At 31.1% G+C, this 56532-nt stretch carries 69 protein-coding genes, 1 other RNA gene and 3 pseudogenes (1 of these 73 only partly in view); 23 read left to right on the plus strand and 50 right to left on the minus strand.

Annotated elements, in window-relative coordinates:
* Nucleotides 1–528 precede the first annotated feature (528 nt).
* The 3 genes from CLCY_RS04120 to ymfI all read right to left on the minus strand — a co-directional run bounded on the left by CLCY_RS04120 (nt 529) and on the right by ymfI (nt 1950).
* On the minus strand, nt 529–816 hold the full coding sequence (locus CLCY_RS04120; RefSeq protein WP_048569879.1) for a pro-sigmaK processing inhibitor BofA family protein: 288 nt from the start codon (nt 814–816) through the stop codon (nt 529–531).
* 55 nt (nt 817–871) lie between these two features.
* The gene (locus CLCY_RS04125; protein WP_048569880.1) at nt 872–1147 is read right to left on the minus strand and encodes a DUF2508 family protein; all 276 of its coding nucleotides are present in this window, start codon (nt 1145–1147) and stop codon (nt 872–874) included.
* Between the two features lie 65 nt (nt 1148–1212).
* Nucleotides 1213–1950 carry an elongation factor P 5-aminopentanone reductase gene (ymfI, locus tag CLCY_RS04130; protein WP_048569881.1) on the minus strand — a complete coding sequence of 246 codons (738 nt, stop codon included), beginning with the start codon at nt 1948–1950 and terminating at the stop codon, nt 1213–1215.
* Nucleotides 1951–2314: 364 nt separating this feature from the next.
* Here ymfI and CLCY_RS13740 point away from each other — a divergent pair, with 364 nt between their 5' ends.
* Nucleotides 2315–2479, plus strand: coding sequence for a hypothetical protein (locus tag CLCY_RS13740; protein WP_161797103.1), 165 nt, complete (start codon nt 2315–2317; stop codon nt 2477–2479).
* Between the two features lie 44 nt (nt 2480–2523).
* Here the strand turns inward: CLCY_RS13740 and CLCY_RS04135 are convergent, their stop codons facing one another.
* Nucleotides 2524–2964 carry a YiiD C-terminal domain-containing protein gene (locus CLCY_RS04135; RefSeq protein ID WP_048569882.1) on the minus strand — a complete coding sequence of 147 codons (441 nt, stop codon included), beginning with the start codon at nt 2962–2964 and terminating at the stop codon, nt 2524–2526.
* A gap of 611 nt (nt 2965–3575) precedes the next feature.
* Here CLCY_RS04135 and CLCY_RS13955 point away from each other — a divergent pair.
* Nucleotides 3576–3911: pseudogene (locus CLCY_RS13955) on the plus strand (YmaF family protein); the annotation flags it as partial.
* Nucleotides 3912–3947: 36 nt separating this feature from the next.
* On the opposite strand, the gene CLCY_RS04145 reads toward CLCY_RS13955, so the two are convergent.
* The 10 genes from CLCY_RS04145 to CLCY_RS04185 all read right to left on the minus strand — a co-directional run bounded on the left by CLCY_RS04145 (nt 3948) and on the right by CLCY_RS04185 (nt 8025).
* A complete protein-coding gene (locus CLCY_RS04145; RefSeq protein ID WP_048569883.1) occupies nt 3948–4493 on the minus strand; it encodes a GNAT family N-acetyltransferase in 546 nt (181 codons plus the stop codon).
* A gap of 60 nt (nt 4494–4553) precedes the next feature.
* A complete protein-coding gene (locus tag CLCY_RS04150) occupies nt 4554–4919 on the minus strand; it encodes a hypothetical protein (protein WP_048569884.1) in 366 nt (121 codons plus the stop codon).
* Between the two features lie 108 nt (nt 4920–5027).
* Nucleotides 5028–5267: a hypothetical protein gene (locus CLCY_RS04155; RefSeq protein ID WP_048569885.1), complete on the minus strand. Its 240-nt coding sequence runs from the start codon at nt 5265–5267 to the stop codon at nt 5028–5030.
* 136 nt (nt 5268–5403) lie between these two features.
* Nucleotides 5404–5541, minus strand: coding sequence for a hypothetical protein (locus CLCY_RS13745; RefSeq protein WP_161797104.1), 138 nt, complete (start codon nt 5539–5541; stop codon nt 5404–5406).
* 154 nt (nt 5542–5695) lie between these two features.
* Entirely contained in the window at nt 5696–5887 is a 192-nt protein-coding gene (locus CLCY_RS04160; protein ID WP_048569886.1) for a hypothetical protein, read from the minus strand.
* An 84-nt stretch (nt 5888–5971) separates the two neighbouring features.
* Entirely contained in the window at nt 5972–6235 is a 264-nt protein-coding gene (locus CLCY_RS04165) for a hypothetical protein (protein WP_048569887.1), read from the minus strand.
* 42 nt (nt 6236–6277) lie between these two features.
* Nucleotides 6278–6598 carry a hypothetical protein gene (locus CLCY_RS04170; RefSeq protein ID WP_048569888.1) on the minus strand — a complete coding sequence of 107 codons (321 nt, stop codon included), beginning with the start codon at nt 6596–6598 and terminating at the stop codon, nt 6278–6280.
* Nucleotides 6599–6710: 112 nt separating this feature from the next.
* Nucleotides 6711–6923, minus strand: a complete 213-nt coding sequence (locus CLCY_RS04175) for a DUF6366 family protein (protein ID WP_048569889.1) — start codon at nt 6921–6923, stop codon at nt 6711–6713.
* Nucleotides 6924–7085: 162 nt separating this feature from the next.
* Entirely contained in the window at nt 7086–7418 is a 333-nt protein-coding gene (locus CLCY_RS04180) for a hypothetical protein (RefSeq protein ID WP_048569890.1), read from the minus strand.
* 178 nt (nt 7419–7596) lie between these two features.
* The gene (locus CLCY_RS04185; RefSeq protein WP_048569891.1) at nt 7597–8025 is read right to left on the minus strand and encodes a hypothetical protein; all 429 of its coding nucleotides are present in this window, start codon (nt 8023–8025) and stop codon (nt 7597–7599) included.
* Nucleotides 8026–8171: 146 nt separating this feature from the next.
* On the opposite strand from CLCY_RS04185, the gene CLCY_RS04190 reads away from it, so the two are divergent.
* Nucleotides 8172–8594: a MarR family winged helix-turn-helix transcriptional regulator gene (locus tag CLCY_RS04190; RefSeq protein WP_048569892.1), complete on the plus strand. Its 423-nt coding sequence runs from the start codon at nt 8172–8174 to the stop codon at nt 8592–8594.
* A 2-nt stretch (nt 8595–8596) separates the two neighbouring features.
* A complete protein-coding gene (locus CLCY_RS04195; RefSeq protein WP_048569893.1) occupies nt 8597–9448 on the plus strand; it encodes an SDR family oxidoreductase in 852 nt (283 codons plus the stop codon).
* Between the two features lie 122 nt (nt 9449–9570).
* Here the strand turns inward: CLCY_RS04195 and recR are convergent, their stop codons facing one another.
* From recR to CLCY_RS04215, 5 genes are all read right to left on the minus strand, one after another.
* Entirely contained in the window at nt 9571–10143 is a 573-nt protein-coding gene (gene recR, locus CLCY_RS04200; protein WP_048569981.1) for a recombination mediator RecR, read from the minus strand.
* A 39-nt stretch (nt 10144–10182) separates the two neighbouring features.
* Nucleotides 10183–10512: a YbaB/EbfC family nucleoid-associated protein gene (locus tag CLCY_RS04205; protein WP_048569894.1), complete on the minus strand. Its 330-nt coding sequence runs from the start codon at nt 10510–10512 to the stop codon at nt 10183–10185.
* Nucleotides 10513–10581: 69 nt separating this feature from the next.
* Nucleotides 10582–12240, minus strand: coding sequence for a DNA polymerase III subunit gamma/tau (gene dnaX / locus CLCY_RS04210; RefSeq protein WP_152668096.1), 1659 nt, complete (start codon nt 12238–12240; stop codon nt 10582–10584).
* 105 nt (nt 12241–12345) lie between these two features.
* Nucleotides 12346–12610, minus strand: an RNA gene (ffs, locus tag CLCY_RS13450) — signal recognition particle sRNA large type.
* Between the two features lie 244 nt (nt 12611–12854).
* Nucleotides 12855–14570, minus strand: coding sequence for a methyl-accepting chemotaxis protein (locus CLCY_RS04215; protein WP_048569895.1), 1716 nt, complete (start codon nt 14568–14570; stop codon nt 12855–12857).
* Nucleotides 14571–15601: 1031 nt separating this feature from the next.
* On the opposite strand from CLCY_RS04215, the gene CLCY_RS04220 reads away from it, so the two are divergent.
* Nucleotides 15602–16021: a C-GCAxxG-C-C family protein gene (locus tag CLCY_RS04220; RefSeq protein ID WP_048569896.1), complete on the plus strand. Its 420-nt coding sequence runs from the start codon at nt 15602–15604 to the stop codon at nt 16019–16021.
* 126 nt (nt 16022–16147) lie between these two features.
* Here CLCY_RS04220 and CLCY_RS04225 read toward each other — a convergent pair whose 3' ends face one another.
* The 5 genes from CLCY_RS04225 to CLCY_RS04245 form a co-directional block, all read right to left on the minus strand.
* Nucleotides 16148–17158, minus strand: coding sequence for an aminoglycoside phosphotransferase family protein (locus tag CLCY_RS04225; protein WP_048569897.1), 1011 nt, complete (start codon nt 17156–17158; stop codon nt 16148–16150).
* Nucleotides 17151–17837, minus strand: coding sequence for a TIGR04282 family arsenosugar biosynthesis glycosyltransferase (locus tag CLCY_RS04230; RefSeq protein ID WP_053083261.1), 687 nt, complete (start codon nt 17835–17837; stop codon nt 17151–17153). The genes CLCY_RS04225 and CLCY_RS04230 overlap by 8 nt, the downstream gene beginning before the upstream one ends.
* 6 nt (nt 17838–17843) lie before the next feature.
* On the minus strand, nt 17844–18518 hold the full coding sequence (locus CLCY_RS04235) for a TIGR04283 family arsenosugar biosynthesis glycosyltransferase (RefSeq protein WP_048569898.1): 675 nt from the start codon (nt 18516–18518) through the stop codon (nt 17844–17846).
* A 79-nt stretch (nt 18519–18597) separates the two neighbouring features.
* Nucleotides 18598–19578: an arsenosugar biosynthesis radical SAM (seleno)protein ArsS gene (arsS, locus tag CLCY_RS04240; RefSeq protein ID WP_048569899.1), complete on the minus strand. Its 981-nt coding sequence runs from the start codon at nt 19576–19578 to the stop codon at nt 18598–18600.
* Nucleotides 19579–19590: 12 nt separating this feature from the next.
* Complete coding sequence (locus tag CLCY_RS04245; protein ID WP_048569900.1) at nt 19591–19923, minus strand: arsenosugar biosynthesis-associated peroxidase-like protein; 333 nt, start codon at nt 19921–19923, stop codon at nt 19591–19593.
* A gap of 278 nt (nt 19924–20201) precedes the next feature.
* Here CLCY_RS04245 and CLCY_RS04250 point away from each other — a divergent pair, with 278 nt between their 5' ends.
* On the plus strand, nt 20202–20918 hold the full coding sequence (locus CLCY_RS04250) for a TVP38/TMEM64 family protein (RefSeq protein ID WP_048569901.1): 717 nt from the start codon (nt 20202–20204) through the stop codon (nt 20916–20918).
* Nucleotides 20919–20924: 6 nt separating this feature from the next.
* Nucleotides 20925–21605: a TVP38/TMEM64 family protein gene (locus tag CLCY_RS04255; RefSeq protein ID WP_048569902.1), complete on the plus strand. Its 681-nt coding sequence runs from the start codon at nt 20925–20927 to the stop codon at nt 21603–21605.
* Between the two features lie 139 nt (nt 21606–21744).
* On the opposite strand, the gene CLCY_RS04260 is transcribed toward CLCY_RS04255, so the two are convergent.
* From CLCY_RS04260 to CLCY_RS04275, 4 genes are all read right to left on the minus strand, one after another.
* A complete protein-coding gene (locus CLCY_RS04260) occupies nt 21745–22230 on the minus strand; it encodes a GNAT family N-acetyltransferase (RefSeq protein ID WP_048569903.1) in 486 nt (161 codons plus the stop codon).
* 46 nt (nt 22231–22276) lie between these two features.
* A complete protein-coding gene (locus tag CLCY_RS04265) occupies nt 22277–22765 on the minus strand; it encodes a GNAT family N-acetyltransferase (protein WP_048569904.1) in 489 nt (162 codons plus the stop codon).
* A gap of 86 nt (nt 22766–22851) precedes the next feature.
* Nucleotides 22852–23442: a signal peptidase I gene (gene lepB / locus CLCY_RS04270; protein ID WP_048569905.1), complete on the minus strand. Its 591-nt coding sequence runs from the start codon at nt 23440–23442 to the stop codon at nt 22852–22854.
* 29 nt (nt 23443–23471) lie between these two features.
* Nucleotides 23472–23807, minus strand: a complete 336-nt coding sequence (locus CLCY_RS04275; RefSeq protein ID WP_048569906.1) for a YnfA family protein — start codon at nt 23805–23807, stop codon at nt 23472–23474.
* A 222-nt stretch (nt 23808–24029) separates the two neighbouring features.
* Between CLCY_RS04275 and CLCY_RS04280 the strand changes: the two genes are divergently transcribed.
* The 4 genes from CLCY_RS04280 (at nt 24030) to CLCY_RS04295 (ending at nt 28427) form a co-directional block, all read left to right on the plus strand.
* The gene (locus tag CLCY_RS04280) at nt 24030–24401 is read left to right on the plus strand and encodes an ArsR/SmtB family transcription factor (protein WP_048569907.1); all 372 of its coding nucleotides are present in this window, start codon (nt 24030–24032) and stop codon (nt 24399–24401) included.
* A 17-nt stretch (nt 24402–24418) separates the two neighbouring features.
* Nucleotides 24419–26773, plus strand: a complete 2355-nt coding sequence (locus CLCY_RS04285; protein ID WP_048569908.1) for a heavy metal translocating P-type ATPase — start codon at nt 24419–24421, stop codon at nt 26771–26773.
* A 167-nt stretch (nt 26774–26940) separates the two neighbouring features.
* Nucleotides 26941–27639, plus strand: a complete 699-nt coding sequence (locus tag CLCY_RS04290; protein ID WP_048569909.1) for a pirin family protein — start codon at nt 26941–26943, stop codon at nt 27637–27639.
* Between the two features lie 101 nt (nt 27640–27740).
* Nucleotides 27741–28427: an FMN-dependent NADH-azoreductase gene (locus CLCY_RS04295; RefSeq protein WP_242844933.1), complete on the plus strand. Its 687-nt coding sequence runs from the start codon at nt 27741–27743 to the stop codon at nt 28425–28427.
* A gap of 150 nt (nt 28428–28577) precedes the next feature.
* On the opposite strand, the gene CLCY_RS14110 is transcribed toward CLCY_RS04295, so the two are convergent.
* Together CLCY_RS14110 and CLCY_RS14115 are read right to left on the minus strand one after the other, a co-directional pair.
* Nucleotides 28578–28988 (minus strand): DUF2935 domain-containing protein, encoded by a 411-nt coding sequence (locus tag CLCY_RS14110; RefSeq protein WP_423230490.1) that lies wholly within the window; start codon nt 28986–28988, stop codon nt 28578–28580.
* Nucleotides 28965–29027, minus strand: a pseudogene (locus tag CLCY_RS14115) (DUF2935 domain-containing protein); the annotation flags it as partial. The gene CLCY_RS14110 and the pseudogene CLCY_RS14115, both read right to left, overlap by 24 nt.
* A gap of 101 nt (nt 29028–29128) precedes the next feature.
* Between CLCY_RS14115 and CLCY_RS13605 the strand changes: the two are divergent.
* Nucleotides 29129–29377, plus strand: a complete 249-nt coding sequence (locus CLCY_RS13605; protein ID WP_152668097.1) for a hypothetical protein — start codon at nt 29129–29131, stop codon at nt 29375–29377.
* Nucleotides 29378–29756: 379 nt separating this feature from the next.
* On the opposite strand, the gene CLCY_RS04305 is transcribed toward CLCY_RS13605, so the two are convergent.
* A complete protein-coding gene (locus CLCY_RS04305) occupies nt 29757–30098 on the minus strand; it encodes a hypothetical protein (RefSeq protein ID WP_048569910.1) in 342 nt (113 codons plus the stop codon).
* Nucleotides 30099–30716: 618 nt separating this feature from the next.
* Here CLCY_RS04305 and CLCY_RS04310 point away from each other — a divergent pair.
* The 4 genes from CLCY_RS04310 to CLCY_RS04325 all read left to right on the plus strand — a co-directional run bounded on the left by CLCY_RS04310 (nt 30717) and on the right by CLCY_RS04325 (nt 33098).
* Entirely contained in the window at nt 30717–31505 is a 789-nt protein-coding gene (locus CLCY_RS04310) for a hypothetical protein (protein ID WP_048569911.1), read from the plus strand.
* A gap of 196 nt (nt 31506–31701) precedes the next feature.
* Complete coding sequence (locus CLCY_RS04315; RefSeq protein ID WP_048569912.1) at nt 31702–32289, plus strand: LysE family transporter; 588 nt, start codon at nt 31702–31704, stop codon at nt 32287–32289.
* Nucleotides 32290–32293: 4 nt separating this feature from the next.
* Entirely contained in the window at nt 32294–32680 is a 387-nt protein-coding gene (locus tag CLCY_RS04320; protein WP_048569913.1) for a winged helix-turn-helix transcriptional regulator, read from the plus strand.
* 4 nt (nt 32681–32684) lie between these two features.
* Nucleotides 32685–33098 carry a GNAT family N-acetyltransferase gene (locus CLCY_RS04325; protein ID WP_048569914.1) on the plus strand — a complete coding sequence of 138 codons (414 nt, stop codon included), beginning with the start codon at nt 32685–32687 and terminating at the stop codon, nt 33096–33098.
* Nucleotides 33099–33228: 130 nt separating this feature from the next.
* Here CLCY_RS04325 and CLCY_RS04330 read toward each other — a convergent pair whose 3' ends face one another.
* Nucleotides 33229–34668, minus strand: a complete 1440-nt coding sequence (locus CLCY_RS04330) for a SulP family inorganic anion transporter (RefSeq protein ID WP_048569915.1) — start codon at nt 34666–34668, stop codon at nt 33229–33231.
* Between the two features lie 170 nt (nt 34669–34838).
* On the opposite strand from CLCY_RS04330, the gene CLCY_RS04335 reads away from it, so the two are divergent.
* Nucleotides 34839–35381, plus strand: coding sequence for a recombinase family protein (locus CLCY_RS04335; protein WP_048569916.1), 543 nt, complete (start codon nt 34839–34841; stop codon nt 35379–35381).
* Nucleotides 35382–36105: 724 nt separating this feature from the next.
* Here CLCY_RS04335 and CLCY_RS04345 read toward each other — a convergent pair.
* From CLCY_RS04345 to CLCY_RS04380, 7 genes and pseudogenes are all read right to left on the minus strand, one after another.
* On the minus strand, nt 36106–36570 hold the full coding sequence (locus CLCY_RS04345; RefSeq protein ID WP_048569918.1) for a hypothetical protein: 465 nt from the start codon (nt 36568–36570) through the stop codon (nt 36106–36108).
* 452 nt (nt 36571–37022) lie between these two features.
* Nucleotides 37023–38021 carry a DUF4179 domain-containing protein gene (locus CLCY_RS04355; protein WP_048569920.1) on the minus strand — a complete coding sequence of 333 codons (999 nt, stop codon included), beginning with the start codon at nt 38019–38021 and terminating at the stop codon, nt 37023–37025.
* Between the two features lie 4 nt (nt 38022–38025).
* Nucleotides 38026–38580: pseudogene (locus tag CLCY_RS04360) on the minus strand (sigma-70 family RNA polymerase sigma factor).
* A gap of 153 nt (nt 38581–38733) precedes the next feature.
* Complete coding sequence (locus CLCY_RS04365; protein ID WP_048569921.1) at nt 38734–39111, minus strand: DUF6483 family protein; 378 nt, start codon at nt 39109–39111, stop codon at nt 38734–38736.
* Between the two features lie 156 nt (nt 39112–39267).
* Entirely contained in the window at nt 39268–41361 is a 2094-nt protein-coding gene (locus CLCY_RS04370; protein ID WP_048569922.1) for an N-acetylmuramoyl-L-alanine amidase, read from the minus strand.
* 123 nt (nt 41362–41484) lie between these two features.
* Nucleotides 41485–42150, minus strand: coding sequence for an ABC transporter ATP-binding protein (locus tag CLCY_RS04375; RefSeq protein ID WP_048569923.1), 666 nt, complete (start codon nt 42148–42150; stop codon nt 41485–41487).
* A gap of 1 nt (nt 42151) precedes the next feature.
* Nucleotides 42152–43351, minus strand: coding sequence for an ABC transporter permease (locus CLCY_RS04380; RefSeq protein WP_048569924.1), 1200 nt, complete (start codon nt 43349–43351; stop codon nt 42152–42154).
* A gap of 230 nt (nt 43352–43581) precedes the next feature.
* Between CLCY_RS04380 and CLCY_RS04385 the strand changes: the two genes are divergently transcribed.
* From CLCY_RS04385 to CLCY_RS04395, 3 genes are read left to right on the plus strand one after another with little or no spacing between them, the layout of a single operon-like run.
* On the plus strand, nt 43582–43983 hold the full coding sequence (locus tag CLCY_RS04385) for a DUF4418 family protein (RefSeq protein ID WP_048569925.1): 402 nt from the start codon (nt 43582–43584) through the stop codon (nt 43981–43983).
* 55 nt (nt 43984–44038) lie between these two features.
* Entirely contained in the window at nt 44039–44695 is a 657-nt protein-coding gene (locus tag CLCY_RS04390) for a YdjY domain-containing protein (RefSeq protein ID WP_048569926.1), read from the plus strand.
* A gap of 35 nt (nt 44696–44730) precedes the next feature.
* A complete protein-coding gene (locus CLCY_RS04395; RefSeq protein ID WP_048569927.1) occupies nt 44731–45141 on the plus strand; it encodes a hypothetical protein in 411 nt (136 codons plus the stop codon).
* A gap of 83 nt (nt 45142–45224) precedes the next feature.
* On the opposite strand, the gene CLCY_RS04400 is transcribed toward CLCY_RS04395, so the two are convergent.
* The 7 genes from CLCY_RS04400 to nudC form a co-directional block, all read right to left on the minus strand.
* Nucleotides 45225–45602, minus strand: coding sequence for a MerR family transcriptional regulator (locus CLCY_RS04400; RefSeq protein WP_048569928.1), 378 nt, complete (start codon nt 45600–45602; stop codon nt 45225–45227).
* A 138-nt stretch (nt 45603–45740) separates the two neighbouring features.
* Nucleotides 45741–45956 carry a helix-turn-helix domain-containing protein gene (locus CLCY_RS04405; protein ID WP_048569929.1) on the minus strand — a complete coding sequence of 72 codons (216 nt, stop codon included), beginning with the start codon at nt 45954–45956 and terminating at the stop codon, nt 45741–45743.
* 10 nt (nt 45957–45966) lie between these two features.
* On the minus strand, nt 45967–46449 hold the full coding sequence (locus CLCY_RS04410) for a DUF2975 domain-containing protein (protein WP_048569930.1): 483 nt from the start codon (nt 46447–46449) through the stop codon (nt 45967–45969).
* 197 nt (nt 46450–46646) lie between these two features.
* Complete coding sequence (locus tag CLCY_RS14050) at nt 46647–47207, minus strand: sugar O-acetyltransferase (protein ID WP_048569931.1); 561 nt, start codon at nt 47205–47207, stop codon at nt 46647–46649.
* Between the two features lie 196 nt (nt 47208–47403).
* A complete protein-coding gene (locus CLCY_RS13885; protein ID WP_048569932.1) occupies nt 47404–48768 on the minus strand; it encodes a TolB-like translocation protein in 1365 nt (454 codons plus the stop codon).
* Between the two features lie 306 nt (nt 48769–49074).
* On the minus strand, nt 49075–49470 hold the full coding sequence (locus CLCY_RS04425) for a hypothetical protein (protein WP_048569933.1): 396 nt from the start codon (nt 49468–49470) through the stop codon (nt 49075–49077).
* A 163-nt stretch (nt 49471–49633) separates the two neighbouring features.
* On the minus strand, nt 49634–50476 hold the full coding sequence (gene nudC / locus CLCY_RS04430; RefSeq protein WP_048569934.1) for an NAD(+) diphosphatase: 843 nt from the start codon (nt 50474–50476) through the stop codon (nt 49634–49636).
* A gap of 170 nt (nt 50477–50646) precedes the next feature.
* Between nudC and CLCY_RS04435 the strand changes: the two genes are divergently transcribed.
* Nucleotides 50647–51030, plus strand: coding sequence for a hypothetical protein (locus tag CLCY_RS04435; protein WP_048569935.1), 384 nt, complete (start codon nt 50647–50649; stop codon nt 51028–51030).
* Between the two features lie 283 nt (nt 51031–51313).
* Here CLCY_RS04435 and CLCY_RS04440 read toward each other — a convergent pair whose 3' ends face one another.
* Both CLCY_RS04440 and CLCY_RS04445 read right to left on the minus strand, forming a co-directional pair.
* On the minus strand, nt 51314–51790 hold the full coding sequence (locus tag CLCY_RS04440; RefSeq protein ID WP_048569936.1) for a pyridoxamine 5'-phosphate oxidase family protein: 477 nt from the start codon (nt 51788–51790) through the stop codon (nt 51314–51316).
* Between the two features lie 159 nt (nt 51791–51949).
* The gene (locus tag CLCY_RS04445; protein ID WP_048569937.1) at nt 51950–52855 is read right to left on the minus strand and encodes a putative manganese transporter; all 906 of its coding nucleotides are present in this window, start codon (nt 52853–52855) and stop codon (nt 51950–51952) included.
* 267 nt (nt 52856–53122) lie between these two features.
* Between CLCY_RS04445 and CLCY_RS04450 the strand changes: the two genes are divergently transcribed.
* The gene (locus CLCY_RS04450) at nt 53123–53851 is read left to right on the plus strand and encodes a gamma-glutamyl-gamma-aminobutyrate hydrolase family protein (RefSeq protein WP_048569938.1); all 729 of its coding nucleotides are present in this window, start codon (nt 53123–53125) and stop codon (nt 53849–53851) included.
* Between the two features lie 344 nt (nt 53852–54195).
* Here CLCY_RS04450 and CLCY_RS04460 read toward each other — a convergent pair whose 3' ends face one another.
* Entirely contained in the window at nt 54196–54537 is a 342-nt protein-coding gene (locus CLCY_RS04460; protein WP_048569940.1) for a (2Fe-2S)-binding protein, read from the minus strand.
* Nucleotides 54538–54751: 214 nt separating this feature from the next.
* Here CLCY_RS04460 and CLCY_RS04465 point away from each other — a divergent pair, with 214 nt between their 5' ends.
* Entirely contained in the window at nt 54752–56434 is a 1683-nt protein-coding gene (locus CLCY_RS04465) for a methyl-accepting chemotaxis protein (protein ID WP_048569941.1), read from the plus strand.
* Nucleotides 56435–56478: 44 nt separating this feature from the next.
* On the opposite strand, the gene CLCY_RS04470 is transcribed toward CLCY_RS04465, so the two are convergent.
* Nucleotides 56479–56532: the end of an AI-2E family transporter gene (locus CLCY_RS04470; RefSeq protein ID WP_048569942.1), read on the minus strand. It continues 1137 nt past the right edge of the window; only the last 54 of its 1191 coding nucleotides appear in the window; the start codon falls outside the window, past its right edge — the gene reads right to left on this strand; it ends in the stop codon at nt 56479–56481.

The following is a 56532-nucleotide window of genomic DNA, read 5'->3' on the forward strand; positions in this document are numbered from 1 at the left end:
ACACACAAAATTATTGTACGCTCGCTATAGTTACTGTTTAGTTTTCAATGACCAAGTGTTTTATTATTGTAAAACATAATTTTCATTCTGTCAACTATGTTTTTCAATTTTATTTTGTGAAGCTAAGTTTTTCTTTCGCTTCATCACCGGTTGTTCCCGGCGACAAGATATATCTTACCACATGGCTATATATCTGTATATATTAATACATGACTATAATGATGTTACAGCATAAATACTATAGATAACTTCTATATACTAACTCTTTCACAGGTCAACACCCTAGGAACAGTTGTAGCGCAAAACCGTCTATTAATACAATATAATCACTTTCAAATAGATTAACTTCTAATCTCTTTAAGTATTATGAACCTATTTTTCAAGTTTTATTCACATAAGATAAAAAGTTTTTGTTTCTTTTTTTATTTTAATCATGCTAAAAATAAAAAAGAGATCTTTACTTAACATATCTACTCATCTTAGTAGTAGATATACTTTAAAGATCTCTCAAACTTATATCACTAATTGTTACATAGGATATATAGCGTATTTTGCTATGTATATAAGAGCCATTCCCGGTGCCTGTAGTAGGGCTATGATAGATGCAGTAACTGGATTTAGTGGGATACTAGCATCTATTCCTATATGTGGAGTTATATAATTTATCCCATATATAATCCCAATAGCAACTACAAATCTAAATGCCAACTTAACCATAATCCCATTTTTTACTCTAACGGATATAGCTATAGTTATAAGTATTGCCATTATTACTATGTACATTAACATATTCATATTGCCTAGCTGATTTAACACATTACACCTCCATAATTAAGTCATCTTAATTATGTTTATGCAACTACACCTTAGTTTATATTATGTCTTTGTTAGCTAATTCTTTTATTTTTTTAAGGAGATAGGATATTCTCTCCTCTTCCGCCTTTTCTCTATATATTGCGTATTCTACAAGTTCCCTGTCGGTTACAAACTCGTAGTATTTTCTTATGTTTTGCAACTGCACAATAGCAGACCTTGCTTCTTCAATAAGGGATTCTAAAACTTCTTCTTTAGAACCTTTTTTTAACTTACTCTTCCTTATTCCTCTACTTAAAAGCTCAGAGGTTTGTAGTACTGCTTTATTTTCCATATATAAAGCCCCCCTTTCTTTAGCTTAGATTCTATCCAACCTAAAGAAGCTTTATACATTTTATACTAGATAACAAAACCTCCATTGGGACTTATAACTTGTCCAGTTATAAAATCAGAATCATCTGATGCTAAAAAATATACACACTTAGCTACATCCTCAGGGGTTCCAAGTCTCATTAAAGGAGTTTCATACTTAAGATCATTTAAATCATCCTCTGTAAATCCTTTAAGCATATCTGTTTGAATAACTCCAGGTGCTACCGCATTTACTTGAATATTGGATGGCCCAACTTCCTTAGCTAAAGCCTTAGTCATTCCTATGACCCCTGCTTTTGCTACTGAGTAGTGAACCTCACAGGATGCTCCAACCATTCCCCACATTGAAGAAATATTAATTATTTTCCCCTTCTTTTCTGAAATCATATATTCTAGGGCCTTTTGACTACAGTAAAACATGCTTTTAAGATTACTGTTCATCATATTATCCCAATCCTCATCTGTTATATCTATAAAAAGTTTTTCCTGACTGATTCCTGCATTATTAATAAGTACGTCAATTGAACCAAAGTTCCTAATACAAAAATCTATCATGGAATTAACTTCTTCTCTACTACACACATTAGCTTTAAACACCTTAGCGCTATATCCTCTATTCTCTAGTGATTCACACAGGCTTAATGCTTCATCTTCTGAATTGTTATAATTAATTACTACATTATATCCCTTTTCACTAAAAAGCTTTGCACATGCTGCCCCTATTCCACGGGACGCTCCTGTTATTAAAACCGTCTTACAATTCATAAAAAAATCTCCCTCATTTTCCATCCATCTATTTTAAAGTCTTAATTTTAATATATAAAATTGGATCTAAATATGCAGAACTTATTAAAACATATACATCTATAGTAATATTAATCAAAATTCTAAGCAAAACATCCTTTAGTATTCTCTTCATGGTAATAATAATCCCTTTCTAAGGTGAATTAAAACTACAAATAATGTACAAACTAATAAGCATATCCTTATTTTCATTAATTATAGGATACACATTACAGCTATTTTATGATATGTACTTTATCACTATAAATAAATTTTAAAATAATATGTTTTTATCACTTTCTGACTTATATAACTATACTATATATGTATAAGGGGGCTTGATAAAATGTCAAGAGAACTTTCTGATTTTGAAAGATCTAAAATGATTAAATACTTATCAGAGGAAGTAGAAGCTTATAATGTAGATAATAACTTTGGGTCTTTACCTACTCCAATTTTAGAGTCTATATATGACTATTTTATTGCCACAGATGTTAATAACAAAAAATAAAAAAGGAGGGACTTCCCTCCTTTTATTAATTATATAAATTATTTTTATTTAAATGCTATGTATTGTCCATGATAATCTGCAAGTAGTGTATCATCTTCATAACAAGAAACTTTTAAATTTAATCTTCCTTTTCCATGCTTATTATACATTTGTATAAATCTTTTCTTACTCTCTTCATCAGCCAAATTGCATTCTGCTGTAAAATCTCCAGTAATGGGAAGTAAGTAATTTATATTGCTTTTTTGAATAACTATATGAGCCTCAGGATCTATCTTCTTAATAGTTATAAATACCATCCCCCAACCACAAATAGTCATAAGCGTATTTATACTTCCACCAAAGGCTGTTGATTTGTGATTTATATTTGGTTCAAACTTAGCTGATACTTTTACTTTTGATGGTGTGAACTCTATTACACTAATACCCATTGCCTTTGTAATTGGTATTTGCTCATGTAACAACTTTTCAAATTCATGCTTATCCATAAAGACCCTCCATTCCACTTAAATATATTATTCAGTTTTCACCTTCTTCTTATATTAGATTATAAGCACTTTTCTCACTTTATATAATTCTAAACTAACCTATTAATAGATTTATTCTTCATCTCTTTTTCGCTTCATTTGGAAAAATCCTCTCTTGCAAACAATTAGTAACAATATCTTATTGTACTTAATATTTCAATCTTGCTTGTAACCTATATTCATAATGCTCATATTATGAAGCACAAAAATGATAAGGAAATGCCTACCTTATATTTTTGTAACAATTATTCACAACACTCATATTATAAAGCACAAAAATGATAAAGAAATGCTTACCTTATGTTTTTGTAACAATTATTCATAACACTCATATTATAAAGCAGAAAAAACCAAAAGGAGCTGATTTTTTTATGTCATGGAATCAAAACGATGTAAAAGGAATAAGAGATGAAAGAGATGACGATTATGTAAGAGGTGACAGAGATAACAGATGTGATAGGGATGTAAGAGGCGATAGAGATGACAGATATGATGGAGATGTAAGAGGCGACAGAGATGACAGATATGATGGAGACGTAAGAGGCGACAGAGATAAAAGATGTGATAGGGATGACAGAAGACAAAGACACGTTCACGAATTCCAAGGTAGTACAAGACTTGCTGAACTAGGTGAAAGAGACGTTCATAATCATCGTTTCACTGGTGTAAGTGGTCCAGCGATTGGACCACTTAGCCGTCATGTTCACCGTATTGAAACAAGAACTGATACTTTCGTTGAGCATCAGCATAAAATTATTGATGTCTTCACTGGTCCACCAATATGGGTATCAAGAACTAGACACGTGCACTTTGTATATGGCGTTACAACATGTAATGATGGACACAGACACACATTCGTTCTTGCTACTCTAATCGAAAACCCTATTGCAAGAGATAAACATTGTTAATTTAATAATATCCCCTAGGGACATAAAGTAACTACTTTATGTCCCTCTTTTTACTGGATTCTTGTTTCCTAATGATTTTAAACTATTCACATACCTCACATTTACTAACTGTTTTTGCATAACTTCAAAATAATACTTATCATCATTACATTTAAATCCATTCTTTTCATAGAATAGTCTTGCTTTATCATTTTCCTCTAATACCCACAAGTAAATGTTTTTATACCCAAGCTCTTTCATATCTATTAAAACATTATCTAATAGTTTTTGTCCGTATCCTTTGTGAAAATAATCAGGAAGCAAGTATATAGATACAATTTCACCCCAATTAAGTAGTTTTTCATCCCTTGACTTTCCATAGATAGCACAGCCTATAGGCTTTTCATTTTCATAGATTATCTTAGCTTTCAAATCATCACTTCTAATCCAATTTTCAAAAGCTTCTACCCAAAAGTCATTTTTAAGATCATCTAGATACCTCTGTGGTACAAGTTCTTTATATGCGGACTTCCAACTAAGGGCATGAATATTACTAATAACCTTCGCATCTTCAACAACTGCTTGTCTTATTTTTAGACTCAATTATTTCACCTTCTCCCTAATTAATACTTATGAATTCTATTTAATAAACTAAACTATAAATTAATCTCTTTTACTAATTTCATCTGTTATTAATGATTTTGAGATATACATCGCTTCTATTATGTTCTTAAAACGGGTGTGATGAGATGTGCCCTCCTCAAATTTTAACTGTGCCTTTTCACATTTGCTGATAACTGAAGATACTGGGCGTAGTGCTTCTATCAATTCTTCTTTTGTATATTTGTCTATAATATTTTCATTTGTTATTAGTGATCTTGAAATATACATTGCTTTTATTCTATTCTTAAGGAGTGTGTGATGAGATGTACCCTCTGCAAATTTTATCTGCATTTTTTTACACTTACTTATAGTTGAAGATACAACTCGTAGCGCTTCTGCTAATTCTTCTCTTGTATATTTGTTCATATAACTTCACCTCAAATTACTATTTATTAATTTGCTTTACATTTTAAGCATATTGAGGATTAAACTATATAAGTTATATCTAAAAAACGTCTGAAAACTAATATTAAATCAATGCCATGTTGTCTTATAAAATAAATTAAACTTAACTGCTGCTTTATACTGCTTACCCTTTACTGTATAACAAACATTATAAATTTCATCTCTCATACTTATCTTCTCTATATAACAAACTTCCCCACCAATACTATCTATATGGTTAGTTATTTTCTTCTTACAAACTATATTTCTCCATACTACTTCATATAATATTCCTGCTATTATAAATACTGCTATACCTATAAATTTCATCTAGGTAATTCACCTCCCTATATACAACTAAAACTTCTCTTATTTATTTTCCAGATTGTACACAAATGGTCAGTTAAAAATTAAATTTACTGGTTTTTTTACGTAATATGAGACTACTGTATATTTAAAATATAATTCAACTTCTTATTTCTTTAAAATTACAAACTATTCCTACAATAATAGCTATTCCAACACCTAAAGCAAAGTCTACTACAAAATCATCTTTAAAAACTTCAAGTGTAAATCCATGCTTTAACATTCTTCTTCCTAACACAACAAATACACCTATACTAAACCAATGTAAAGAGATTTTTAATGCTTTATTTATTTCACTTTTATCACCTTCTACATCCTTTTTGGCTTGAGAAAATCATTCTTATTTCAAGTTCAAAATATAAAACTATTATGATGTAATAAAATTACATGTTCTAATTTCTACTTTTTACATATTTCTTTCTATAAAAATATTCTATAAAATGAAATATATTTATAACCAAAATTGTCCAAATAGAAAGTTTTAAGGCTTTCATAATATCATTTTCAATCCAAAAGTATCCTAAAATAAACATTATTAAAAATTGTATTAATACACGTATAAGGGTCTTCTTAATATTATCCATTTTTTCACCCCATTTATTGGATTATTAACTTAAATAATATTCTTTTTATTTAATAAATGTTACACAATATAAAACGAATATGAATTAATTGATTTCTTTAACCCAATTTATAAATAAAACAGTGGAAAATGTTATAGACATTATAATTAAAGATATTCCTAATATTACTGGTGTATAAGTACACCCTAATATCATTTCATTGGATGTCTCCCATATACTTTCACCAATTGGTCTAGATAGACTAGTCGCAATATCATCTCCTTTAACAAAACCTATAAATGTCATTAAACTACCACTTAAAAATAATAGAAATGTTAAAACAATTGCTTGTTTTAGTTTTCTATTCATATGTATCCCCCCATTTTTTTATTAATACATAATACAAAACCATTATGACTTATTAGTTTTTTTATTTTGTTTAATAGCAAAAACAAATATTGCTAATGATAGATAAATTATTACTGGAGTAACCATACTGGTCATGTTATACCATATAGAAGTAGGTATAATAACTGCCATAGATGATAATAGGCAACCAATTATCATATTTCTAATTGAGCTTGAACATATAATGCCTTGAATGATAAAAATTATTGGGAATAATAAATATATTCCTAATAAAATATATTTACTCTCAGGGAACATAGAATCTATCCATATGAATGTAAATATCAATAGACTTGGTAGTATTGTTGAAAGAATCTTCTTCATAAACATACTCCTTTTAATAAAAATATTTTATAATATAAAATAATTGCTAATTAAAGATGTATAATATATAGTAGCTTTTCATCACAATATTCTACTATGCTTATGACTTAACTTAATTAGAAGTTCTTAAAAGAAAAAACAATATTCCAATAATTATAACTGTAGTGATAATCCTAATAAGGCAGCCGCCTCCTCCTTTTGTTAACTGGCTTAAGTCTCCTATCTTTGAATGGTTTATTGAATCCGCTAAGTTAATCATTGGATGTTTTTTATATTCTTCTATTTTGCGTTTCTCTTCCTTATCCTGTCCATCATTTATATTCATAATTTCACCTTCCTATTATTTAGTAAGTTAAATCGTATTTTCAAACTCTCATGAAATAAACCATAAAATTATAGTTTATAAGTATATAAATAAAAAATACCTCCAACCATTTTGGGTAATGCGGTATTTTAAAAACTATTATTACTTTTATATGAATACTTATTATATAATCTTTACATAGGTATAAACATATACAATACTTACAAATAAATATACTATGGTGTTTATTATGTTTATCCTATTTCTTTTTATTGAGAAAAAGTTAACCAACAGTAAGATAGTTGGTAGTATCCAAACACCAATTATGCTTGGTAATGTATAATTTACACTGCCATCAGCTGCCCACTGCATTGGCATATCCTTTGGAAGAAACTTCAATATAATTGCTGAGAAAATATAAAGGAAAATTATTATAGTGTAATTAAATTTTAATAGTCTTAAATTATTCCTAGAATACTTTTCATCTAGTATGCTTTCTAATGCCTTTCTTATCATATTATCCTCCTATCAAAACAAATCCCCATTACAATATATGGTAAATACTTAAATAGATTATATACATATACTTTAGAATATACAAATAAATTACTGAAAATTATAAGATTAATCTTTCTAAATAAAAAACAACATACTATATTACTCAATCATATAGCATGTTGTTCATTATTATCCTCTATAAAAACTTCTTCATTTCTTCAACGTTATCCTGCTCAAACTTTAATAGCCTATCTCCTAGTCCTCGTATATCCTCACTAGCATTACTATATTCCTTAAGCTTTTTCGTAATATCAACAATACCCATAGTACTTCCTCTAATCATCATTTCAGCAATATGGGATGAAGTCTTATCTCTAAGGGTATTAATGTTAATCATTAAATATGTAGATAACTTAGTAAGTAATCCAATTCCCTTACCTTCTTTATCATTTTCTTGAATCTTATTGTTTGCTATATCAAATATCTCATTATATTCTTTAAGTTGAGATTCTAATACTCTTTTAAATGACTCATCCTCTGAAATACCTAGTAGCTGATTAATTGTACTTTTACCCATTTCCGCATTTTGATATATATAGTTTAGAAATTCTATATTAGTATTCACTTACATCACCTCATACTTGGATTATCTGCAAAAATTATATTTTTATTCTTATTGATTAACTAGTTACACTTATTCTCTTATATTTGACAACTATATTCCAAACATATATGATATAGTTAACTAAGTTAACTATATTGAGGTGCTATATGGATAAAAACATGGAATATGCTATAGAGATAGTAACGCAATTTTGTAGAAATAATATGAACTTAAAAAGGAAACTACCTATTAGAGCAAGTGAGGTTGGCATTCTGATTTTTATTAAAAGATCAGAAAATGCTGTAACTCCAGTTTCTATAAGCGAATTTTTTAATATATCAAAGCCAGCAGTTACAGCTTCTATTACTTCACTCTATAAAAAGGGATACATCGAAAAGATTCCTATGCAAAGTGACAAAAGAAGCTTTCAGGTTATTCTAACTGAAAAGGCAATAAATTTAACTAATGACTTTTATGATGAGTATGTAAAGATAATTACTTTACTTGAGAAAGGACTTACAAAGGATGAATTTACACTTCTAATTAAATTATTAAAGAAATCAAATAGTATTTTAGAAGGGGGAAAATAGATATGAAAATATTAGTTACAGGCGCTAGTGGTAATGTAGGGGGTTATGTTACTCGTGAACTAATAAAACTAGGAGAAAGTGTTGTAGCCTCTGGTTCAAATGTAGACAGATTAAAAAAGACCTTTGGAGATAGCTGTGATGTAGTTTATTTTGACTTTAATGACAAGAATACATTTGATGAGGCATTAAAAGATGTAGATCGTGTATTTTTAATGAGGCCACCATCCCTTGGAAACCCCACAGCATTATACCCTTTTATAGATGCCCTAAAGAAACACAACATTAAGTTAGTATCATTTCTTTCACTAATGGGAGTTGAGAACAACCCGATTCCGCCACATGGAAAAATAGAAAAGTACATAGAGAAAATTGGACTTTCATACTCACATATTAGACCAGGGTTCTTCATGCAAAACATTTCTGGGATTCATTCTGATGAAATACGCAAAGAAGATAGAGTCTTCGTACCAGCAGGTAAAAGTAAAACAAGCTTCATAGATGCTACAGATATAGGCCTTGCAATAGCTAAGATTCTTCACAATTCATATGAGCACATAAATACTAAGTACACCTTAACAGGAAGTGAGTCTATTGACTACTATGAAGTTGCTAATATATTAAGTGAATGTCTTAAAAGAAAAATAATCTATGCAAATCCTTCTCTTCTAAGATACAGAAAACATTATATTAACAATCGAAAACTAGATAAAACCTATGTTAATGTAACAGTTATGCTTTATATAATGACAAGGCTAGGTACATCAAAGCATGTTACAAATGATTTTTTCAAAATTACAGGCAAGGAGCCTAATACTTTCAAAGAATTCGTCCTTAATAATCTAGATTGCTTTTAATAATAAAAAACTATAATTAATACATCCTCTACTACATTAGCATTTTATAGCAAACTTCCATAATTAAAAATGAGGCCACTGTCAGTCATAGACAGTGGCCTCGCTAAAAGTTTATATAAAAACTATAATTCTCTTCTTCCCTCAAGTGCCCTTGTTATAGTAACCTCATCAGTATACTCAAGGTCTCCTCCAACAGGTATCCCATGGGCTATTCTTGTTACCTTAATCCCAAGTGGTTTAAGCAGCCTTGATATATACATAGCTGTAGCCTCGCCTTCAACGTTAGGGTTAGTGGCAAGTATAACCTCCTTAACCTCTGGAGTCATTCTTGTAACAAGTTCCTTGATTTTTATATCATCTGGACCTATCCCTGATAGTGGAGATATAGCCCCTTGTAGTACGTGATACAGCCCTGGGAATTCCCTTGTTCTCTCCATTGCTATAACGTCCCTTGCATCCTCTACAACACATATAACCTCAGGTGTCCTTGACTTATTACTACATATCATACATGGGTCCTTATCTGTAAGGTTCCCACATACTGTACAGTAATTCGTCTTCTCCTTAGCTTCTATAATCGCCTCTGCAAGACGATTTACAGCGCTTTTTTCCATGCCTAATACATGAAAAGAAAGCCTCTGTGCTGTTTTGGATCCAATTCCTGGTAGTTTAGAGAATTCTTCAATTAATTTCATTATGGATTGTGGGTATATCACCTAAATTCCTCCCCTAGTCTAGAAAAGACCTGGCATGTTCATTCCGCCTGTAAGTTTACCCATAGTTGATCCCATTTCCTTGTCAGCATCGCTAATTGCTTTGTTAACTGCAGAAATTATAAGGTCTTGTAGCATTTCAACATCATCTGGGTCTACAACCTCTTCCTTAATGATTATATCAACAACTTCTTTCTTTCCATTAACCTTAGCAGTTACAGCTCCGCCACCAACAGTTGCTTCGAAGATCTTGCTTTCAACTTCTGCTTTGCTTTCCTCTAGTTGCTTTTGCATCTTTTGAGCCTGCTTTATTAAATTATTCATGTTTCCTGGCATTCCACCTTTAAACATAGGAAATCCCTCCTTAAATTCTAATTAAACTTATATACATTCCATTATATTGTAACATTCTAGTTTTTACTATTCAATTACCTCGACAAACTCTTCTCCAAGTAAACTTTTAGCCCTATTAATACTTTCATTAAAACTGTCATCTTCCCCTTTTTCGATAATAAACTTTAATCTTACAGGGGAGCTTATATATTTTTCGAAGTATTTTTGAAGGCCCTTTGTATAGTCAGGTTTTTCTAGTATGGTTTTACTAAAACTAAATTCATCTCTGAAACTTATATATATAGTGTTACCCTCTACTTTTTGCACCTTTCCATTAACAAGATGAGCATATACAGTCATTTTTTTATTGGCTCGAAGAATGTTAAGAACTTCAACTAAAGCTCCTTTAGCTTGCTGTTCTGACATAGAGCCTACCCCTTGAGATGCAGTATCCTCTTCTTCTTCAATTACACTTGGTGTAGAATTTGAATCATCAAGATTAGGACTTGTAACTTCAATGTCCTTAACTGCCTCACTAGCGGCTAACTCCGATCTCCTTTGAGGTACTTCCTTTTCCTTTTGAGGAGTGCTTCTAACAATACTTCCACTTTCTATAATATCCTCAAGTCTTGATATTCTCTTAAGTAAAGTTTCCGTGGATATGTCATATTCTCTTTTTGAGAATCTTATAATAGCCATCTCTAGAACTATTCTCCATTGTGATGTAAGCTTAATCTCCTGTTCAGCCTCAATAAATATGTTTATAGCTCTTACTATATCCTCATATCTTAGCTTTCTTGACTGTTCAAGTAAATCATTTACCGTATCAAGACCTATATCTATAGTATCCTCAGGGTTTTTGCTAACTCTAACCACTAAAAGGTTTCTAAGGTGCTTTATTATGTCCTTAATAAATTGCATTATGTCCTTACCTGACATCATTACAGAGTCTATTTCTCTAAGTGCTGAATCTATATTGCCATCAGACATGTAATCAATTAGATTGTATATAGCCTCTCTTCCTGTGATGCCAAGCATTTCCGATACGAGTTTTCTATCTACCCTTCCATCTCCCATGGATATCGCTTGATCTAGTATAGACAGACAATCTCTCATAGCTCCCTCTGAAACCTTAGCTATAAGTTTAAGCGCTTCGTCCTCAGCAAAAACACCCTTCATGTTTATTATATGCCTAAGTCTCAAAAAGGCGTCATCTCCTTTAATTCTTTTAAAGTCGAATCTTTGACACCTTGAAAGAATTGTTGCAGGTACCTTTTGAGGGTCTGTTGTTGCAAGTATGAATATAACATATGATGGAGGCTCTTCTATAGTCTTAAGTAGGGCATTAAATGCTTGAGTAGTTAACATATGAACCTCATCTATTATGTATACCTTATACCTTGCTGACTGTGGTGGATACTTTACTGTCTCTATTATATCTAGTGCATTTTCAAGCTTTCTATTTGATGCAGCATCCATCTCAACAACATCTAAAAGCGTTCCTTTATTTATTTCAATACATGCTGTGCACTCATTACAAGGACTTCCATCTATAGGTGTTAAACAGTTAACTGCCTTAGAAAAAATCTTCGCAGTAGATGTTTTACCTGTTCCACGGGTTCCTGTAAAAAGATAGGCATGTGCTATTCTATCTGAATTTATTTGATTCTTCAGGGTCGTTACTATATGATCTTGACCAATAATATCCTCAAATGATTTTGGTCTAAACTCCCTGTATAGTGCCATATATGACAAGGAAATCACCTCTTTAGTCAAATTAAGTAAAAATATAAGCATAAATAATAACTTGAAAAAATAAGTTAGTATTTATGCTTATATTATAATTAAAGGTCATGCACCACGCTTTGACTACACTGAACAAGCGTTACCGAGGCAGTTAGCTCGGACCAGGTTGTTCTACGGCACAGAGGAGATTCCGCTTATCGCTGCTTCCTTCCGGATCTGACGAGGTTCACAGATTCCTCTTGCGTAGGACCCAATCTTCAACACCACTTACCGCGGTCAGTCCTCACACAATGTAGCCTAGACGTGGAATTCAACCCTGCTGTAGCGGATTGCAGGTTACAGGGCACCGCTGCCTCCCCGTCTAGCATGACCAAATATATGCTATTAAAAAATAAACTATACAATTTATGTTTTAATGTGTTTTATAAATATAATTAAAACTAAACTGTAATATTATTATATGTTACAAAGTCTTAAAGGTCAAGGAAAAGCATATAACAATAAAAGCCTTTACACTACATATATCTCTGTTATTCCAGTAATAGTTTTCCTTATTCTTCTTATCCAAAAGTACCTTTAAATATCTAATCTATCTCTATCATAGTTAATGAAACTTACTCAGATAGTGTAAACTTGTTTACCATATTTAGCATTGAAAGTGACTTTTCTTGTAAGTCTATGGCAGCTCCCTCTACTTCTTCAGTAGATGAAGTAACCTCTTCACTAGATGCTGCTATCTCCTCAGCAGCTCCTGTAAATTCCTGTGATATAGATGATATCTCATTAACTCTTTCTACTATTTCTACCTTATCACTATTTAATTCCTCTATTTTAGCCCCTACTAGCTCAACCTTTGGTGCTATAGCCTCTATTGAATTAATAGTTAATCTAAAACTATCAATAGACTCTTGTATTTTGTCTATTTCACTTTCAAGTTCCTTACCTACGTTTTCAGTAGTCTCCTCCATAACCTTACTTTCTAAGGTTACAGTTTCAATTAACTTATTAATATCCTTAACAGAGTCCTTTGACTGCTCTGCAAGTTTTCTTACTTCATCTGAAACAACTGCAAATCCTCTACCAGACTCCCCTGCTCTAGCAGCCTCAATTGCAGCGTTAAGAGCTAAAAGATTTGTTTGTTCAGCAATTGAATTAATTAAGTTAGTTATATCTGATACCCTTACTATATTACTTGAAAGAATTGATACCTTATCACTTACATCTTCAAATGAGTGTTTAATCTCGTTAATTGAAAGTACTATATTTTCTAACTGAGTACTACTTTCCTTAGCACTACCCATAGCATCCTCTGTACTTTTATCAACATCTGTAATACTTTCTGTAATTGACTTTATATTTTGGCTAAAAATATCCATAGTAGCGTTAATTTCCTGTAGTTTTGCCGCCTGTACATTTGATCCTGCTGCTATTTCCTGCATTGCACCTGATACCTCTGCTGTAGCACTTGTTATTTGACCTGATGCTACTTTCAGTGAAGTCGATTTATCCTCAACAGAATGGGCTGAATCTATAACATCTCTAATAACCCTAGAGATATCATTTAATGCTGCCTTAACAAGTTTCTTCATTTGACCAAACTCACTTTTGTCCGGTGTGATTTTAACTGACAAGTCAAGCTTTGATACCCTTTCTAATATGTAAGCAAATTCTTTAATAGACTTTTTCATACTCCATACAAGAAATACAGAGCTTATACCTAATACAAACATAACACATAGCATTATACTAAATATTAGGTTTTTTGAGTCCTTCATAGACTTATCTATAATAACATTATTAGCCTTTAAAGTTATAAGGTTAGCTTTATCTGCCTTTGCCAAAGAAGCATCAACTTCCTCTGCCGCATCCTTAAGAGCATTTCTTTGCTCTATTGGAGCTATTTTACCATTTAAAATTCCTGCTCTAATTCCATCCCAAGTCTTATTATATATATCTACTTTATTAGTTACATCAGCCAAAGCATCTTTTTCTGCTTGGCTCACTATACCTAATTTAAGATAACTATTAACACTATCACTTATATTCTCATTTTTTTCCTTAATTATATTATACATTTGTGGCTCATACTCACCAAGAGTACCTTTTACAACTTGTATTCTCATTTCTAGCATGTCTGTTCTAATCTTGTTTATATATTCAGTGGACCTTGCTGTTATGGCAGATATTTCTCTGCTATCTCTAATAGTCTTTTGAGAATTCGCTATTGATACAATTCCTTGAGTTATAACTAAAATCATAGCTATTACCACTTCAATAATTATCATTGTGGAAAGTTTCATATTGCCCTGAATTTTATTTACATTAGCCACACCATTGCCCCCTTATAAAATAACTTCTATATTTGGTAGTTTATCACTAATTCCTGAGGTTTTTTTACATTTTAATACAACTTTAACACTAAATTAATATTGTCTAACCTTTATTAACATAATACATATTACCCATAAAAAAAGATTCCAAAGAAGTAAACAGCCTTTTAATCCTACTACTTCCCAGGAATCCTAAACACAACAGTACTCTACAATAGTTATAGTGCTATACAAAAAATAAAAAACAACGAACTACAAGCCCTATTGCAAGCAATTCGTTGTTAAGCAAACAAATTTAAAAATACTAATATTCTTTTTTTTATTACTTTTTATTTAACTATATCTTAATATTTCGACAACAGAAAGTCAATATAGATATCTATAGAAAAACCGAATATTAAGAATAGTATAAAGTTTAATGTAGGTTTTGATCCTGCAAGAGCTAGTACCTAGGTGTAAAACGGCGAGATCTTCGAAAAGAGCTTCTAATCCTCGACTCTATTGTTTTACACCTAGGTACTAGCCCTTTGCAATGATACTTTATGAGAAGGTATCTTTTAAGAGACTTTTAATCTTTATTAAAACCATATTTTCATTTTAAGAAGTATTACTTAATTTCTTTATATATTAATTTACTCACAATCCTAAAGTATAAACACTCAACCTTATCCACATTATCCACATAAAAATCAAAAGAAATCTAGGATATATACACAATTACATTTTGCTATGTAGATAAGGTCTCATAGCAAGTAGTGGTGCCTACGGCTAAAGCTATAGAGCCAAGAGTTAGATATTCTTATCCATGAAAATATCCTTAGACCTAGTAAAGAAGCATGTTTGAGCTTTTAGGCGAGTTTGCGCTGCACTTGGTCTAAGGGTATTTTCATAGATTAGAATATCTTCTCGAAGGTCTCGTAGTTTTAGACGTAGGCACCACTACTTGCTCGACCTCCCCCACATACAAAGTTTGACTTTTAACGCTTAATTATTTATACTTTCTTCAAAAACAATGTAAGGAAGTAGAAACTATGAAGGAAAAACAAATTCAAGATCTTTTTAGCGAGGGCTTTAACTGTTCTCAAATTGTATTAAGTAGTATGACAGAAAAGTTAGACCTTGATGATGCTACTGCCAAAAAGGTATCTGCTTGTTTTGGAAGTGGAATGCTTTGTCAAGGTACCTGCGGTGCTGTTACAGGGGCTTTAATGGCAATTGGTTTAAAGTATGGACAAGCTGTTCCAGGTGAAAGTGCAGACTCTACTGTGAAGTCATTACAATTTACTAGTAAATTCTCAGAAAAGCATAATGCTCTTACATGTAAGGAACTTTTAGGTTATAACCTTTTAGATGCAGATGATATGAATGTGATTCTTGAAAAGGGGTTATTTACTACAGTTTGTCCAAAGCTTGTATCTAGTTCAATTGAAATACTAGATGAATTAATTTAGCATTTACCATACAGCATGTTTACTCATAGAGTGTAAACTTTATATTTAACTAATTCCAATTCTTTAATATGTGCTATTTTTAAACATGCTGTATTATTCTTGTCATTTGTTTTCTTACCTTAATAATCAATGAAAATACTCATTTTCAATTCTATTTAGAAATTCAGCCTCTAAATATGCTTTTATCTTATTATAGGTAAATTCGTTTTTAATAAGTCTATTTGGGTCTTGATACTCTATCCACGCCATAGAACACCAGGTTACCCCTCTTAAACAGGTGAGTGGAAGATATATCTTAAACCTATCCCTTAAATCCTCAGTGTTAAACCTTCCATTTACAACCTTTATGTATTCATCAATAAATTCTTCCATTTCACTTTTTTCTAATATAACATCGGTTTTCCAAAAGGTAGTAGTAGGTGCTAGAAAATGAGCCAAGTCCTGAGCTACTTCTCCAAAGATAGGCTTCTCCCAATCAATTATATAATTGTCTTTACCCTCACCATTTATAAGAAAATTCCCTGAGTTAAGTTCAGTATTTATAATACTTCGCTTTCCTTCATATTCCTTTTCACTTTTTATTAATTCTTTTCCGTAACTTAAAAGTCTTTTTATCTGAGACTTTATCTTTTCGTCACCTAGCTTAGATTCTAGATATACCCTTGCCATAGAGTGACACTCCTCTATCATTGCCTCTAGAGGATTTCTTGGTGATATTAAACCATTAATCCCTTGAGCTTCAATACTATGTATATCAGCAAGGCAAGAAGCTGCAATTAATAAATCCTTTTTATAATCAAGAGGCACTCCATCTAGGAATTCCATTATAAGTACACCATAATCAAGGTCTTTAAGTGATCCATCTACATAGTAAACATTAGGAGTCCTTCCTGATTTATAAATAGCTTTTAAGGCGTTATATTCATATTCTATTTGATTATCTAGATGCATTTGGCTGCCTGTATTCACCCTTAGAAGTAGTTTTTTGTTTGTTGTTGGGTGGGTAAATATATAGTTAATGTTATACTCACCCTGTGCAAGCATTTTAAGCTCTAATTCACTTTCTAATGCAATATTTAATGCTTCTTTGAACTTTTCTGTAGCTATATATTCTTTTAATCCCCTAATTCTATGCATACTTCGTCCCACCTTTCTCCCCTTTATCCAAACTCTTTAAAAACTCAATCGTGCAATAACAGTTTGTTATTTCTCCTTTTTCTATACCTTCTTTAAGAGCCTTAAGATCTTCCTCTTCATCTATATCAAGACAAGTATCCACAAGTTCGTATGATAGATTCTCTTCCTTTATCTTTGATATTGTATTAGATAGCACATCACCTGTCCCATAAAACTGATTACTAAACACATTTTTATATGGTTTTTTCATTCCAACAAGATAATATCCCTTATCAAATGTTGGTCCAAGTACTACGTCACTTCTCTCAAGTGCTTTAAATGCATTTAGTATATACGTGGCCTTTAAACCTGGTACATCTGTCCCTAGAAGAATACAGGAGTAGTAGCCTTTACTAAGTACGGTTTCAATCGCATCTAACATTTTTTCCCCTAGATCTTCTCCTACTTGCACTTGATATTCATCATTTTCACCTATAAGTTCAACAAGTTTATGCTTATATCTTTTAGGTGTATAAAATATAAAGATATCCCTCTTAGTTTCTTTACATGTTTTGTAAATATCTTTAATAAAACTTCCATGAATCATTGCACACTGTTTTGGTGACAAGCACTTTTGTAGACGTGTTTTTGTTCTTCCCTTAATCGGCACTCTTGTAAATATAATAATTGCTTCTTTCATCCTTACTCACCTAACATCTTTATACATTCTATTAATCTCTTCGATGTTAACTCCCCTTCTATACATGCTTTGTAGTCTTTGCATTTTCCACATGGTAGAGAATATTCCACCCTTTATGAACCGTCTTGATGATGTTTTTATCCTACTATCTACCTGGCATATTCTATAGCTTTTTCGAAGCCTTAAGGACAGTTCATAATCCTCCATAATAGGGAGACTTGGAATACCTCCAACTTCATAGAAAACCTCTCTTTTCATAAAGATTCCTTGATCTCCAAATGCTATCTGTCGAAGCCTTACTCTTAGATTTGATAGGATACCACATATCTTCATCCATATACTACTTGAATCAAAAGCAATGTTAAAACATCCTACACTATATCCTTTATTTATCTTCTCCTCTATCTTAAGAAGTGCATCTTTTTGAAGAATACTATCACAGTGTAAAAAAAGTAAAACTTCTCCTACACTTACCTTCGCAGCAGTATTCATTTGATTGGCTCTTCCCTTTTTACTATTAACTATTTTGTGTTTATCTCCAATTATAGAAAGCGTTTTATCCTTACTTCCTCCATCACTAAATATAACCTCATAATCCCCTTTTAGACTCTTTATATTCTCTAGTAATAACTGAATATTTTCCTCTTCATTAAGCGTTGGAACAATTATAGAAAACTTCATTTTATATAACCTCGTCTTTAAATCTTTCCTAGTAAAAGAAAAGCATTCAAGTTAATACATCACCTGAATGCCCCTTATTTTATGTCGTTGATCCACCACAACTTGAACCACTACCTGCAGTACATGCATAACAGTGATTTCCAAGTTTAATTGTTCTTTTTCTAAGACCTTTCCCCTTTAGATCACTTATATGATTATCACCTTCTACTGTTACCTTAAGTGTCTGATTAAAGTCACAATCATAAATACTTCCATCATAGGATATAGAAATCTGATCTCTACACATCATACTCTCTACTGTAGCCGGGTTGAAACTATTTGAAAGCTTCTTCATGTACCCTTCTAAATTCCCACTATTTTTAAGGAATAACCCAAAACGTCCTACAGGGTTATTAGTGATCGTGAATAGATTATTGAATACTATTCCGTACTTATCTAATAATTTAACCTTATATTCACTTGTCATAGAATCCTGTGATGGAGGTAAAAATGCCCCTCCTGGATTATAAACTAAGTTAAGAACTAGATCCTTATCTACACCATATCCTAGTTCGTTTAACTGTCTTAACACCTCAATGCTTTTATCAAAGACACCATTTCCCCTTTGTCTATCAGCGTCCTTAGAACTGTAGTATGGAAGTGATGATACTACCTCTACCTTATACTTTTTATAAAGCTCTGGTATATGCTTATAACCATCTTCAGCAAGAATTACCAGATTAGAGCGGACAATCACCTTGCATCCTATATCACTTGCTTCCTTAAGTAACCACTCAAAGTTTGGATTCATCTCAGGTGCTCCACCTGTAATATCTAGAATAGAAAAGTTATTTTCTCTGAAAACATCTAAACAATCCTTCATAGTGTCTAGTGTCATAACCTCTGTTCTATGTGGCCCTCCCTCTACATGACAATGCTTACAAGAAAGATTACAAAGATATCCTACATTGATTTGCATTGTTTTTAAGGTTTCCTTTGTAGTACAAAGTTCTTTATCATTAACTCTTTCAATAAAATTTGGTATGTATTTTAAATCATTTAAAAAATTTTCCCCACTCATATTATACCTCAATTAAAATTCAAGTTTATTTGCAACATTTTTCATTTGAACACCATGAACTAAAGTAGCTCCAGCTTTTATAGCCGCTGCAACATGGATTGCTTCAATCATTTGGTTTTGGTTTACACCCTTTTCTAGGCATGTCTTAGTGTAAGATTCTATACAATATGGACATTGAACAGCATTTGCAACAGCTAGTGCAATAAGTGCTTTTTCCCTTGAAGTAAGTTCTCCCTCTGCAAAAACTTCTCCATAATACCCCATAAACTTTTCCCATGCCTTTGGAGCATTTTCTCCTATAGTTCCGAACTTTTCTAGATCCTCTGTATTATAGTAAGTGCTCATAAAACTATCCTCCATATTCTAAAAATTTGTTCTATTTTCCATCATAATACCCCATAATTATGTTTCGTTGCAATTAATAAATCAAATACTCATCTTAATTACTATTGATTATTCCTATAGGATATTTACCAGTTAGTTCCTTTTTTAAATTGACAAATCTTAGGTAGTATTAGACACTAAGTATGAGTATATTTATAAGTTTTATTTTAATTCCAAATTCTTATAAATAATGCTCAATTATTTTATATCCATAAAAAATATATTTTGGAGGACTTATAATGGAAAACAAACAAAAAAAGTTATTAAGCAAAATAGTTGTTGTCCTGCTAATTGTAGTTGCAGTTTGTAGCTATTTCTTTATACCATCTGTAAAAGCTACAATAAACAACATAACTGGCATGTTTGCAACTGGCGACTTTACGGTTGTAAAGGATTTCGTTGCATCATATGGTGCATATGCAGCGGTTATTTCATTTTTACTAATGGTACTACAATCAGTACTTGCACCACTACCAGCATTTTTAATTACATTTGCTAATGCTAACCTATTTGGTTGGTGGCAAGGAGCTATCCTTTCATGGAGTAGTGCTATGGCAGGAGCTATGCTTTGCTTCTTTATCGCTAGAATCCTAGGTCGTGATGTAGTTGTTAAGCTAACTAGTAATTCAGCACTTAAGCAAATAGACCTTTTCTTTGAAAAGTATGGTAAGCAAAGTATACTAATTGCTAGACTTCTACCATTTATGTCATTTGACATAGTAAGTTATGCAGCTGGACTTACATCAATGAGCTTCTGGTCATTTTTCGTAGCAACAGGAATTGGACAACTTCCTGCAACTTTAGTTTATTCATATGTAGGTGGAATGCTATCTGGAGGAGCTAGACTATTTGTTACTGGTCTTCTTATCCTATTTGCCCTATCTGTTTTAGTTGTACTTATTCGTCAAATTTACGTTGCAAAAAATAAAAAACCAGAAGAAAACCTTGAAGGTTAGTTTCCAATGAAAAAAAAGTTTTTTATATTTATAGGAATTGTAATTTTAATTTGTATGCTTGACCATCAATTGGGATGGTCATCCTATTTAGCAGATTTTGAGAATATAAAATTTCTAAGGGATATGGTAAAGGACAATATATGGCTGGCTAGCATTATATACATAGTACTAACAATTGTAGGATGTGTAGTACTATGTCTTCCTGGAATTACATTTGCTCTTTTTGGTGGAATGTTATTTGGTCCAGTACTTGGAATATTGCTATGCCTAATAGCAACAACAATTGGTGCATCATTAGCATTTTTAGTAGGACGCTTCTTCTTAAAGGATACGGTTAAACCTATGGTAGAGAAGAATAAGTACCTAAAGAAAATCCTTTTTGATGAATCTGGAAAAAGCGATTTAATACTTTTAATGGTTACACGTATGCTTCCAATTTTTCCATATAACCTACAAAACTTCGCCTATGGAATTACAGATATAGACTTCTGGAAATATACATCTTATACATTTATTTTCATGCTACCTGGGGTGGCATTTATAACAATTGGTGCAGCAGGTATAACAGCTGGTGAGAATAAATGGATGTACTTTACAATTTCAGCTTTGCTACTTGTAGGAGTACTTGTATTAGGTTCTCTAATTCAAAAGAAGTATTTAGGTGAAAGAGAGAAGCAACCCAATTAATTTAATTTTTTATACTTGAATATATATTTAACTTAATAAAAAGTGACTGTTACAAAACTACATTGTAAACAGTCACTTTTTTATTGAAGTTCTTGTTATAAATAACTAATGTTATTACTGCCTTTTATACTTTCATTTTCTATAGCTCAATATAATAGATTATTATATCCTCATATTCTCCATTACCAAGAAGATAGCCCTTTGGAATCACTCCTACTCTATGAAATCCTATCTTCTCATAAAGATGAATTGCACCAGCATTTGTGCTAACTACAGCATTAAACTGTAATATAGAAAATCCAAATTCACGCCCTATTTTCATTGAATGGAGAACTAGTTTCTCACCTATGTGATATCCTCTATAACTTCCATCAACTGCATATGAAGCATTAGATATATGTCCGCATCTACCTATATTATTAGGATGTAAGATATATAGCCCAAGAATAGCACCATCCCCCTCTGCAACTCCAGTAAAGGTTTGAGATGCAAAGAATTCTCTTGCTTCCTCTTCACTTAACTTATCTATTTGAGGAAATGCATTAGCATCCTCAACAACATCATTCCAAATTTCAACCATTGAAGGAATATCCCTGTCTTCATATTTTCTTATAATTATATCCATCTACAGTCTCTCTCCTTTGTGCAATAAAAATTCTACTTAGTATTTATTAAAAATTTAAAATCATATCGTACCATTTAGCACCGCCATGAACAGAATTTGATATCCCTTTATTAATAAATCCAAACTTTTCGTAGTAGTTAATAAGCTTGTCCTTACAAGTAAGGATTATACCTTTTCTTCCTGATGCTTTTGATACCTTTATCATATGATTCATAAGCATAGCTGCTATTCCCTGTCTTCTATAATCTGGGGCTACATTTAGTCCAAATATCGTTTGATAATCACCCTTTGGATTATGCAATGTAGAATCCTTATAAAGTTCATCATATATAACAGTTCTATCAATAATAGCACCATTAACTAAAGCTATTATCTTGCCATCTACTTCACCTACAAAAAAACTTTCAGGAAATGCCTTAATACGCTCTTCTAATGATTCTCTAGTAGCTGCTTCTTCCTTAGGAAAACAACTTGCTTCAAGTTCTACAACTCCCTCTAAATCCTCTATACAGACATTTCTAATTATTATGCTCATATTATCAACCCCTTCATAATCCTTTTTATACAATAAAAAATACCGTAAATTCACCTTTGGAATAATACAGTATTTTAATTAATCATTTATTTAATATTTCCTAGTTTATCAAATGGGTAAACCCTAAATACTGCCTTTCCTTCAACTTGATCGTAATCAATAGGACCAAATGCCCTGCTATCTAAGCTTACAGGTCTATTATCCCCTAATACAAAGAGTTTGTCATTTTCTACTTTAATAGGAAACTTTAAATCTTGACTAAAAGTTTCACCCTTAACATAATTCTCTAGAATCTTTTCCCCATTTACATAAACATGACCATCTTTAATATCTATTTTATCACCTGGAACTCCGATTACCCTTTTAACTAACCTACTATTATTATCCCCTTTATTACCTAAATCTTTTATAAAAATCATGGCATCATCAATGATACTTCTTTTATGTTGATTTTCAAGAAATATAATTATATCTCCCCTTTTAGGGCTTGTAAAATTATAGCTTAACTTATCTATTATTAATTGTTGATTAGCCTTTAAGGTGTTTTCCATTGAACTTTGTTTAACTCTAACCTTTGCAACCACCTTACTATTAAGTAATATAGAAATAAAAAATGCTATTAATATAGAAAGTACCCAGCTCATAATTTCTTTCATAAGATTTTTCCTATTAACCATTCCCATACCTCCAGTTAATATAATAAGATCTATCCCCTTGGAGCATACATAATTATAATTACTCCAATTAATGCAATTGCTCCACCAATTAAATCAAATTTATCAGGTATTATATTGTCTATTTTCCATCCCCAAAGAATTGAAAGAACAATAAATATTCCTCCATATGCTGCATATACTCTAGCAAAACTAGCGCTTTGAGGCTGCAAAGTTGGGATAATCCCATATAAGACTAATAGTATAGCCCCTAAAATTCCATACCACAGATTCTTTCCCTCACGTAGCCATATCCAAACTAGGTACCCTCCCCCTATTTCAAATATACCTGCTACTATAAAGTAAAATATTGACTTTAAAATCTCCATATCTACCTCTCCTTATTCTATTTATGTTTAATAATATCCTAGGTATCTCTGCCAAACAATATATTTTTTTACTTTATAAATCACGGATTTATAAAGCTTTAGCTTTATATGAACAAATATTCATATAAGTTATTGACATTAATTCTAGCACAAGCATATAATGAAAATATAAAACATATGAATACATATTCAATCATACATTTAATATAGGGGGAATAACTTATGAAGGATAATAAAACTGATTTCGAAAGATGCGACTGCACTATTATTCATGAAAATGTCGTAAATTCAGTAAGAGATATTATGCCACTTGAGGAAGATTTATATGACTTAGCAGAAGTCTTTAAGGTATTTGGGGATAGTACAAGAATAAAAATACTCTATGCTCTATTTGCTTCAGAAATGTGTGTATGTGATATTGCTGCACTACTTAACATGACTCAATCTGCAATATCCCATCAGCTACGTGTTCTTAAGCAAGCAAGGCTAGTTAAATATAGAAAAGAAGGTAAGGTTGTTTATTATTCACTAGATGATGAACACGTTAAACAAATATTTGATCAAGGGCTAAACCATGTAACTGAAAAAAGATAAAACTAAGGGGGGATAATATGTTAACTAAAATTAAAAAAGACCTAATCCTCGAGGGTCTAGACTGTGCTAACTGTTCAGCTAAAATAGAAAATGAAGTTAACCAAATCGAAGGTGTAAATGCCTATATGAACTTCATGACAAAGACACTAACAGTAGAAACTGAAGATAATAAAGACTTTAATAATGTTTTAGAAAATATAGAATCAATAGTAAAAAAGCACGAACCACATGTAATAGTTAGTGAAAAAATAGTAAAAAAGCCTGCTAAAAATACATTTATTCTAGAAGGTCTTGGGTGTGCAAACTGTGCATCAAAGATGGAAACACAGATCAAATCTCTTCCAGGAGTAAATAGTGCATCAATTGACTTCGTATCAAAGAGACTAATCATTGAAGCGGCTAGTACAGAAGATTTAAGAAGGATAGCCGTGGAAGCTGCTGTTATAGTAGATAGAATAGAATCAGGGGTTAAGCTTGTAAGATTTGATTCTACAACTAAGGAAAAGCCAAAGGCAAATGAAAGTGCTAACAAAAAAGAATTAATTCAGCTTGGTGTTGGAGGTGCATTATTTGCATTTGGATTAATTATGAATCTTCCAAGCAAAATTGAACTCGCTGTGTTTTTAATAAGTTACCTTATTGTTGGTGGAGAAATTGTACTAAGAGCATTAAAGAATATCGCAAGAGGACAAGTTTTCGATGAAAACTTTCTTATGGGTATTGCAACAATTGGTGCCTTCATTATCGGTGAATATCCAGAAGGGGTAGCTGTTATGCTATTCTATCAAGTTGGGGAATTATTCCAAGAAATGGCTGTAAATCGTTCAAGAAGATCAATAAGCTCACTTATGGATATAAGACCTGACTTTGCTAATCTTAAATCAGGTGATAATATAACTCGTGTATCACCTGAGGATGTAATCATTGGAGATATTATTGTTGTTAAACCAGGGGAAAAAATCCCACTTGATGGTACTGTTATAGAGGGAAGTTCTATGGTAGATACATCTGCCTTAACAGGTGAATCTGTTCCTAGAAAATTAGAACCAGGAACCTCTGCACTAAGCGGATTCATTAATAAAAATGGTGTTTTAACTATCGAAGTAACTAAGGAATTTGCAGAATCAACTGTATCTAAGATATTAGACTTAGTTCAAAATGCTAGTAGTAGAAAGGCCCCAACAGAGAACTTTATAACTAAATTCGCAAGATATTATACTCCAGGGGTAGTATTTGCATCACTTGCAATTGCTTTAATTCCACCTATGGTAATCCAAGGAGCAAGTTTCTCTGATTGGGTTTATAGAGCGCTTATATTCCTAGTAATATCTTGTCCATGTGCCTTAGTTGTTTCTATACCTTTAAGTTTCTTTGGCGGTATTGGTGGAGCTTCTAAGAGAGGTGTTCTAGTTAAAGGAAGTAACTATCTTGAGGCTTTAAATAACGTAGAAACTGTTATTTTTGACAAAACAGGTACATTAACAAAGGGTTTATTTAAGGTAACAGAAATAACTCCTGAAGATGATAATACTAAGGAAGATTTACTAGAATATGCTGCATACGCTGAAAGCTATTCAAACCACCCAATTGCAACTTCAATCATAAGAGCATATGGAAAAGAGATAGATAAAGCTAACCTTTCAGACTATGAAGAAATATCAGGACATGGTATTAAGGTTAAACTTAAAGATAATTTAATACTTGTTGGTAATGCTAAACTAATGAAAAAAGAAGATATCAAGTATAGTGAAGTTAACTCTATAGGAACAATAGTACACGTAGCACTAAATAAGGAATATATAGGCTATATTATTATATCCGATGAGATTAAAGAAGATTCTAAGGATGCAATAAGAGATTTGAAATCACTTGGAATTAAGAAGATAGTAATGCTTACAGGGGATGTAAAATCCGTTGGTGAAAAGGTAGCTAATCACCTAGGACTTGATGAAGTATATTCAGAACTTCTTCCTACAGAAAAGGTTGAAAATCTAGAATTACTTGATAAAGAGAAATCTCCAAAGGGAAAACTTATCTTCGTTGGAGATGGAATAAACGACGCTCCTGTACTTGCTAGAGCAGATATCGGTATAGCAATGGGAGGACTTGGTTCTGACGCTGCTATAGAGGCTGCTGACATAGTGATTATGACAGATGAACCATCAAAGATAGCAACTGCGATTAAGGTTGCAAAGAGAACAAAAATTATAGTATGGCAAAACATAGCTTTTGCACTAGGCATTAAACTTTTATTCATAATACTTGGAGCATTTGGTATAGCCACAATGTGGGAGGCTGTATTCGCTGATGTAGGTGTAGCAGTTATCGCAGTGTTAAATGCAATGAGGGTAATAAAGGTTGATAATATTTAATTAGCTTAAATAAAAATAATAGGGTTATATTTGCAAAACTTTTAGGGAAGCAAATATAACCCTACTTTTATTAATAATAAATTATTGTATATGGCACATACTAATCTTTAATATAGCTAATCTCACTTCCTACTAATAATCCTTAATTAAACTTTGGAGGTATAAAAATGATAAAGAAAATAGATAGCAATACTATGGGAAAAAAGAACGTAGGATGGCTAAAAAGCACTTTTCACTTTTCTTTTGATGAATACTCGAATCCAGACCATAATAACTTTGGAGTTTTAAGAGTATTAAATGATGATATAATTCAACCAAATACTGGTTTTGATAAACATCCCCATAGCAATATGGAGATAGTAACCTATGTTATAGATGGGGAAATATCTCATGCAGATAGCTTAGGATACAAAAGAACACTATCACGTGGAAATGTTCAATATATGGGCGCAGGTACAGGTGTGAATCATAGTGAATATAACCTTTCTAATGAAAGCGTAAGACTTCTTCAAATATGGATTTATCCTGACATAGAAGAACGTGAACCTGACTATGGAGACTTTAGATTTGACCCTAATGATAGAAAGAATAAGTGGCTACATATAGTTTCAAGCAAAGAGGGAGATGCCCCTGTTAAGATAAATCAAGACGTTAATTTTTATGTATTGGAGCTTGATGAAAACCTGGAAATTAACTTTAATCTAGGTGAAGGGCGACAAGCATACCTAGTTCAAATAGAAGGAACTTCAATCATAAATCAAATTGACTTAAAACCTAAGGATGCACTTGAAATTATTGAGGATAGCATCAATATAAAGTCTACTAAGCCATCTCACTTTATAATTATAGAAATGAAAAAATCATAAATAAAAGCATATAAAAATATAGGTAAATTTAATAATGTCCACAGAATATTGCTCTTATCTTTGGCTAAACTAAACTAAACTTTATAAAAGGAGTAATTTATATGTTTAGATTTATAAAGAGATTATTTGGACGAGAAAGGAATGATGAAAAAGTGACAAAGGTATTATATGTTACTGCTAACCCAAAGCCTGAAGCTGATTCCTATAGTTTATCAACAGGAAGAGAATTCATAGATTTATATAAGAAGAATAACCCAAATGATGAGGTTATAGAAATTGATGTTTTTAAAGCAAATATACCACTTATTGATGCTGATGTACTTAATGCTTGGGGAGAACTACAACATGGTAAAACATTTGATGAATTAGATGCTAATGTAAAGGATAAGGTAGGTAGAATAGATCAATTTACAAATCAGTTTATATCAGCTGACAAATATGTTTTCGTGACTCCTCTATGGAACCTATCAATTCCTCCACTAATGAAAGCATATATAGATACTATTACAGTAGCTGGTAAAACATTTAAGTATACAGAAAATGGCCCTGTGGGACTACTTAAAAATAAGAAGGCTGTTCATATTCATGCCGCTGGTGGTGTCTATTCTGAAGGCCCTGCAGCTCCATTTGAACACGCAAATACTTATATTAAGTCTATTTTAGGTTTCCTTGGTGTTGAATCTATAGACTCTATTCTTATAGAAGCAACAGCACAAGCAGATCCTGGAGCAGAGGCTGTTAAATCAAAGGCAAGCGAAAGAGTTAAAGAAGTTGTTAAAAATTTCTAATAACACTATTCCTTTATAAAATTCTCTACCTTTCTTAATACAAAATTAAAAATCCTCATAGACAAACAATATCGCCTATGAGGATTTTATTTATATAAAAATCTTTTATTATTTTTAAATTAAACTTAATAAAAGTAAATATAGATTATATTATATTTCTTCATAGGTTTCTAATAATCTAATATAATGATTAGCCTCTCTAAGCACATGATCTCCAAGAAGTGGAAGTATTATAGATCTTATTTCACAATTAGCGATTCCTTCTGTACCTGCTGCCTTAAAATCTCTAAGTCTGATAGTTTCATCTGTAACACTATCTATTGTAGCATCTGTCGCAGCTCGAGCTTCTTTTATTAAGCATTTAAAGTCATGAGCGAAGTCATCTGCAGTATCAATCAATTCCTCTTCAGTAGGATCAAGTAATCCTCTTATAAATTGTGCATGCTCCATCATAATCTGATCCCAAAATAACTCTGTTTTTCTAATATCCTTACAATCAATATCAATTCCATCTTCAAGGTCATTTACTAATGAAAGATATAGTCTTGCTTCACGTAATATATGTTCAATAAGCAATGGATAGTTAAGAGTGAATATCTTACATGATAAAACACAATCTTAGCACCTATTTACATAATCTGCATACTATGGTATTGAAAATAGAGCTAACACTCTATAAATATCTAATAGGAGATGATTGTATGTGTTGTTTATTTAGGCGTAGAAGATGTCGTAGAAATCGTAGAGAGGATAACTTAATATGTAGATGTAGATGTAGACGTGATAATGACTTCCGTGGAGACAGAGATGATAACTTAAGATGTAGATGCGAATGTAGACGTAGACATGATGATGACTTTCGTGGAGATAGAGATGACGACTTCCGTAGAGACAGAGATAATGACTTCAGATGTAGATGTCGATGTAGAAGAAGACGTTTCGATGACTAGAGGGATTGGGATATTTGGTAAAGTCACTACTATTGATTAAAATAGTACTAAAACTTACAATAACAAATATCCACCTATTACCTCAATTTGTATTAAAAAATAATCTAAAGGTAAGTTATATTAAGGTATAACTTACCTTACCTTTATAGTGTAGTTTCTTATATTGTTCTTATTTTGCTAAATAAGAAATACCATAAAATATTATTCTACAACTAATGTTTATTATTCTTATAAGTCATAGTTTTTATAAATGTTGATAACTAAACTAAAGGTATTGTAAATCGGCCTCATTTTTCAGGTAAATACACATTGTAAAACTATTACAACGTAAATTATTAAGTAAAGAATAAAAAAGCAAGTCTTTTAAACTTGCTTTTATCTAAACAACATTTAATTTACTTTTAGATTTATATATATCAATAGTATCTGTCAATATATCATAAAATTCATCTATTTGGACTTGTCCATTTTTACCTTCACAAACAATTTCAAATATTTCTTTACCAGACAAAGAAACTAAATAGAGATTTATATGTGCATAATCCCATGAACTTCTAGGAAATTTCCATATATCTTCAACTTGATTAAAATAAATAGTTCTATATCCAAGTGAACGTAGAAATAAATTTATAAAATTAAATTTATTTCTAACTACCAACCTATCACAGTATAATTTTAATATACCATATGTAGAATTTAATTCAGCTATAATTCCATTCATTGTCTTACTCCTGCATCATAAAATTATTAATCGATTAATTCTATATCATATTAATTCTATATTATTTAATTCTATACTATATATAGTAATTCCTTTCTTTGATTCCTCCTCGAGCAACATTTATTTAAGTACATTTTTACAGATACCATTTGCCATTTTCACTATTTATGTAACATATAGAAATTGAAGAGCATAACATAAAGCATCTTAAGGATACCCTCATTATTTCTGACATGAAACTACCTCATAGCATTAGGAAGTTTAAGAACATTCCTAATGCTACATACTTATAAAATAAATTTATCGATAGCCTAGAACTATTCTACTAAGATATAAAAGTACATTTAGATATATCCAGTTTATCCAGTTGTAATAATATATCTTTCTTTTAAGACCTTTGCCAAAAGGTCTTTTACTTTTGCCCTTCTTTGTGATTTTCCTCTTTCCTACTCAGTATAAATTTTTACATAAGGAGCTAAGAGACATATATATTTCCAACTCTCTACACCTACTTACATTTTCTTTAATAAAATTGTTATATATTATTGTATTTTTTTATTTATACTCTATATAGGATTATATTTTGGTTATATGAAAAATTGGGAAGGAGATATCTTTATGGAGCTGCTATTAAAGACATTTATTGAAACTACCAGCTTTACTGGTGCAATTATATTAGTAGGGTTGATACTTGGATACTTAAGAACTCAGACAATACAAAACTTCCAAAGGAGCTTTGGATGGAAAGCAATTATGATTACTGCAGTAGTAGGGGTTCCTATACATGAATTAAGTCATACGATTTTTTCACTTATCTTTGGACATAGGATAAACAAAATAAAGTTAATTCAAAGACCAGATGAAAATGGAACATTAGGGTATGTACAACATAGCTATAATCCACTTAGCATATATCAACAAGTAGGAAACTTTTTTATCGGTGTAGCTCCTATATTTGGGGGAATTACAGCTTTAATAATTTTTATGAGACAATTAGTCCCTACAGCTTATACTAAATTAATAGATATTTTAACTAAGAATTTAAGTATAAATACACTAGATACCGATGTAATTCGTAATATTACTACGTCATATTGGGAATTTATAAAAACATTCTTTAGTTTAAGTAACCTAGGAAATATATATTTTATATTATTTCTATTCCTAGCCATATGCATTTCCTCACATATATCATTAAGCACCGCAGATATAAAAGGCGCCTTTAAAGGATTAGTGATTATGTATATATTTCTACTTATAGTAAATGCCCTAATTGGCTACAACTACATCTTAGATATAAGTTTATTAAAATATAATATAATACTTATAGGATTTTTAATCGTCTCTTTAATATTTTCTTTAATAACTTATTTGATAAGCTTAATACTACTTATATTCAAAATATAAGTAGTATTAAGCTTTATGTTTTTGTTATTCCAATAGCCTAAGTCTTTTATTTTCAAAAACAAGACAAATACTAAATATCACTAAATAAATAGAATATATAATCGGACCTATTAGTAACTAATAAATTTCATAGTAACTTGTTTGCTTGTAGCTATTTCCGTATAATGATTCTAAAACAAAGAAAAGGAGTGATAACATGCCCTTTAATATACTCGGAGCTTTTATTGGATATATTTTAATAAGTTCCTTCACTCCTGGCCCAGGTAATATTCTTGCATTGAACACGATGGTACAATACGGATGGAAAAAAGGAAGAAATCTCATTTTTGGTATTGGAGCAGGATATGCAACAGTCCAGTTTATTTGTACAATGGCTATATATGAGTTAAATGAATTTCTTACACCTGCACTTGCTATAATTAAATATGTAGGTGCGATTTATCTAGTTTGTCTAACAATTCAAATTATAAAGAGTAAACTGGAGCAAGGTATGAATGAAAATAATGCAAACTTTCGCACTGGATTCCTAATGCAGTTGGTAAATGTTAAGATATATTTCTATATCATTACTTTACTTACAGCATATATAGCTCCCTATTGTAATACATTGCCATTAATGTTATTCATAGGTGTATTTGTAGTTGCTGTAGGGTTTATAGCTACAATGACTTGGTCCTTTCTAGGACTTAAAATGCAGAAAATTTATGTGGTGCATTTTAAATTGATCAATATTCTATTAGGTGTATTTTTGTTATACTGTGCCTTCAGTATTATAAGGGGGTAGAATTATGTATGAACCAAAATTAGAGAAAGATATCCGTTGCCCATTAGAATATGACTTAGAGATGTTCGGTGGAAAATGGAAATCACGTATTATATGTGTGCTTGCTGAAAAAGGTATACTAAGATATAGTTCACTACGTAAAGAAATGACAAATATCACAGACTCTGTATTAGCATGCACGCTAAAGGAACTGATTAATGACGATATCGTAATCCGTAATCAATTCGATGAAATTCCTCCAAGGGTAGAATATTGTCTAACTAAAAAGGGAAAATCAGTCATTCCCATACTACAAAATATATGTAGATGGTCTGGTGCTTACTTTAAAGAGGACAATGACAATGCACTTTTGCAGTGCCAGAAATGCGATTATAACAGAAAGGTGGAATAGAAACATGGCTATTACTTATACTGAGGAAAAGAAATTCACACAAGATGAAGTTCAAACACTGTTTTTATCAGTTGGATGGGTATCCGGTCAATACCCATCACGATTATACAAAGCCTTGATGAACTCATCCACTGTTTTCACTGCATGGGATGGGGAAAGGCTTGTTGGTCTAGTTCGTTTGTTGGATGATAGTGAAATGGTTGCCTATATGCATTATGTACTTGTTCATCCTGATTATCAAGGAAAAGGTATTGCTGGAAACATGATTAATATGGTTAAGGAAAAATATAAAGATTACTTATACATAGAAATCATGCCTGAAGAAAGCAAAAACGCCGCATTCTATGAAAAACATGGATTTACTGTAATGCAAGATGGAGTAGCTATGCAGCTTTCTAATTATTCTAACAAAAATTAAACAGCTTAAAAGAACAAGGCATCCTACATTCTAACTTAGTAGGTGCCTTGTTCTTTTAAGCTCTCAATCTCTCATGATAACCTTATACCTCTTCAATAAATTAAAATTTATTATTTACTGTTCTTATTATTTATACAGCACGTTTTGAAACTTTTTTAAATAGTTCCTTACTTTGTTGATTCGCACCGATAAAAGTTGTTTTAACGCCCTTATCTTTATTTTTATTAATTAATTTATCAATTGCTTCAACCCCCGTTGAATCCCATAATGTCATTGCACTTATGTCAATTATTATTTCTTCTTCGTGTTCGATTTCATCTACAAAGAAATCCAGGAATTTTTCAGCGGATGCAAAGTAAAGATATCCCTGTACTTTATAATGATGAGCATCTTCCACAGTCCCTTTTTCCACATGGACATTTGACATTTTGAATGCTGCGAAAATTGCACTCATTAATGTACCTATAACCACACCATATGCCAAGTTATGTGTTGATAATACAATTACAACCGTTAAAATCATTACAAAAGCATCGCTTTTTGGTATAATACTTAAGCGCTTTATTGATTCCCAGTTGATTGTTTCAAAGGAAACGACAATCATTACTGCTGCTAAAGCAACTACAGGAATGTGTACAACCACATTATTGAACAATACCACTGATATTAACATGAAGAAACCAGACAAGAATGTGGCCAAACGACCAATTCCACCATAATTAAGATTGATGATGGTTTGTCCAATCATGCCGCAACCAGCGATTCCACCGAAGAAACCAGAAACAATATTCCCTAATCCTTGACTTGCTGATTCACGATTCTTATTACTTTCTTCCCTTGTAATTTCATCTACTAATTGTGCCGTTAATAAAGATTCTACTAATCCAACAATTGCCACAGAAAGAGACGTAGGAAAAATTATTTTCAATGTTTCTAATGTCATTGGTACGTTTGGAATTCTAAAATTCGGTAGTTTGCTTGAAATCTCTCCCAAGTCACCTAACATTTTTACATCTAAATCTAATCCTAGTACAATGACAGAAATAACTAAAATCGAAATAATTGGTGCAGGAATCTTTTTTGTGATTTTCGGGAATAGAAAAATAATAGCCACACCGATAATTCCAAGTACAGGTAAAATGAGATTTCCTTTGAAATGTTTTACTTGCGATGTGAACATCATAATCCCTAACCCATTTACAAAGCCAATCATGACTGGTTTAGGAATATAGCGCATCAATGTTCCAACTTTACAGAAAGCTAAAATGGCTTGAATCACACCTGCTAAAATTGTTGCAGCAAATAAATATTCTACTCCATACTCAGCTACTAAATGTGCTAATACTAATGCAACTGAGCCTGCTGCTGCTGAAATCAAGCCTGTTCGTCCACCGAAAAATGCTGCAATTGCTGTAATAAAGAATGTTGCGTATACCCCAACGATTGGGTCTACTCCAGCCGCAATCATAAAACCAATAACCTCTGGAAATAAAGCTAAGCAAACAACAATCCCTGCTAAAATATCTCCTTTGACATTACCGAACCATTCTTTCTTTAATTTTTGAATCATTGATTTATACACCTCCCATATATATTATTTTTAATTTAAATTGTACATACAAGTAAACATTCTATCACAGGTCGACCCATAAACCAACCATTTTGGAACTTTACTCTTATAAAATTCAATATGGATTATGCTATAATAAAATAAATATCTTATGCGCTAGGAGAATATATATGATAATTGGATATATGAGACCATATCAAGAAGATTTGAATTGTGAAAATCAACTTAAAACCTTAAAGGAAGAAAATTGTATGACAGTTATTTCTGAAGATCATTCCTCAGCAAAGAAAAGAATCCAGTTAGAAAATGCATTAAATATATTAAAAAAAGATGATAAATTAGTTGTTACAAAACTTTTTATATTGGCTGATTCAACAAGGCATTTGGTTGAGCTCTTGGAAATAATCGAAAGTAAAGATGCCTATCTCAAGTCTCTTACTGAAGGAATTGACACCAGCGATTCAAATGGATATAGGTTTACTGATATTGTAAAGTATCTTGTTGAATTTCAAAGCGATGTCACAAGTGAAAAAACAAAAGAAGGCTTATATGAAGCAAAACAAAAAGGAGTTCATGGCGGACGTCCAAGAAAACCTGATGAAAATGTAAAACGCGCTATTGTTATGTATCAAAGCAAGAAATATAGTTTGGCAGAAATAAAAAACGAGACTGGTATTAGCAAATCTACCCTATATAGATATTTAGAAAATTAATAATTAATATACATTTATATATTGTGTACTACAAAGAGCAGGAATGCTCTTTTTTTATTTTATATCAATATCATGACTGTTAGGTTATAACAGTACCTATGAAATAAAAAGGGAGCATTTTTATTCTGCTCCTACTAGCTTACAATATAAACATATTGAAACCCAACTATTTATATTTATTGATTACTTTTTTATTTTCAAATAACAAACTTCCAAAAGTAGAGCCAAAGGAAATAGCTATAGAACTAAAAATCTTATCTGTTATTCTTAATTCACCTTTAGTTAGATAAACAAGTAAAACAGTCAAACTCCAAATAACAAAAAAGCTAGTTATAAATCTGAATATCATTTTTCTTATTATAGTCGACTTTAATTTTCTAACACTAAAAAATACTGTTATTATTAAGTCTATAAATAATAACAGTATAATTACTAAATAACCTAATATAAATTGAAAAGAAAAAGGAAACTCAATATTTTTATAAATAATAAATAATATAATTGCAGTATATATAGCAAATATAATATATAAAGTTTTTCTTATATTATCCCACATAACTTTTTACATTCTCTCCTTAACTGTGATATTCATAATAAACTAATTATATGTGTTTTCTTATATGTAATCCACTGAAAATTGTAAGGATAAGTGTTAATTTGCAACAAATAGAAGACATAACTTATTATTATTTAAGTCTATTAATTAGTTCACATAATAAAACTGTTATCCATTAATCTCGGTGATGTTCCTATTTGACATATATTTATATCCTAATAAACCCATCCAATACCCCAAAAAAGAAAATATTAAACCTAATAGTGCAGTTGTTAAAGTAAATAAAGTAATATTAGAGTTTAGTAAATATCTAAATCCATACACTGGGCTACCATACCAAATAGCAAAAGGAATAAGAAGTCCTGAAAGAGATTCTATATGCAATATTATTAGTATAAAAGATATAATATTTATTCCCCAATAAACTAAAATAAATTTTTTATATGTTTTATCGCATTTTGTACCCCAGTAAATACTGAATAAAGTCCATGATAATAAAAATAGAAGAGAAATAGCAAAATTAAAAGTTATAGCTTTATTACCCATAAAAAATTGGCAAAAGTTAAGACATACTGATATACCAGTTACAACAATGGTAAATATTATAATAACTGCTTTTTTACTTATTTTCATTTATAATCACCTCCAATTTTCAATGTATATAATAACAATGTAAAACTATTATGACATAATAATTTTATCAATTCCACCACATACCCAAAGCGAATAATGAATAAATAGAAATTGGAACACCTATTAAACTATTTATAATGAGATATGGAGCAAATCTTTTTTTTTTCAATTCTATTTTTCTTAATAAATTTAGACATTAATATAGGTGTTACTAAAAATAATGTTATGCTTATAAGTGTTAAGACTGTTAAACAATATAAAGGATATATTTTCTCAAAATTACTACTCATATAATAAGAAATATCTTGAGCATATACCCCCAATATAGTAGCCAAAACCACACTCCCATATATAAAAAACTTAATCTTTTTCATATAATTCATTTCCCCCCTTTTAATTCACAATATAAAACTATTGTTCATTTCGCTATTATCTTAGTACGTTTATAAACTTTATTTGATTTTTATAGTAAACTTCTCACCTAATTGCTTATAACCATTGGCATAGGGTGTTAAGGTTATCTCTGTAACTTTATCATTAATTTCTTTACCTAGCCCGGTTGATAATTCAAGCATACCTTCCTCTTCTCCCATAAACACTGGCATAAATTCTATTTTATTCCCGAAAACATCATAACCCTTTAATTCTATATGGTCATTAATTTTTGATTTATTTATATTTTTAATTGATAAATAAATCTTTTTACTAACTGCATTACCTACATATTTGTTTAATGTTACTATACCATCATTTTCCAATTTGAAGCTATGGTTTATTGGAAGTTCTACAGTACGTGTATCTAATTCATCTCCATTAGTAGTAAATTCAAATATACATGGATTTATCTTAACTATTTCTCCATCCAACAAAATTGATGAATAAACCATTTTTATATCTACATCACCTTTAAGTTGATTATTTTTAAGACTATAAGTCATCACCTCTTGCATTGCAGAGTCTTGAAATTTCCCACTTCCACTTGATACTCCTGACACACTTTCTCCATTTATAAATACGTCCCCAAAGGCATGAATATCTTTAGGGTTATAGTTATATTTATTATATCTTGTTGTTGTTGATACTAATAATTCATTTCCGTTTAATATAACTTCATTCAATTGAATACTTACTCCATCACTACCTTTTATCTTCCCAACTATCGTTTTATAAGTATCTAAATCTTTATTAATACCTAAAAAAGATGATATATCTACACTTACTAATTTTAGTGTAGCAGCTATAGATGTTCTAAAATTACTTCCAAGGGATACTATAGTAATAACCCCTACAATAGCAATCGCTATTGTATTATTTTTCTTCTTGTTTTTTCTAATAGACTTTTTAAACTTGTTCTTTATTTGCTTTTTTTCAATATCATTAAATCCTTCTGTACTTAACTCTTCTAAATCAATATTATTGTCATTTAATATATCATAAATATTATTGCTCATTAAGTTACACCTTACTTTCCTTTAATTTGAATAGCCTTTTAATCTTCTTTTTTCCTCGTGATACTCTATTATATATAACATCCCTCTTCATACCAGTTTCAAAGCATATATCCTTTATATCTTTTTCTTGAACATAAAGTTTTAAAAATAAATCCTTATCCTCTTTTTTTAAACAATTAAGCATGGATTCTAAATCTTTATCAAGCTCATTATTTACAATTTCATTGAGTAAAATATCCTCTGCACTTATGTCTAAATTATCAATATTTTCATGTAGTAGGTTCTTTAAATATTTTCTTTTATAATCTATACATTTATATTTAGATATACCCGCTAACCAATTTTTAAATTTACTTCTATTTTCATCGAAGCTATCTATGTTGTATCAAACTGCAATAAGTATGTCATTTATACATTCACCTTGAACACTTTGTAAGTTATACAAACGCTTCTTTACAATAGATTTAATAATCCAACCATATTGCTCTAAAATATAATCTAATGCTTTTTGATTCCTCATCTTTAGTTGATTAATGAAGTTTTCTTCAGAAATTTTCATAATCAACCCCCTCTCTATATAAGATTCTTTTTTAATATTTAGACACTCACTTACTACTTCGTTTATATCCTTACTATATCTATCAAATATTAAAAATAAGAGATAGTAGTAAATTAACTTTACTACCATCTCTTATTTAGCATAATAAAACTATCATTCTTTCTCATATAACCTTTTTATTTCTTCCAATCCATTAATAATTTCTTGTTTAGAGAAATTGTGTTTAACCAGAGTATCTTCATCTAGTTTGTTTATTTCATTATAGAAAAACAATGCCAGTTCTAAATATCTAGGGGATTTGTTTAGCTCAATTGCCTCAAATAGCATATCCTCTGCTTTACTTATTTCAAGTTCACTTACATACTTTCTAAGCTTAAGTTCTAATAGTCCTTCTTCTGGAATCAATAAATCTCCCGTTTTTTCACTTTCATTTATCATTTCCACTATTACATTTTTACTTCCCTCTACTCCAGTAACTAGTGTTCGTCCTAGGGACTTTATTATTCTTTCTATATAATCATTTTCATACAACTTGACTACTCCTTTAAACTTAATTGATACACTGCTATGTTACCATATTATTACATATAGGTTAAGCTTTAATCTCTTAATAGTATTATCCAAATTAGACAAAAGTCTGAGCTCTTAAGAATAAATTTCTCTAGAGCTCAGACTTAATGTAAAATTTTATTTATTTAAATATCTTGTTATACCATTAAAAATACCTTGAGCAAATTTATCTTGATATAAGGCATCCTTTAATTTTGCTGAATCACCAATGTTATCAACAAATCCTAGTTCAACTAAGGACGCTGGCATTTTAGTATTATTAACAACAGCCCAGTTATAATTATTTTTTATCCCTCTGTTACGCATTCCTGTTATCTTTATAACTTCACTTTGAATAGCTGATGCTAGGGCCTTATCCTTACTTGGATACTTTTTACTATACAATGTCTCAGTACCATATCCGCTTCCATTTGCTTTGTTACAATGAATAGATACAAATAAATTAGCACCATTAGAATTAGCAAATGTATATCTATATTTTAAAGACTGGTTTTGGTCTGAACTATTCCATGCTACCCTATTATTATCAGTTCTTGTATAAAGAACATCATATCCTCTATTACTTAATAATGTTCCAAGCTTTAGTCCAACTGTTAATGCTATTTCTTTTTCACGAATACCTGTAGTAGCATCTACTGCCCCTGGGTCTTTCCCTCCATGTCCTGGGTCTATTACAATTCTTTTTTTCATAGGCCCTGGCCTTACAGCATCTATATCTATTTTTTTAAAGTCTTCGTAGACTTCTCCAGATACAGAAACTCTTTTAGCCCACACAAGAACCTTGTTGGTACCACTTTCTATTGGAGTATCGAGTGTAATTTCTGTGCACTGTCCACTTTTCACTCCATTTGTATAGGATGATGCATCAGTCCACTTTCCTTTAGAATTTGAATATAGGAAAGCTTTGTAGCTTATATCACTTCCGTCTCCAGATACACCACTAACGGTTATCTCAGGATTTCTACCTATAGTAGTGGTAGCAGTATTAACCTTAACATCTGATATTTTAACTTCATTTATGTTATAAACATTAACTACTTTATTTACAAAGGAATCATATCCTCCAACATTGCTTGGAGAGTATCCTTCTCTTTTTACCCAGATGCTAAAGTTATTTCTACCTGATTGTAAAGGTCCATTTATTTGTATAGTTGCATCATTAGGATCTAATGCTCTTGTATATCCGTTTGATACATCTTCCCAAACCTCTTTACTTTGAGAATATAAATATACCCTATACTGCACATTTGAATCTGCATCTGATTTTATCCTTAGTGTAGGTTTTTTACCTAGCTTAACTTCTGAATTATCTATATCTACCTTTGTAATCTTAGGAATTTTAGGAGCTTCTTTTTCTATATTTACTTTATAATTTAAAAAATTATCATAGCCTTCCTTATTAGAAGGCTCTTTATCTGATCTTTTTACCAATACCTTAAAGCTGTTTTCTCCTTCAATCAAAGGTGTATTTAATTGCACACTATATGTATTAGATGGTTCCTGAGGTAAGCTATATCCATTTGATACATCTTCCCACTGATTTTTATCATTAGAATATAATACCTTATATTCTACCTTTTCATCTCCTGTTGAAGTTATGTTCATAATCGGCTTTATACCAATCTTTTGTTGAGATAAATCTATATTAACAGATTTAATACTTGGAACTCCCCCAGACTCAGATTCATAATCTGGCTGTGAAATAACTTCAGAATCTGTATCTATCTTAAAGCTTTTAAAATCATCATACCCTCCTTTATTTACCGCTGAAGCATATGATTTTTTAACCCATACACTAAAATTATTTTCACCTTTATGTAAAGGTTTTCTTAATTTAATTGTATAAGGATTATTACCTGATACAGCAGATGTGTATCCATTTGATACATTTTCCCATGCCCTTTTAGAAGGTGAATATAAATAAACACTATACTGCACCGATTCAGCTCCACCTGAGCTTAGCTTAAGAGTTGGATATGTACCAACTGTAGAATTTTTGTCTACTAGTTCTACTCCTGTTAACTTAGGCCTTGAGGCTGCATTTGCATCTATAGGTGTATTTACTAAGCCTATAATATTTAAAACAAAAGTAAATAGTAAAACATATACTATTTTGTTTTTAAAATTTCCCTTTAAAATTTTAAATCCCCCCTTACAAAAATATATACTAAATGCATATGTACGTGCACAACTATCTACATGATAACACAATTTAATCCACTTTATTACTTTAGTAACAATTTTATACACAATATAACAAATTACTATATAAATAGTTAATTATTATTGATATAAAAAATAAAGAGGTAGCTATATAACTACCTCTTCTCAAGACTATATAATTTCTAAAATCCCATCATTTATCCTATACCTAATATTTGCCCTCTCTGCCCACTTAGTATTATGTGTAACCATAATTACAGCACTTCCAGCTTTAGTTGCCTCCTCTAGAAGACTTATAACCTCAGCAGCATATTTTTCATCTAAGTCATTAGTAGGCTCATCTGCCAAAATAAGCTTTGGATTATTAATTAAAGCCCTTGCAACTACAGCACGTCTTCTTTGTCCACCACTAAGACTATGTGGTAGAAAACCTTTTCTTTCTGATAATCCAAGTCTTTCAAGTAATTCATCTATTCTTCTAGTATCACACTTCCCCTTGTTTGATATCCTCTGAGCAAACTCAAGGTTCTCCTGTAGAGTTAATGCTTGTAAAAGGTTAGAATCTTGAAATATAAAACCTATCTTCTCTCCTCTTAGTGTAGTAAGTTCTCTATCACTTAAAAGTGAAACATCCTTATCCTCTATATAAAGCTTTCCTTCATCTAGATTAAGAAGTCCACCTATTATATATAATAGTGTGCTTTTTCCTATTCCCGATGGACCTTCGATAGATAGAAAGTCACCTGAGCTCACCTTTAGAGATATGTTCTTCAGTGGGCATACAGTTTCACCCATCTTATATGTTTTACTAACATTTTCAAGTCTACATACTTCCATATTAATCAAGCTCCCCCTGTGTTATTGCCCTTTGAGGCTCAAGACTAGCACTTTTTAATGCTGGATAAATAGATGCTATAAATCCAAGTAGCAGAGCAGCAAGTATACCTATTCCACCACACTTTAAAGCTGTAGCAAATGACCAAGTTCCCACTGGCAATGTTAATGCATCCTTTAATTCATTGAGTATAGGGGTAGTGCATATGGTACCTAATATACTTCCTATTATTCCCCCGACTCCAGCCATAAGCCATGCTTCAATTAGAATTAGTCTTAGGACGCTACTTTTTTGAACTCCCATTGCTCTAAGTAATCCTATTTCCTTCTTTCTCTCATTTGCAAGAGAATTAAATCGCCCTATTAATGCTAGTGCAGCGATTAATAGGAGTGCAACCCATAGACCTAGAATAATTTTTCCGAATGTTTCTATTTGCACCTTTACATTTCCTATAGTTTCACTTGTAGAAATAAACTTTACATTTAGGTTTAAATCACTAATGCTTTTTTCTATTTTTTTAATATCTGCTCCTGGTTTTGCCTTTATAAATATAGCTGATACTAACCTTTCTGGTTGTGCATCCTTCCACAGACCCTTTAGCTCATCTACATCCTTAACAATTCTTCTGGCAGAATCTATATTCATGTATATTGTTTCATCCATACCACTTCCAGTAGGATAAAGCGTCCCAACTACATTAAATATATCGGAAATTATTGAAACCCTGTCTCCAAGGAAGGTCTCTACCTTACTTCCTATAACTACTTCATTTTTCTTTAGTTTCTTGAACTTTTGCTGATTAAACCAAGGCTTAAGTATAAAGTCTGTTTTATCATCGTAGCCTACTATTCGAATTGCTTCTCCATAGCTACAGCATCCACCTTCAAGTGTTTGGGTAAAAAACTGAGGACTTATTTTATCAATCCCAGATACCTTTGATACCTTATCTATAATTCCACTATCCATATAAATATTTGCAGGGTTCGCTGTAAACAAAGCCTGATTCGCATCTGCTTTGGCCTTATTTGGTAGGAGCATAATGTCAGCACCTAGTCTATTACTTGAAAGATTTAATCCTTCCTGTATAACCCAGAAAACTGAAAGACCTATAACAAAAGTTAAAATCGTTAATGTTGTAATAATTACAGTTAGAATAGATTGTCCCTTTCTTCTAAGAGTATTTTTAAATGCTAATCGCCACATAATTACAAATCCTTTCATTTTATTCAAACAAGGTTATGTTAGCATATAAAAAATACAAAAAACAACAAATAGTAAAATTAAAAACCCTTTATAGACATTTTAAATACATTTCGACTCATTTATATAATTTATCTATAATCGCATAAATTTGTAGTATTTTATACCTTAGTAGTTGTTATATATGTATAATTGTAGATGTATCACTTTTACTTAGAGAGGAGTTGAAATTATTGAAGAATCTTTCGACGAAGATTATCCCTGCAGTTTTAGTAGTAATCTCACTACTTATACTAGGTGCTATTTTTATTTGGTCACCTGTATGTACTGGTACACTAGAACTTGCTAATGGTAATATGACTCATATGAAGTGTTTCTACACAGCTAAAGCTGAGGCCTGCCTTGCAATTATTCTACTAGTATCTTCTATTGCGTCATTTTTCACAAAGGGAAATCAATTAGCAATTATCACAATTGGAATTTTATTTATTGTACTAACATTTGATTCCCCAATGGGAATTGGAATCTGTAAAAAGGAAATAATGGCATGCCATGACACTGCAGCTTGGATTCGAACTGGAGGCGCTATTACTATCCTTGGTGGTATATTAATGCTTTTCAAAAAAAGGGATTAATTATTCAATGTAAATTATTTATTTAATTTATAAAAAACAAAAAAGGAGAATGAATATGAAATTTAAAAAATTAGCTTCAATTTTAACAGCAGTAGTATGTGCACTTAGCATAACTGCATGTTCAGCAAACAAAACTGAAGAAAAGAAACCTGCAGAAACTGCAAAGGCTCCAGAAATAATTGTAAACAAGGAAAAGAAGGAAGTAATTTATCCAGCTGAAGTAAATGGTAAGTACTTTACAGAAGGTACTCGTCATGGAGTTGTATTCAAGGATGGTTCAAATGGAGAAAAGGCTGTTCTACGTGGACTTGCAGATCAAGTTAAGTTTCATGAAGCTCTAACTCAAATTGGTGCAAAACCAGGAAATAACCTAACTTTAGCAGACATGAAAAAAAGTGTTCCAGTAGCTGGTGATAAGCTAAATGTATTTGTAACATGGGAAGGTGCTAACAAAGAAATTCCTTTCGCTGATGTAATTAAGGCTTCAGAGGAAAAACCTATGGATGTAAGATTTGGTGGAAACCTTGAAAATGCTAAGAAAAAGAAAACTGGTTGCGTACTATGCCTAGATAGCTGTGCTGTTGGTATTACAAGTGATGCAGCTTACCCAACAGGAGCAGTTGAAAGCAAGAAAGTAACTTTCACTGGTGACAAAAATGTTCTTCCAGCTGATGGTACTAAGGTTAGTGTAATCTTCCGTCTAGCAAAGTAGGACTAGTTTAAAATATTTAAAACGGAGTAAACCTAATGAAGTATTTTAATATATTATATAATAGCTTTCTATGGTCACTTGTAATAGCCTTAACTTCATTTAAAAGTGAGTGGCTTGAAATGAGAATGAACATAGGCCTATTATTATTTGGAGTTTGGATAGCACTGTTTATAATTTTAAGTTTAATATCTATTAAGAAAACACTTAATATGAGCTTTATATTTTCTATAATAAACTTAATTGTTTGTTTAGGATATTTAGCTGTTCTTTATGGAATAGAAAGACTTTCTATAGTACCTGCTTCTATTATTCGTGAAGGTCTTAATATGACAAGTGTAAGCTTTAATACTATTAATACTGTACTTATAGTCTTTCTATTAGTTGGACTAGTAATTATATTCTTCACATCTGCTTCAAATAAAAAAAGAAGAGATATTTTTAGTTAACATATAATTAGAGCACTGACAATTTAAAATTGTCAGTGCTCTAATTTCTTATTCCTGTAATTCAACTATTCATACATAATTCATTACCTTTTTAACTCACTTTCACTTGTAACTACCCACTGTTCATATCTTTCTATTTTATAATCTAAGCGCTCTATAGTTTTCTTCATACTTTCCATCTTTTCTACTAATAGCTTGCGCTGTTCGATTAATAACATTTTTCTCTCTTCTATGGTTCCATCACCCTGTTGAAATAGAGTAACATATTCAATTAATACTTCTATTGGAAGACCTGCATTTCTCATACACTTAATAAATTCTATCCACCTACAATCTTCCTCAGTGTAATTCCTGATTCCACCTTTATTACGTTTTATACTGGGAATAAGTCCGATTCGCTCATAATAACGAAGTGTATCCTGAGAAAGATCAAATTTCTTACTTACTTCTGTAATCGTCATAGAGTTGAACCTCCTAAAATAATTCATATGTGATAAAACTTTAAACTCTTTCTAATTTTTATTATCATAGACTAATCTGTATAAAACTTTATCACTTAGAGCTAACTCCAAGTCAAGAACCTTTTAATAGCATTACTATTAATTTTCTTCATCACTTTTGTATTCTAAGATATCTCCAGGTTGGCATTCTAATGCTTTACAAATTGCCTCTAAAGTCGTAAACCTAATTGCTTTAGCCTTTCCATTTTTCAATATAGAAAGGTTAGCCATTGTTATCCCTACTCTTTCGGAAAGTTCTGTTACACTCATCTTCCTTTTAGCCAACATCACATCAATATTAATTATAATTGCCATGTTATTCACCTCATATCGTTAAATCATTATCTGCTTTTATATCTATGGCATCTTTTAAAAGTTTTTGAAGAACAGCAGCAAAAACTGCAATAACCGCTGAAGCAAAAATAATGACCAATCCTATTATTATAATACCTGGAGCATCATCCATCTCCGCTATGAGATAAAAAAGCGGCATGCCTATTATATACAAAATACTAAATGTGATTGCACAGTATTTTATATTTTTTAAGGCCCTTACAGATAATTCGGAAAAAGCCTTGTTCTTGTCGATATAGCTTAGAAGCTTAAAAGCTTGATATAGGGCAAAGTAAAAAGGTATCGCTGTTGCATACAAATCCATTAAAACAAGATATTTTATATAAGCCATACCTGGATACAATTCTGCTGCAAAGCTTCCTATCTTAGGCACTAGAAATATGCACAGAGCAAGAACTGGAATTCCAATAAAAATAACAGCCATCTTTAAAAAGAGTGTTGAACATTTTTTCATAAAAAGTACCTCACTTATTTATTTTTAATTTAATTCTAATACATTGTATATCGTTTTGCAATAAATTATTATTAATATTCGTTATATAATTATTATTTTTATCTTATTTTCTCGCCAAATTGTTTCTTTGTATGATCTTCTTATCTAATAAAAAATACCGCATATTTTTTCAATAATACGGTATTTTTATATTTTATTTATATATTTTTAATAAATTTCGCTGGAACTCCCGCATACACTGTATTATTAGGTATATCTTTAGTAACAACCGAACCTGCTCCAATAACAGAATTTTCTCCAATTGTCACCCCTGGGCAAACTGTTACTCCTGCTCCAAGCCATACATTACGTTTAATTTTTACACTCTTAAGAATAACACCACGTCTATTTTTAGAATCTAGCGGGTGATTAACTGATAATATTTTTACGTCAGGGCCAATAAGAACATTATCTTCTAATTCAATCCCACCTAAATCAACAAACATACACGATTTATTGATAAATATATTCTTACCTAATCTAATATTAGATCCAAAGTCTGTATTAAACGGTGTTAATACTTGTACAGAACTATCAAGTTTATTACCAGTAATTTTTGATAAAATATTTCTAACTTCTTGAGGTGTTTTATATCCTGTATTTAATTCAGATGTTAATTTCAAAGTATTCTCAAGTATTTCATTAATTTGAGTAAATATTGGATCTTCACTTGAAATAAACTCACTTGTTTGTATCTTATCTAATAACTCTTTATTCATTGTATCCTCCACTTTTTCTTAAAAGTATTTTTTATTATCATAGATTGACCTATGTATAAAACCTTATCACTTGGAGTTAACTCTAGGTCAAGAACTCTTTAATAAGAATTCTAGTAAATTCAACTTCACTCCTAATATATATAAAATGGCAGCTTTCATGTTATCACAAACGCTGAAAACTGCCATAGAATAATATTTAATTAGAAACATAGATATCTAAAACATTTTCTAGATTATAGTGTCCATAATATGAACTACTATAGCCATTCTCATCCCTTAAACTAATATTCCCTACTATACTTTCTTCTTTATTATCCTGTAGTTTATATAGGGAAATCTCATCTTTGCCAGTTAACCTAGCAAATACAATAGACCTTCCCTTTGATATATAAATAGGATAAAAATCAAAGTTATCACCCTTAGTTAACTTTTCTACCTTTTTAGTATCTATATCTACGCTATATATATTATGAGGCTCCTTAAGCCATTTACTTGCATCTTCATTAGTATTAGATGCTGCAAATATAATCTTTTTACCATCTGGTGAAAAGGAAGGTGTCATTGTAACCATTCCCTTAGTAGTTGGTCCATAGGGCTGATTACTTGCTATCATTTCATCTGGCAATATAGGAGTAAAGCTTTGATCCCTCGCATTTAGTTTAACTAAAGTCTTGTTAATATTCATATTTCTTAATCCACCGTTATTTAGTACAGCTATACTACCATCTAAAGGGTTTATAGTTAAGTTATCACTATAACTTAAAGCGAATACACCTTTATCATCAAAGGTTTTAAAGTTATTACTCTTTACTTCATATACCCCAAGTGGAACTCCATCTGAATTAATAGAAGCTGAATGGACTCTACGCCATATATATACATAGGCGCCATCCTTTGAAATCCCAGCAACTCTAGGTGTTAAACCTAGATCATCTTCACTAATAGGCTTTGAGGGAACTACAACTCTTTGCTCTCCTTTAGATAAATCATAGCTTATAACTCCTTTGTGTTCTATATACTCCTGTCCATCCTTTGTATAATACCTATATAACTCTGAATATATAGTGCCAAGCCTATCTCCTTCTATACCTTCATAACGATTCTCACTATTGATATAAATAGAAGACTTTTTAGACTTTAAGTTAAATCCGCTAAGTCCACCTTTTTCTGTTGAGTATACCAAATTATCCTTATCTGCCCAAGAATAGCTTACAATCTTATCAGAAATCTTTATGGGCTGTTTATCACCTTTGGGGGAATCAATTGAAACTATATATAGGCTTCCATCCTTCGTATAAGCTACTACCTTTCCCTCTGGAGAAATCCTAGGGCTTTTAAATACACCCTTTTTATCTAAGTTGATATCTTCCCCTAGTTTTGATAAGTTAACCTTCCATAATCCATCCTCTTTAACAACTACTGCAATATCATTAGGACTATTTCTTTCTTTTATCCCACCTAAGGCGTTGCTTGTAGCTCCTGAAATTATTATTAGTAATAATATAAAAACCAGTGATAATCGATTTAATATTTTTCTTGAAATTTCCCTTATTTTAATCATAAACTTATATTGAAAAACTTATAAAAATTTATATATCCTGCTTATTTATATTTATTAGATATATACCTTTTCTAGTTTTGCATACTCCTTTCATTTTTTATTTTCCACTGATTCTGGATTAAAGCTAGATAATATCTACATAAACCTACAGTGTTAAATATATTATCAGTCATAATATGCAAAACCATTCCTAAAACAAAATCACAAAATCACTGCATTAGAATAAAAATATCTTTATTTTTTAAATAAAAAAATATGAGTTTTACAAGGGACCATGCCACTTGTAAAGCTCATATTATAAATGATTTATATACTATAGATACCTTTTGTTTTAAGATATCTTTCTATTTTTTCTGTATACTCTGTTCTTTTATTAATACATTTAGCAAACTCTAGGCCTTCTTGTGGTGTTAATGCATTACCTCCACTTGCTTTAGACCTAATTTCTCTTATTGTATTCTCATTTACTATATATCCTCTAAGTAATTCTATATAATAAATTTGTGGTGTATGTTCAAGGGATATATCATGACTAAAGGATTCCTTTTCATCATCTGTCATAGAAGCTCCATCAACCATAAAATAATCACTACTAACACATCCATTTACTTCTTTTAGGAATTCTACCATACTCTCTTCTTCCTTATATCTAATAATAGCATCATCTAAAGCTATCTTTAATAACATCTTAATACCTTCCATAGTTCTCTTATCTCCTTTCTTTTCCTTATCTAATCCACGAAGTATATATAACATAAATTATACATAAGTTGCTTCTGTAAGTCTAAAATATTTAATCTTATATTAGAGTTAAAATCCCTAATACTCCTAAACCCTTGATTATGAGATTTTCTTATGCCTTTGATTATAGCTCTACTGATTCAGTTCTAAATGCCTCCATCATCTCACTTGTAAGACTTATATTTAGATTAGGACTTGGTATATCTTCTCTGTCCACCCAAACTCCTAATGACAGTTCATCTTCATCAATGGTGATTTCGTCATCCCCATCAAGCTCAGCAAAAAATCCAACAAGAAGCGTATCACTAAAAGGCCATGGTTGGCTCTTATAGAATTTAAGATTTTTCACCTTAAGCCCCACTTCCTCTTTTACTTCTCTGTAAACTGTTTGTTCAAGACTTTCCCCTATCTCAGCAAAACCAGCTATAAGAGCATAATTATTGTAAGCACGCCCTGCATACTTTGTTAAAAGCAGGCGATTTCCATTATAAACAGCTACTATAACACATGGAGATATAGTTGGATATACTTTAAATCCACATGATTCACAATAAAGCATACGTTGCTTTTTTGAATGTTTCATTGACTTGCTACACTTACTACAGAAACGATGACTATCATACCAGCGATTTAACTGCCATCCAACAACACCTACAAATGAGCGCCAGTATTTTGGCTCAGTTCTAAACCTGTTAATACTTGCATAACTCCACCCATTTATTGAATCAAGTCCCTTTTCATTTACTAAGTAATAGTTAATATTATCTATACTAAAAAGGAATTGAGCATTATCTATAAGACCTGGATATTCCACTTGAAAATCAGAAAACGACGGATACCAAAGCTTATCTTTATCCTCTCTAATAAGTACTGTATCTCCCTCATATGAAAGAAAGAGATCTTGAGGCTCTGCTACTTTATCTTTAAAGTTATTATCAAATATTCTTGGTTCTATATCTTGAATCATCCTAGACCTCCTTCATTTGCAGTAAATCTAATCTACCTTTTCCCCGTTTATTATAATAACTATTCCACTATATGTAAAACAAAGTTTTCTCTTTTTTCTTACCTCAATCATATATATAAATCACTAACTCCTAATATATTATTAATACAAATAATATATTAGGAGTTAAAATGGCTATACATGAAAACTTAATATGGAGAACAAGCTACCAGGAATCTCATTTAGAAACAAGTACTAAAGTTATAGAAATATATTTAATTACAACATACCCAGACACAGTTACCCCTGAGCAAAAAGCTACTATAATTAACTGCTCTACAAAGGCTACACATATTGCCTATACTACTTTTACATCAACACATCAAGAACTCATAGATGGAACAGAAGAATTATTTGATCTAATATCAATTGTTAATACAAGTATAAAATCCGCTGAAATTGCTGCTAGAAAATCATTTAATGAGTATACAATAAATTCTTTGCCCTACGAAATTTTAAATAAAATAGAAATAAAGATTAAGCAAGGACCTTTGACCTCAAGTAATAATATCTAAACAAAAATATAAAAATCCTACTCTCCAACCTCCTGTATTTAACCGTAGGAATAGCTTCATTGCAAGTAGTAGTGGCTCCTTCTAAAACCATAGAGCAAAGAGCTAGAAATTCTTATCTTTATAAATGCCCTTAGACTTAGTAAGTGAGTATGTTTGAGCCTTTAGGCGAGTTTACTACTTTCTTAGTCTAAGGGCATTTATGGAGATTAGAAGTTCTTCTCGAATATCTCGTGGTTTTAGAAGGAGCCACTACTACTGCAGACACTACCCCTAAATAATATAACTATCTCTTCACCTTTTTCCCTTTTCCACTTATAGATTGAATCTTTATCTTATAGATGTTAGTTCTTTTAAGTGAAGCATTTACAGCCTTTTGGAAATTATCCATATTAGATGGAGCGAACTTTTCACATATCTTTCTTAGTGCAAATATTTTCTCCTCATCTTCAGTTACTTCCCCTGCTACTCCCTTTACAACTGTTGATTCGTACTCAGTTGTAAACTGCTCTGGAACTAGGTTAGTATCACCTACACATGTTACACATACATTAGGGTTATTCTTTATGTTATCAACCTTTTGTCCAACTGGGGCACAATGAAAATATATGTAATCTTCCTCTACAACAGGAGATATTGGTATGCAGTATGGAGTTCCATCCTCTACATTAATTGTTCCAAGTATTGCATACTCAGTGTTAACTAAAAGGTCATATGCTACCTTTTCATCTATTTCACGGTCTTTTCTTCTTACATTTGACATAATTACACCTCCAAATTTATCCTATCATTATTATCTAATCTTACCACAAATAAAAGTCTTCTATAGTATCATTTACAACAGAAGACCTTATTTCTAATTACTTTATATGAAAATTTAGCTTTAACCTTATCACATAGAACTAATAATCATTATCATAACTTAATAAAATATATGTAATGTGATTCCTGATAAAAGGCTAATTACAAATAGCATTAATGTTATTAATAATGCTTTTTTCTTATTCTTGCTTTCTTTAAACAAAAATATTAATGCAAGTCCAGCATTAGATGAAAGACCAGCTATTACACTTGAAAATCCAATAACATTCATAGTAAAAAGCTTTACAATACCTAGGGATACAGCACAGTTAGGAATAAGCCCTATAAGTGATACTAGGAATATTTGAATATATCCTTCAGTAAATATTATGCTATCAAACTTATCTATATGGAAATATTCAATTAGTAGAGTTATCAATACAGTAATTACATATATATATATCCCTACTTTAAAACTTCTTTGTATAGAGTGTATAAATACCTTTGATAAACTTATCTTTTCATGATCTAAACACTTTTCCCCTTCACTTTCCATTTCCTTTGTACTTTTAATATCAACCTTCATAGACTTTCTACCAAATATAATATCAATTATATACCCTGCTACAATTGCAATTACTAGCTTAGCCCCTATTATAGGTAATATGTGCTTATAAGCACCTGGAGTAGATAATAAAACAGGTATTGTTTCATCTGATGTAGCTAAGAATATAGCCATCATTGTTCCAAGACTTATAATTTTTCTAGAATATAGTGCCACTGCCATAACTGAAAATCCACATTGAGGTATTATTCCAACTATTGCCCCAAGTAGTGGCCCAAGAATTCCTGCATTTCTAACCTTATCCTGTAGTCTTGCAGAAAACTTATGCTCTATATATTCTATTGCAACAAATGTTAATATAAGTATTATTATCATGGGTATAATATCTATTAAAGAGTGCTCCAGCACTGCAAAAAAACCAGTTTCATCACCATGTAAATGTCCTTCATGAAGTAGTTCCATATGTCTTTCCTCCTTTATTTTTGTCAATGTCTATGAGTTTTAACTAACTTTAACATCTCTCATATAATATATAATATATCATTTGATAACTACTTTCAATTACTTTCTTCTATTACACTGTCCCTACCTGTATCATAAATTAAACAAAGCTTACTCTTTTTGAAACAAATATACACTCAAATATAATAATATAATAATCACAAATGTCCATACTCTACTTATAATGTATAATATATATTAATGAAACATATATCGGAGGAATTAAAGATGAAACTACCAATCATAGGTATATCGGGAGATCTTTCAAATACTAAGTTTTTTTTAGACTTTTGGACAAAACGTGCAGGTGTAAATGATGCATACATTCAATCAGTATCAAGATCATCTGGACTTCCTATTATGCTTCCTGTTACAGATAACCTAAATGTATCTCAACTTATTGCTTCAATTGATGGACTAATATTAACAGGGGGTAAGGATGTTTCTCCTGCTCTATATGGAGAAGACTCATTAAGTCTCCTAAGAGAAACTAAACCTGAACGAGATGCATTTGAAATGGCACTTTTAAAGGAAGCAATAATTCAAAACAAACCAATTCTTGGAGTTTGTAGAGGCATGCAACTAATTAACATAGCCTTTGGCGGAACAATGCTTCAAGATGTTTCCTATGATGAATCTATAAAGATTCAACACTTTCAACAAACAGATTCAATATTCCCTATCCATAACATAAAGGTAAAAGAAAACTCTATACTTCACTCAATACTAGGAAGTGAGTCAAGAGTTAACTCAATCCATCACCAAGCTATAAAGAAACTTTCACCTGACTTTATAGCAACAGCATGGGCATCAGATGGTGTAATTGAGGGAATAGAGAAAAAGGGAGATGAATTCATCCTTGGAGTACAATGGCATCCAGAAATGATGTCAGAAACAGATGCTAACATGAAAAAACTATTTGATAGATTTATAGAGGCTTGTAAGCGTTGTATGTAGCAATGCTGCTCTGCAGGTAGTTGTGATTATGGCTAAAACGACGAGTACTTCAAAGGGAGCTTCTAATCTTATAAAACTGAAATCTTTCCACTCCAGGATAGAATTAATTTTTTATTCTGTAGGATTAGTATCTTTGCAATTAGTGGTGCCTACGGCTAAAGCAATAGAGCCTAGAGTTAGAAATTCTTATCTGAAGCAAATGCCCCGAATCTTAGAGATACGTCGTCAAGCATAGCGGTTTTTCAGACGTAGCTCTTAGATTCGGGGCATTTGTGAAGATTAGAAGTTCTTTGATAGGTCTCGTCGCTTTAGATGTAGGCACCACTAATTGCAAGACACTTAAGCTATATCAAAGAATAATTTTCCCTATTTTTTAATGTAATTATATTTTCTATAAGTGCATTACATCTTCCACATTCAGTTCCTGCACCTGTAGCTTCTTGTACCTTCTCTACTGTATCAGCTCCATTTTTAACTGCATTTACTACCTCCTCAAGTGATACATTTTTACATCCACATACTGAAGCTAGTATTTCTTCTATTTCACTTACACATCCACCACATACAGTTCCAGCACCTGTCATTTCCTTGATTTCATCAACTGTACGAGCACCTGCTATCATTGCCTTTCTTATTGTAACGTAATCTACGTTGCTACAGTGACATATAACTCTATTTCCAGCCATTTGTCTTCCTCCTTAACGATCCTTAATATGTTAATAATTCCAGTAATATCATATCATAAATAATTCTATTATCTATAGTATAGATTATTACCCAACTTTCTTATTTATATAATATTTTAAAATTTGTATAAAAGATGTTATTTATTAAAAAATTATTCACGATAATGTAATAGGTAATTATTTTATATCCATTTTTTATGAAGGGGAGTTGTAAATGAAAGAACAAAGAACATTGTTAGAATCTACGAAAAGAACGAACAAAATATTTTCTCTAATCGTTATTACTTCTATATTATTTGGGGTATTAACTATTTTAGCATCTTTCAAAACTAATTCATTAAATAATGAAAGATTTCTTCTCCAAGAATATAGTGCCAAGCTTAAGGGAGGCTCTGACTACTTAACGGATCAAATTAAACTTTATGCTGCAACTGGGGATATAAAATACTGTAACAACTATGAAAAAGAAGTAACTGAAACAAAGACAACTACTAAATACCTAGGTTTAATTGAGGATATAGGTATAAACTCTGATGAGAAGAAGCTAATTGAAACTTCTAAAAATGAATCAGATACCTTAATTAATTTAGAAGAAGAAGCTATAAAAAATGCTAGGCAAGGTAACTTAAAAAAAGCTCAGGAGCTTGTTCTAGGTAATACTTATGATTCTAAAAAAGCTTCAATTGATAGTTATGTATTGAAATTTCAAGCAGCTATTATGGAAAGATCAGAAAGAACAGTGATAATTTTTGAAGTAATTTTATTCTTACTAATCCTTATTACTGTTGGATTATCATGTATTATCCTATATACATTTTCTAAGTACTCTAGGTTCATTAAAGAAAGGGTAATATCACCGATAATTGCCTTAAAAAATTGTTTTAGTGAAATATCAAAGGGTAATCTTGAAACCTCAATTGACCTAGATGAGGATAATACTGAAATAGGTGAGTTTACTACTGTAGCTAAAAATACTCAAAGTATGTTAAAGGACTATATAGAGGATATTTCAACTTCACTTAATCGAATATCTAGAAAGGATATTACAACCTCTATTGAAAAGGAATACATAGGCGACTTTGAAGAAATAAAAACTTCAATAAATGGAATTGTTAGTTTTCTAAATGAAACAATTTCAGAGATTAATGTAGCGGCAAAGCAAGTAGCACTAGGATCAGAGGAAATAGCAAGTACTTCAACTGCACTTTCTGAAGGTGCATCTGACCAAGCAGGATCTGTTGAGGAACTTTCAGCTTCCATTAATGAAATATATAATGACATAAGACAAAATGCAGATAATTCTAAGGATGTTAGTAATATTCTTAATCTAACTGTAGAGAAAATCAAAGATAGTGATAAAAAGATGAATGATATGCTTATAGCTATGGAAAATATAAGTTCAGCATCAAATGAAATTTCTAGGATTATCTCAACAATAAGCTCTGTAGCGTTTCAAACTAACCTTCTTGCTGTTAATACCTCTATTGAGGCATCAAAGGCAAATGTTCAAGGTAAACAGTTTACTGTTATAGCTGAAGAAATACGAACTCTTGCTAATACATCAGCTAATGCAGTTAAGGAAACAACAGCACTTATAAATGAAAGTATATCCGCTGTAGAAAATGGTAACTCTCTAGCCCGTGAAACAGCAGAAATGTTACATGGCATTGTTAGTGATTCTGAAAAAATATCTAATTTAGTTAAAGAGATATCCTTAGTATCAGAAAAACAAGCCCTATCTACTGAAGAGATAACTAAGGGAATAGATGAAATTGCAGCGGTAGTACAAACTAATTCTGCAACTGCAGAGGAAAGCGCTGCTGCCTCTGAGGAGTTAGCATCTCAATCGGAATTATTAAGTACAGCTGTTTCAGAATTTAAATTAATAAATAATTAAAATATAAAAAGTGGTGTAGAAAAAATTTCTACACCACTTTATTTTTACATAGTTTCTGTAAAGTCTACTCCAAGACCTTCAATATCAGCATAGGAAAT

Source organism: Clostridium cylindrosporum DSM 605, assembly GCF_001047375.1.
GTDB lineage: Bacteria > Bacillota > Clostridia > Clostridiales > Caloramatoraceae > Clostridium_AB > Clostridium_AB cylindrosporum.

Excerpts from the sequence above, each read along its gene's own strand:
- CLCY_RS04345 (WP_048569918.1), bottom strand. The coding sequence starts at position 36,570 with ATGAAAATAAGTAAAAAAGCAGTTATTATAATATTTACCATTGTTGTA.
- CLCY_RS04460 (WP_048569940.1), bottom strand. The coding sequence starts at position 54,537 with ATGGCTGGAAATAGAGTTATATGTCACTGTAGCAACGTAGATTACGTT.
- CLCY_RS04175 (WP_048569889.1), bottom strand. The coding sequence starts at position 6,923 with ATGAATATAAATGATGGACAGGATAAGGAAGAGAAACGCAAAATAGAA.
- CLCY_RS04150 (WP_048569884.1), bottom strand. The coding sequence starts at position 4,919 with ATGAACAAATATACAAGAGAAGAATTAGCAGAAGCGCTACGAGTTGTA.
- CLCY_RS04225 (WP_048569897.1), bottom strand. The coding sequence starts at position 17,158 with ATGCATAGAATTAGGGGATTAAAAGAATATATAGCTACAGAAAAGTTC.
- CLCY_RS04265 (WP_048569904.1), bottom strand. The coding sequence starts at position 22,765 with ATGAGCATAATAATTAGAAATGTCTGTATAGAGGATTTAGAGGGAGTT.
- CLCY_RS04355 (WP_048569920.1), bottom strand. The coding sequence starts at position 38,021 with ATGAGCAATAATATTTATGATATATTAAATGACAATAATATTGATTTA.
- CLCY_RS04280 (WP_048569907.1), top strand. The coding sequence starts at position 24,030 with ATGAAGGATAATAAAACTGATTTCGAAAGATGCGACTGCACTATTATT.
- CLCY_RS04195 (WP_048569893.1), top strand. The coding sequence starts at position 8,597 with ATGAAAATATTAGTTACAGGCGCTAGTGGTAATGTAGGGGGTTATGTT.
- CLCY_RS04435 (WP_048569935.1), top strand. The coding sequence starts at position 50,647 with ATGGCTATACATGAAAACTTAATATGGAGAACAAGCTACCAGGAATCT.
- CLCY_RS04125 (WP_048569880.1), bottom strand. The coding sequence starts at position 1,147 with ATGGAAAATAAAGCAGTACTACAAACCTCTGAGCTTTTAAGTAGAGGA.
- CLCY_RS04155 (WP_048569885.1), bottom strand. The coding sequence starts at position 5,267 with ATGAAATTTATAGGTATAGCAGTATTTATAATAGCAGGAATATTATAT.
- CLCY_RS04320 (WP_048569913.1), top strand. The coding sequence starts at position 32,294 with ATGTATGAACCAAAATTAGAGAAAGATATCCGTTGCCCATTAGAATAT.
- CLCY_RS04395 (WP_048569927.1), top strand. The coding sequence starts at position 44,731 with ATGAAGTATTTTAATATATTATATAATAGCTTTCTATGGTCACTTGTA.
- CLCY_RS04170 (WP_048569888.1), bottom strand. The coding sequence starts at position 6,598 with ATGAAGAAGATTCTTTCAACAATACTACCAAGTCTATTGATATTTACA.
- CLCY_RS04180 (WP_048569890.1), bottom strand. The coding sequence starts at position 7,418 with ATGATAAGAAAGGCATTAGAAAGCATACTAGATGAAAAGTATTCTAGG.
- CLCY_RS04135 (WP_048569882.1), bottom strand. The coding sequence starts at position 2,964 with ATGGATAAGCATGAATTTGAAAAGTTGTTACATGAGCAAATACCAATT.
- CLCY_RS04250 (WP_048569901.1), top strand. The coding sequence starts at position 20,202 with ATGGAAAACAAACAAAAAAAGTTATTAAGCAAAATAGTTGTTGTCCTG.
- CLCY_RS04330 (WP_048569915.1), bottom strand. The coding sequence starts at position 34,668 with ATGATTCAAAAATTAAAGAAAGAATGGTTCGGTAATGTCAAAGGAGAT.
- CLCY_RS04235 (WP_048569898.1), bottom strand. The coding sequence starts at position 18,518 with ATGAAGTTTTCTATAATTGTTCCAACGCTTAATGAAGAGGAAAATATT.
- CLCY_RS04190 (WP_048569892.1), top strand. The coding sequence starts at position 8,172 with ATGGATAAAAACATGGAATATGCTATAGAGATAGTAACGCAATTTTGT.
- CLCY_RS14050 (WP_048569931.1), bottom strand. The coding sequence starts at position 47,207 with ATGAATAAAGAGTTATTAGATAAGATACAAACAAGTGAGTTTATTTCA.
- CLCY_RS04425 (WP_048569933.1), bottom strand. The coding sequence starts at position 49,470 with ATGGAAGGTATTAAGATGTTATTAAAGATAGCTTTAGATGATGCTATT.
- lepB (WP_048569905.1), bottom strand. The coding sequence starts at position 23,442 with ATGGTTAATAGGAAAAATCTTATGAAAGAAATTATGAGCTGGGTACTT.
- CLCY_RS04275 (WP_048569906.1), bottom strand. The coding sequence starts at position 23,807 with ATGGAGATTTTAAAGTCAATATTTTACTTTATAGTAGCAGGTATATTT.
- CLCY_RS04160 (WP_048569886.1), bottom strand. The coding sequence starts at position 5,887 with ATGGATAATATTAAGAAGACCCTTATACGTGTATTAATACAATTTTTA.
- CLCY_RS04400 (WP_048569928.1), bottom strand. The coding sequence starts at position 45,602 with ATGACGATTACAGAAGTAAGTAAGAAATTTGATCTTTCTCAGGATACA.
- CLCY_RS04310 (WP_048569911.1), top strand. The coding sequence starts at position 30,717 with ATGGAGCTGCTATTAAAGACATTTATTGAAACTACCAGCTTTACTGGT.
- arsS (WP_048569899.1), bottom strand. The coding sequence starts at position 19,578 with ATGAGTGGGGAAAATTTTTTAAATGATTTAAAATACATACCAAATTTT.
- CLCY_RS04450 (WP_048569938.1), top strand. The coding sequence starts at position 53,123 with ATGAAACTACCAATCATAGGTATATCGGGAGATCTTTCAAATACTAAG.
- CLCY_RS13605 (WP_152668097.1), top strand. The coding sequence starts at position 29,129 with ATGTGTTGTTTATTTAGGCGTAGAAGATGTCGTAGAAATCGTAGAGAG.
- recR (WP_048569981.1), bottom strand. The coding sequence starts at position 10,143 with ATGAAATTAATTGAAGAATTCTCTAAACTACCAGGAATTGGATCCAAA.
- CLCY_RS04230 (WP_053083261.1), bottom strand. The coding sequence starts at position 17,837 with ATGAAAGAAGCAATTATTATATTTACAAGAGTGCCGATTAAGGGAAGA.
- CLCY_RS04375 (WP_048569923.1), bottom strand. The coding sequence starts at position 42,150 with ATGGAAGTATGTAGACTTGAAAATGTTAGTAAAACATATAAGATGGGT.
- CLCY_RS13885 (WP_048569932.1), bottom strand. The coding sequence starts at position 48,768 with ATGATTAAAATAAGGGAAATTTCAAGAAAAATATTAAATCGATTATCA.
- CLCY_RS04390 (WP_048569926.1), top strand. The coding sequence starts at position 44,039 with ATGAAATTTAAAAAATTAGCTTCAATTTTAACAGCAGTAGTATGTGCA.
- CLCY_RS13740 (WP_161797103.1), top strand. The coding sequence starts at position 2,315 with ATGTCAAGAGAACTTTCTGATTTTGAAAGATCTAAAATGATTAAATAC.
- CLCY_RS04285 (WP_048569908.1), top strand. The coding sequence starts at position 24,419 with ATGTTAACTAAAATTAAAAAAGACCTAATCCTCGAGGGTCTAGACTGT.
- CLCY_RS04295 (WP_242844933.1), top strand. The coding sequence starts at position 27,741 with ATGTTTAGATTTATAAAGAGATTATTTGGACGAGAAAGGAATGATGAA.
- CLCY_RS04255 (WP_048569902.1), top strand. The coding sequence starts at position 20,925 with ATGAAAAAAAAGTTTTTTATATTTATAGGAATTGTAATTTTAATTTGT.
- CLCY_RS04165 (WP_048569887.1), bottom strand. The coding sequence starts at position 6,235 with ATGAATAGAAAACTAAAACAAGCAATTGTTTTAACATTTCTATTATTT.
- CLCY_RS04380 (WP_048569924.1), bottom strand. The coding sequence starts at position 43,351 with ATGTGGCGATTAGCATTTAAAAATACTCTTAGAAGAAAGGGACAATCT.
- CLCY_RS04445 (WP_048569937.1), bottom strand. The coding sequence starts at position 52,855 with ATGGAACTACTTCATGAAGGACATTTACATGGTGATGAAACTGGTTTT.
- CLCY_RS04305 (WP_048569910.1), bottom strand. The coding sequence starts at position 30,098 with ATGAATGGAATTATAGCTGAATTAAATTCTACATATGGTATATTAAAA.
- CLCY_RS04315 (WP_048569912.1), top strand. The coding sequence starts at position 31,702 with ATGCCCTTTAATATACTCGGAGCTTTTATTGGATATATTTTAATAAGT.
- CLCY_RS04405 (WP_048569929.1), bottom strand. The coding sequence starts at position 45,956 with ATGGCAATTATAATTAATATTGATGTGATGTTGGCTAAAAGGAAGATG.
- dnaX (WP_152668096.1), bottom strand. The coding sequence starts at position 12,240 with ATGGCACTATACAGGGAGTTTAGACCAAAATCATTTGAGGATATTATT.
- CLCY_RS04410 (WP_048569930.1), bottom strand. The coding sequence starts at position 46,449 with ATGAAAAAATGTTCAACACTCTTTTTAAAGATGGCTGTTATTTTTATT.
- CLCY_RS04260 (WP_048569903.1), bottom strand. The coding sequence starts at position 22,230 with ATGGATATAATTATAAGAAAATATGAAGACAGGGATATTCCTTCAATG.
- ymfI (WP_048569881.1), bottom strand. The coding sequence starts at position 1,950 with ATGAATTGTAAGACGGTTTTAATAACAGGAGCGTCCCGTGGAATAGGG.
- CLCY_RS04335 (WP_048569916.1), top strand. The coding sequence starts at position 34,839 with ATGATAATTGGATATATGAGACCATATCAAGAAGATTTGAATTGTGAA.
- CLCY_RS04325 (WP_048569914.1), top strand. The coding sequence starts at position 32,685 with ATGGCTATTACTTATACTGAGGAAAAGAAATTCACACAAGATGAAGTT.
- nudC (WP_048569934.1), bottom strand. The coding sequence starts at position 50,476 with ATGATTCAAGATATAGAACCAAGAATATTTGATAATAACTTTAAAGAT.
- CLCY_RS04290 (WP_048569909.1), top strand. The coding sequence starts at position 26,941 with ATGATAAAGAAAATAGATAGCAATACTATGGGAAAAAAGAACGTAGGA.
- CLCY_RS04465 (WP_048569941.1), top strand. The coding sequence starts at position 54,752 with ATGAAAGAACAAAGAACATTGTTAGAATCTACGAAAAGAACGAACAAA.
- CLCY_RS04440 (WP_048569936.1), bottom strand. The coding sequence starts at position 51,790 with ATGTCAAATGTAAGAAGAAAAGACCGTGAAATAGATGAAAAGGTAGCA.
- CLCY_RS04205 (WP_048569894.1), bottom strand. The coding sequence starts at position 10,512 with ATGTTTAAAGGTGGAATGCCAGGAAACATGAATAATTTAATAAAGCAG.
- CLCY_RS04220 (WP_048569896.1), top strand. The coding sequence starts at position 15,602 with ATGAAGGAAAAACAAATTCAAGATCTTTTTAGCGAGGGCTTTAACTGT.
- CLCY_RS04245 (WP_048569900.1), bottom strand. The coding sequence starts at position 19,923 with ATGAGCACTTACTATAATACAGAGGATCTAGAAAAGTTCGGAACTATA.